This window comes from Hyphomicrobium sp., from assembly GCF_003987855.1.
In the GTDB taxonomy this organism is placed as follows: Bacteria; Pseudomonadota; Alphaproteobacteria; order Rhizobiales; family Hyphomicrobiaceae; genus Hyphomicrobium_B.
Map to the genome: position 1 here is coordinate 1 of NZ_RXIZ01000013.1, position 55,982 is coordinate 55,982.

At 61.7% G+C, this 55,982-nt stretch carries 53 protein-coding genes and 1 riboswitch (1 of these 54 running past the window's edge); of the genes, 26 read left to right on the forward strand and 27 right to left on the reverse strand.

Features of this window, described 5'->3' with window-relative positions; all coding sequences use genetic code 11:
• The 3 genes from ubiB to ubiE form a co-directional block, all read right to left on the reverse strand.
• A partial coding sequence (gene ubiB / locus EKK30_RS11245) for a 2-polyprenylphenol 6-hydroxylase (protein WP_290984809.1) occupies positions 1 to 1,329 on the reverse strand: 1,329 nt, incomplete at its 3' end.
• A gap of 217 nt (positions 1,330 to 1,546) precedes the next feature.
• On the reverse strand, positions 1,547 to 1,843 hold the full coding sequence (locus EKK30_RS11250) for a hypothetical protein (RefSeq protein WP_290984812.1): 297 nt from the start codon (positions 1,841 to 1,843) through the stop codon (positions 1,547 to 1,549).
• A 121-nt stretch (positions 1,844 to 1,964) separates the two neighbouring features.
• The gene (gene ubiE / locus EKK30_RS11255) at positions 1,965 to 2,741 is read right to left on the reverse strand and encodes a bifunctional demethylmenaquinone methyltransferase/2-methoxy-6-polyprenyl-1,4-benzoquinol methylase UbiE (protein ID WP_290984815.1); all 777 of its coding nucleotides are present in this window, start codon (positions 2,739 to 2,741) and stop codon (positions 1,965 to 1,967) included.
• Between the two features lie 77 nt (positions 2,742 to 2,818).
• Between ubiE and mutM the strand changes: the two genes are divergently transcribed.
• Positions 2,819 to 3,700 (forward strand): bifunctional DNA-formamidopyrimidine glycosylase/DNA-(apurinic or apyrimidinic site) lyase, encoded by an 882-nt coding sequence (gene mutM / locus EKK30_RS11260; RefSeq protein WP_290985289.1) that lies wholly within the window; start codon positions 2,819 to 2,821, stop codon positions 3,698 to 3,700.
• Positions 3,701 to 3,704: 4 nt separating this feature from the next.
• On the opposite strand, the gene EKK30_RS11265 is transcribed toward mutM, so the two are convergent.
• Complete coding sequence (locus tag EKK30_RS11265; protein WP_290984817.1) at positions 3,705 to 4,334, reverse strand: hypothetical protein; 630 nt, start codon at positions 4,332 to 4,334, stop codon at positions 3,705 to 3,707.
• A 43-nt stretch (positions 4,335 to 4,377) separates the two neighbouring features.
• Positions 4,378 to 4,962 (reverse strand): hypothetical protein, encoded by a 585-nt coding sequence (locus EKK30_RS11270; RefSeq protein WP_290984820.1) that lies wholly within the window; start codon positions 4,960 to 4,962, stop codon positions 4,378 to 4,380.
• A gap of 299 nt (positions 4,963 to 5,261) precedes the next feature.
• Between EKK30_RS11270 and rpsT the strand changes: the two genes are divergently transcribed.
• The 4 genes from rpsT (at position 5,262) to dnaN (ending at position 9,639) form a co-directional block, all read left to right on the forward strand.
• The gene (gene rpsT, locus EKK30_RS11275) at positions 5,262 to 5,528 is read left to right on the forward strand and encodes a 30S ribosomal protein S20 (RefSeq protein ID WP_290984823.1); all 267 of its coding nucleotides are present in this window, start codon (positions 5,262 to 5,264) and stop codon (positions 5,526 to 5,528) included.
• A 666-nt stretch (positions 5,529 to 6,194) separates the two neighbouring features.
• Positions 6,195 to 6,605, forward strand: coding sequence for a rhodanese-like domain-containing protein (locus EKK30_RS11280; protein WP_290984826.1), 411 nt, complete (start codon positions 6,195 to 6,197; stop codon positions 6,603 to 6,605).
• Positions 6,606 to 6,823: 218 nt separating this feature from the next.
• Positions 6,824 to 8,236, forward strand: a complete 1,413-nt coding sequence (gene dnaA / locus EKK30_RS11285) for a chromosomal replication initiator protein DnaA (RefSeq protein ID WP_290985292.1) — start codon at positions 6,824 to 6,826, stop codon at positions 8,234 to 8,236.
• Between the two features lie 284 nt (positions 8,237 to 8,520).
• Complete coding sequence (gene dnaN / locus EKK30_RS11290; RefSeq protein ID WP_290984829.1) at positions 8,521 to 9,639, forward strand: DNA polymerase III subunit beta; 1,119 nt, start codon at positions 8,521 to 8,523, stop codon at positions 9,637 to 9,639.
• 170 nt (positions 9,640 to 9,809) lie between these two features.
• Here dnaN and EKK30_RS11295 read toward each other — a convergent pair whose 3' ends face one another.
• Positions 9,810 to 10,040: a DUF559 domain-containing protein gene (locus tag EKK30_RS11295; protein ID WP_290984832.1), complete on the reverse strand. Its 231-nt coding sequence runs from the start codon at positions 10,038 to 10,040 to the stop codon at positions 9,810 to 9,812.
• 122 nt (positions 10,041 to 10,162) lie between these two features.
• On the opposite strand from EKK30_RS11295, the gene recF reads away from it, so the two are divergent.
• The gene (recF, locus tag EKK30_RS11300) at positions 10,163 to 11,326 is read left to right on the forward strand and encodes a DNA replication/repair protein RecF (RefSeq protein WP_290984835.1); all 1,164 of its coding nucleotides are present in this window, start codon (positions 10,163 to 10,165) and stop codon (positions 11,324 to 11,326) included.
• 159 nt (positions 11,327 to 11,485) lie between these two features.
• Positions 11,486 to 13,936 carry a DNA topoisomerase (ATP-hydrolyzing) subunit B gene (gene gyrB, locus EKK30_RS11305; RefSeq protein WP_290984838.1) on the forward strand — a complete coding sequence of 817 codons (2,451 nt, stop codon included), beginning with the start codon at positions 11,486 to 11,488 and terminating at the stop codon, positions 13,934 to 13,936.
• A 9-nt stretch (positions 13,937 to 13,945) separates the two neighbouring features.
• Here gyrB and EKK30_RS11310 read toward each other — a convergent pair whose 3' ends face one another.
• Positions 13,946 to 14,404 (reverse strand): DUF4112 domain-containing protein, encoded by a 459-nt coding sequence (locus EKK30_RS11310; protein ID WP_290984841.1) that lies wholly within the window; start codon positions 14,402 to 14,404, stop codon positions 13,946 to 13,948.
• Between the two features lie 101 nt (positions 14,405 to 14,505).
• Complete coding sequence (locus EKK30_RS11315; RefSeq protein ID WP_290984844.1) at positions 14,506 to 16,296, reverse strand: cation:proton antiporter; 1,791 nt, start codon at positions 16,294 to 16,296, stop codon at positions 14,506 to 14,508.
• A gap of 244 nt (positions 16,297 to 16,540) precedes the next feature.
• Between EKK30_RS11315 and EKK30_RS11320 the strand changes: the two genes are divergently transcribed.
• Complete coding sequence (locus tag EKK30_RS11320; protein WP_290984847.1) at positions 16,541 to 18,889, forward strand: transglycosylase domain-containing protein; 2,349 nt, start codon at positions 16,541 to 16,543, stop codon at positions 18,887 to 18,889.
• Between the two features lie 2 nt (positions 18,890 to 18,891).
• Here the strand turns inward: EKK30_RS11320 and EKK30_RS11325 are convergent, their stop codons facing one another.
• Both EKK30_RS11325 and EKK30_RS11330 read right to left on the reverse strand, forming a co-directional pair.
• Positions 18,892 to 19,662, reverse strand: a complete 771-nt coding sequence (locus EKK30_RS11325) for a SprT family zinc-dependent metalloprotease (RefSeq protein WP_290984850.1) — start codon at positions 19,660 to 19,662, stop codon at positions 18,892 to 18,894.
• Between the two features lie 191 nt (positions 19,663 to 19,853).
• Positions 19,854 to 20,459 carry an SCO family protein gene (locus EKK30_RS11330; RefSeq protein WP_290984853.1) on the reverse strand — a complete coding sequence of 202 codons (606 nt, stop codon included), beginning with the start codon at positions 20,457 to 20,459 and terminating at the stop codon, positions 19,854 to 19,856.
• Between the two features lie 288 nt (positions 20,460 to 20,747).
• Here EKK30_RS11330 and EKK30_RS11335 point away from each other — a divergent pair, with 288 nt between their 5' ends.
• On the forward strand, positions 20,748 to 22,148 hold the full coding sequence (locus EKK30_RS11335) for an ActS/PrrB/RegB family redox-sensitive histidine kinase (RefSeq protein WP_290984857.1): 1,401 nt from the start codon (positions 20,748 to 20,750) through the stop codon (positions 22,146 to 22,148).
• A 159-nt stretch (positions 22,149 to 22,307) separates the two neighbouring features.
• Positions 22,308 to 22,874 (forward strand): ActR/PrrA/RegA family redox response regulator transcription factor, encoded by a 567-nt coding sequence (locus EKK30_RS11340; protein ID WP_035575650.1) that lies wholly within the window; start codon positions 22,308 to 22,310, stop codon positions 22,872 to 22,874.
• A gap of 17 nt (positions 22,875 to 22,891) precedes the next feature.
• Here the strand turns inward: EKK30_RS11340 and EKK30_RS11345 are convergent, their stop codons facing one another.
• Complete coding sequence (locus EKK30_RS11345; protein WP_290984864.1) at positions 22,892 to 23,395, reverse strand: MmcB family DNA repair protein; 504 nt, start codon at positions 23,393 to 23,395, stop codon at positions 22,892 to 22,894.
• A gap of 115 nt (positions 23,396 to 23,510) precedes the next feature.
• Here EKK30_RS11345 and EKK30_RS11350 point away from each other — a divergent pair, with 115 nt between their 5' ends.
• A complete protein-coding gene (locus EKK30_RS11350; RefSeq protein WP_290984867.1) occupies positions 23,511 to 25,229 on the forward strand; it encodes an AAA family ATPase in 1,719 nt (572 codons plus the stop codon).
• Positions 25,226 to 26,083, forward strand: coding sequence for a hypothetical protein (locus tag EKK30_RS11355; RefSeq protein WP_290984870.1), 858 nt, complete (start codon positions 25,226 to 25,228; stop codon positions 26,081 to 26,083). The genes EKK30_RS11350 and EKK30_RS11355 overlap by 4 nt, the downstream gene beginning before the upstream one ends.
• 18 nt (positions 26,084 to 26,101) lie before the next feature.
• On the opposite strand, the gene ppk2 is transcribed toward EKK30_RS11355, so the two are convergent.
• On the reverse strand, positions 26,102 to 27,091 hold the full coding sequence (gene ppk2, locus EKK30_RS11360) for a polyphosphate kinase 2 (RefSeq protein WP_290984872.1): 990 nt from the start codon (positions 27,089 to 27,091) through the stop codon (positions 26,102 to 26,104).
• A 186-nt stretch (positions 27,092 to 27,277) separates the two neighbouring features.
• Positions 27,278 to 27,838 carry a GcrA family cell cycle regulator gene (locus tag EKK30_RS11365; RefSeq protein ID WP_290984874.1) on the reverse strand — a complete coding sequence of 187 codons (561 nt, stop codon included), beginning with the start codon at positions 27,836 to 27,838 and terminating at the stop codon, positions 27,278 to 27,280.
• Positions 27,839 to 28,497: 659 nt separating this feature from the next.
• Between EKK30_RS11365 and EKK30_RS11370 the strand changes: the two genes are divergently transcribed.
• The 3 genes from EKK30_RS11370 to EKK30_RS11380 are packed head-to-tail and all read left to right on the forward strand — an operon-like array spanning position 28,498 to position 31,622.
• Complete coding sequence (locus EKK30_RS11370) at positions 28,498 to 29,670, forward strand: aspartate aminotransferase family protein (protein WP_290985296.1); 1,173 nt, start codon at positions 28,498 to 28,500, stop codon at positions 29,668 to 29,670.
• A complete protein-coding gene (argF, locus tag EKK30_RS11375; protein ID WP_290984877.1) occupies positions 29,670 to 30,644 on the forward strand; it encodes an ornithine carbamoyltransferase in 975 nt (324 codons plus the stop codon). Before EKK30_RS11370 ends, argF begins: the two co-directional genes overlap by 1 nt.
• A 15-nt stretch (positions 30,645 to 30,659) precedes the next feature.
• The gene (locus EKK30_RS11380) at positions 30,660 to 31,622 is read left to right on the forward strand and encodes an Hsp33 family molecular chaperone HslO (protein ID WP_290984880.1); all 963 of its coding nucleotides are present in this window, start codon (positions 30,660 to 30,662) and stop codon (positions 31,620 to 31,622) included.
• Between the two features lie 25 nt (positions 31,623 to 31,647).
• On the opposite strand, the gene EKK30_RS11385 is transcribed toward EKK30_RS11380, so the two are convergent.
• The 4 genes from EKK30_RS11385 to metZ form a co-directional block, all read right to left on the reverse strand.
• Complete coding sequence (locus EKK30_RS11385; RefSeq protein WP_290984882.1) at positions 31,648 to 32,214, reverse strand: EF-hand domain-containing protein; 567 nt, start codon at positions 32,212 to 32,214, stop codon at positions 31,648 to 31,650.
• A 191-nt stretch (positions 32,215 to 32,405) separates the two neighbouring features.
• On the reverse strand, positions 32,406 to 33,575 hold the full coding sequence (gene argE, locus EKK30_RS11390) for an acetylornithine deacetylase (protein ID WP_290984885.1): 1,170 nt from the start codon (positions 33,573 to 33,575) through the stop codon (positions 32,406 to 32,408).
• A 13-nt stretch (positions 33,576 to 33,588) separates the two neighbouring features.
• Positions 33,589 to 34,038 carry a Co2+/Mg2+ efflux protein ApaG gene (apaG, locus tag EKK30_RS11395; protein WP_290984888.1) on the reverse strand — a complete coding sequence of 150 codons (450 nt, stop codon included), beginning with the start codon at positions 34,036 to 34,038 and terminating at the stop codon, positions 33,589 to 33,591.
• A 9-nt stretch (positions 34,039 to 34,047) separates the two neighbouring features.
• Complete coding sequence (gene metZ, locus EKK30_RS11400) at positions 34,048 to 35,259, reverse strand: O-succinylhomoserine sulfhydrylase (protein WP_290984891.1); 1,212 nt, start codon at positions 35,257 to 35,259, stop codon at positions 34,048 to 34,050.
• A 70-nt stretch (positions 35,260 to 35,329) separates the two neighbouring features.
• Positions 35,330 to 35,408, reverse strand: a riboswitch (SAM riboswitch).
• Between the two features lie 138 nt (positions 35,409 to 35,546).
• On the opposite strand from metZ, the gene EKK30_RS11405 reads away from it, so the two are divergent.
• Positions 35,547 to 36,671, forward strand: coding sequence for a 2'-deoxycytidine 5'-triphosphate deaminase (locus EKK30_RS11405; RefSeq protein ID WP_290984893.1), 1,125 nt, complete (start codon positions 35,547 to 35,549; stop codon positions 36,669 to 36,671).
• Positions 36,672 to 36,748: 77 nt separating this feature from the next.
• On the opposite strand, the gene EKK30_RS11410 is transcribed toward EKK30_RS11405, so the two are convergent.
• Positions 36,749 to 37,075 carry a metalloregulator ArsR/SmtB family transcription factor gene (locus EKK30_RS11410; protein WP_290984896.1) on the reverse strand — a complete coding sequence of 109 codons (327 nt, stop codon included), beginning with the start codon at positions 37,073 to 37,075 and terminating at the stop codon, positions 36,749 to 36,751.
• Positions 37,076 to 37,230: 155 nt separating this feature from the next.
• On the opposite strand from EKK30_RS11410, the gene EKK30_RS11415 reads away from it, so the two are divergent.
• Positions 37,231 to 38,007, forward strand: a complete 777-nt coding sequence (locus tag EKK30_RS11415) for an SDR family oxidoreductase (protein WP_290984899.1) — start codon at positions 37,231 to 37,233, stop codon at positions 38,005 to 38,007.
• Positions 38,008 to 38,234: 227 nt separating this feature from the next.
• Positions 38,235 to 38,567, forward strand: coding sequence for an HU family DNA-binding protein (locus EKK30_RS11420; RefSeq protein WP_290984902.1), 333 nt, complete (start codon positions 38,235 to 38,237; stop codon positions 38,565 to 38,567).
• An 87-nt stretch (positions 38,568 to 38,654) separates the two neighbouring features.
• Here the strand turns inward: EKK30_RS11420 and dapE are convergent, their stop codons facing one another.
• Genes dapE through dapD form a run of 3 tightly spaced genes read right to left on the reverse strand, consistent with a single transcriptional unit; the run spans position 38,655 to position 41,430 of the window.
• Entirely contained in the window at positions 38,655 to 39,827 is a 1,173-nt protein-coding gene (gene dapE / locus EKK30_RS11425; protein WP_290984905.1) for a succinyl-diaminopimelate desuccinylase, read from the reverse strand.
• A complete protein-coding gene (locus EKK30_RS11430) occupies positions 39,824 to 40,585 on the reverse strand; it encodes a hypothetical protein (RefSeq protein WP_290984908.1) in 762 nt (253 codons plus the stop codon). Before EKK30_RS11430 ends, dapE begins: the two co-directional genes overlap by 4 nt.
• A gap of 2 nt (positions 40,586 to 40,587) precedes the next feature.
• Complete coding sequence (gene dapD, locus EKK30_RS11435) at positions 40,588 to 41,430, reverse strand: 2,3,4,5-tetrahydropyridine-2,6-dicarboxylate N-succinyltransferase (RefSeq protein ID WP_290984911.1); 843 nt, start codon at positions 41,428 to 41,430, stop codon at positions 40,588 to 40,590.
• A gap of 229 nt (positions 41,431 to 41,659) precedes the next feature.
• Between dapD and EKK30_RS11440 the strand changes: the two genes are divergently transcribed.
• A complete protein-coding gene (locus EKK30_RS11440; protein ID WP_290984913.1) occupies positions 41,660 to 41,905 on the forward strand; it encodes a hypothetical protein in 246 nt (81 codons plus the stop codon).
• 214 nt (positions 41,906 to 42,119) lie between these two features.
• Here EKK30_RS11440 and EKK30_RS11445 read toward each other — a convergent pair whose 3' ends face one another.
• Positions 42,120 to 42,767: a TlpA disulfide reductase family protein gene (locus tag EKK30_RS11445; protein WP_290984916.1), complete on the reverse strand. Its 648-nt coding sequence runs from the start codon at positions 42,765 to 42,767 to the stop codon at positions 42,120 to 42,122.
• A gap of 38 nt (positions 42,768 to 42,805) precedes the next feature.
• Here EKK30_RS11445 and argH point away from each other — a divergent pair, with 38 nt between their 5' ends.
• The 5 genes from argH to EKK30_RS11470 all read left to right on the forward strand — a co-directional run bounded on the left by argH (position 42,806) and on the right by EKK30_RS11470 (position 47,117).
• The gene (gene argH / locus EKK30_RS11450) at positions 42,806 to 44,215 is read left to right on the forward strand and encodes an argininosuccinate lyase (RefSeq protein ID WP_290984919.1); all 1,410 of its coding nucleotides are present in this window, start codon (positions 42,806 to 42,808) and stop codon (positions 44,213 to 44,215) included.
• A gap of 58 nt (positions 44,216 to 44,273) precedes the next feature.
• Complete coding sequence (locus EKK30_RS11455; protein WP_290984922.1) at positions 44,274 to 44,498, forward strand: lipoprotein; 225 nt, start codon at positions 44,274 to 44,276, stop codon at positions 44,496 to 44,498.
• Positions 44,499 to 44,592: 94 nt separating this feature from the next.
• Entirely contained in the window at positions 44,593 to 45,858 is a 1,266-nt protein-coding gene (lysA, locus tag EKK30_RS11460) for a diaminopimelate decarboxylase (RefSeq protein ID WP_290984925.1), read from the forward strand.
• Positions 45,859 to 45,920: 62 nt separating this feature from the next.
• Positions 45,921 to 46,274, forward strand: coding sequence for a helix-turn-helix transcriptional regulator (locus tag EKK30_RS11465; protein WP_290984928.1), 354 nt, complete (start codon positions 45,921 to 45,923; stop codon positions 46,272 to 46,274).
• A gap of 12 nt (positions 46,275 to 46,286) precedes the next feature.
• Positions 46,287 to 47,117, forward strand: coding sequence for a vWA domain-containing protein (locus EKK30_RS11470; RefSeq protein WP_290984931.1), 831 nt, complete (start codon positions 46,287 to 46,289; stop codon positions 47,115 to 47,117).
• A gap of 82 nt (positions 47,118 to 47,199) precedes the next feature.
• Here the strand turns inward: EKK30_RS11470 and EKK30_RS11475 are convergent, their stop codons facing one another.
• Positions 47,200 to 48,483 carry an EAL domain-containing protein gene (locus tag EKK30_RS11475; RefSeq protein ID WP_290984934.1) on the reverse strand — a complete coding sequence of 428 codons (1,284 nt, stop codon included), beginning with the start codon at positions 48,481 to 48,483 and terminating at the stop codon, positions 47,200 to 47,202.
• A 272-nt stretch (positions 48,484 to 48,755) separates the two neighbouring features.
• Here EKK30_RS11475 and EKK30_RS11480 point away from each other — a divergent pair, with 272 nt between their 5' ends.
• Together EKK30_RS11480 and gcvA are read left to right on the forward strand one after the other, a co-directional pair.
• Entirely contained in the window at positions 48,756 to 51,479 is a 2,724-nt protein-coding gene (locus tag EKK30_RS11480; RefSeq protein WP_290984937.1) for a TIGR02302 family protein, read from the forward strand.
• 226 nt (positions 51,480 to 51,705) lie between these two features.
• On the forward strand, positions 51,706 to 52,686 hold the full coding sequence (gene gcvA, locus EKK30_RS11485) for a transcriptional regulator GcvA (RefSeq protein WP_290984940.1): 981 nt from the start codon (positions 51,706 to 51,708) through the stop codon (positions 52,684 to 52,686).
• Here gcvA and EKK30_RS11490 read toward each other — a convergent pair.
• From EKK30_RS11490 to pbpC, 4 genes are all read right to left on the reverse strand, one after another.
• Entirely contained in the window at positions 52,683 to 53,630 is a 948-nt protein-coding gene (locus EKK30_RS11490) for a hypothetical protein (RefSeq protein WP_290984943.1), read from the reverse strand. The two genes, gcvA and EKK30_RS11490, sit on opposite strands and share 4 nt — an antisense overlap.
• A gap of 82 nt (positions 53,631 to 53,712) precedes the next feature.
• Positions 53,713 to 54,825 carry a poly(3-hydroxybutyrate) depolymerase gene (locus EKK30_RS11495; RefSeq protein WP_290984946.1) on the reverse strand — a complete coding sequence of 371 codons (1,113 nt, stop codon included), beginning with the start codon at positions 54,823 to 54,825 and terminating at the stop codon, positions 53,713 to 53,715.
• 41 nt (positions 54,826 to 54,866) lie between these two features.
• Complete coding sequence (locus tag EKK30_RS11500) at positions 54,867 to 55,727, reverse strand: methyltransferase domain-containing protein (RefSeq protein WP_290984949.1); 861 nt, start codon at positions 55,725 to 55,727, stop codon at positions 54,867 to 54,869.
• Positions 55,728 to 55,767: 40 nt separating this feature from the next.
• On the reverse strand, positions 55,768 to 55,982 hold the 3' end of the coding sequence (gene pbpC / locus EKK30_RS11505) for a penicillin-binding protein 1C (RefSeq protein WP_290984952.1). Its footprint extends 1,984 nt past the window's final position; only the last 215 of its 2,199 coding nucleotides appear in the window; its start codon lies beyond the right edge, outside the window; its stop codon occupies positions 55,768 to 55,770.

Below are 55,982 nucleotides of genomic sequence, written 5' to 3' on the forward strand. Positions count from 1 at the left end.
GAGGTTCGATTCCATCCACTCCCGCGCGACAGGTTCCGCAGCGACCCAAACGTTGAGAGACGGATTGAGATCACGGGCGACGCCTTCGACGATCACCATGCTCTTCTGAAGCAGGATCAGCTCTGGCCGCGTCTGCATGTCGAAGACTTCGGTGTAGGCGAAGAGCTGGCCCAGCAGATCCGCCATCGAGATCTCTTCGGCTGTCCGGCCCTGGATCGGTTCGCCGATGGCGCGCATGGCCTGCGCGAACTCCTCGACACTGTGATGCGGGGGCACGTAGCCCGCTTCGAAATGAATGGCGGCGGCGCGATGGTAGTCGCGTGTGATGAGGCCATGCAGGATTTCGGCAAGGAAGCGGCGCTCCGGCAAACCCAATCGGCCCATGATGCCGAAATCGACCGCGACGATCTTGCCTTGATCGTCGACGAACAAATTGCCCTGATGCATGTCGGCATGGAAGAAGCCGTCGCGCATCGCGTGGCGAAGGAACGAGCGAAGCACCGTGAAGCCAAGTGCGGCCGTATCGAAGCCTTTTTCCTTAAGCTTCTCGCGCTGAGCGATCGGGGTGCCGTCGATCCATTCGACGGTCAGCACGCGCTTTGCCGTTCGCCGCCAATCAATTTCGGGAACGCGGAAGCCTTCGTCGTCCTTGATGTTGGACGCCATCTCGGAGATGGCGGCGGCCTCCAGCCGCAGATCCATCTCGAGGTCGGTCGTGTGCTTCAGGTTGTCGACGACGGCCACGGGCTTCAGGCGTCGCGCGGGCGGGTAGAAGCGCTCGATCAAGCGAGCGGCGAAGTAATAGCTGTCGAGATCGCGATTGAAACGCTTTTCGATATTCGGACGCAGGATCTTTACGGCGACGGTTTTCCTGACGCCGTTGTCGAGCACGCAGGCCTTGTGAACCTGCGCGATCGATGCGGCGGCGACAGGTGGGCCGAACTCAATGAAATGATCCTCGAGCTTGCCGCCGAGCGCGCGTTCCACCGCTTCCCGAGCTTCGGCCATCGAAAATGGCTCGGCCTTATCCTGCAGATTTTTCAGGTCATCCGACAACTCCGGTCCGATGACGTCGGCGCGCGTGGCAAGAAACTGACCGAGTTTCACGTAGCTCGGGCCAAGTGCAGTCAGCGCCGTCGCGACCCGCGTCGAACGGTTTTCGTCCTTGCGGAAGGGGGCAGCCACGACTTGGATCGGCAGCGTGGCGAGACGAGCGATCTTCAGGGGCAGCGGCACCGGCATGCCCTTTGGCACGAACCGGACGCCGTGTTGGGCCAGCACGAAACCGGCGCGCGCGAGTCTTAGCGTGTTGAGAAGCGCTCCGGGCATCGTCGTAATTTCGTCGTCCTAATATTTGCAGGCGCAGTCCCGGCACATTGCGCCGCAACCAAGTCCGGTCAAGTGTAGCCGGCTCAAGGGGTAAAAACCGTTAAGCGGAGCCTCGGTTGCTTGATGGAGATGCCAGGGTTGCCATACAACCTGCGGACAAAGAAATAGCGCCCGGCGGATTGCCGCGGGCGCTATTTTGATGATGTGCCGGTAGTCTTTAGAGTTTGCAGAAGGTCGCGCGGCCGTGACAGGTGACCATGCCGCCGTTCGGGCTGCAGCGATACTTCTTGTTGATCACTTTGTAGCCTTCAACTTGGCCGTTCGCCAGAAAGCCCGGCCATAGACCCCAACTGACGTTCTGGACCATCGTTTCCATGGCGAACCAGCGCGCGGAATCGGCCGACGACGAGGTCGCGACGGCGCCCTTCGTTACGCAGCCTCCAGCGTTGGCTGCGCCGGCGCTCAGCGAAACAACGGCTACGGCAATTGCAGAGAGCAGTATCTTCGTCTTCATGAGTCCCACCTCCAAAGAAGAAATCATTCTTCCCGTCCCCGTGTGGAAGCTATGAATCGAGGATGCCAGCGTCAACGGAAGTTGCGCTGTTGGAGCTAAAACGTAGTTCAGATGTGGCCGATCAGATCTTCCAACCGCCGTGGATCGCGGCGATGCCGCCCGTCAAATTGCGGAAGCTGACGCGAGCGAAGCCGGCTTTCCGGATGAGCTCCGCGAAAGCCTCCTGTTTCGGGAAGCGGCGGATGCTTTCGACAAGATAGCGATAGGAATCGGCATCGCCAGCGGCCCATTGGCCCAGTCTCGGAATGACTTCAAACGAGTGGAAGTCGTAGGCGCGATCGAGAAGTGGCACGCGGCATTCGGAGAATTCCAGGCAGAGGAAACGGCCGCCCGGCTTCAAGACGCGATAGGCCTCGGCGAGCGCCTTATCGATGTGGGTCACGTTGCGAATGCCGAACGCGATCGTGTAAGCGTCGAAGCTTGCGCTCTCGAAGGGCAATTCCTCGGCGTTACCCTCGACGCAGCTGATGCGACTGTCGAGACCAGCATCGGCGATGCGGCGCTTGCCGACTTCGAGCATCTCCGGACTGATATCGCAAATGACGGCGGTCGCATTCGGGCCCGAGTCCCTGGCATAGCGGATCGCAATGTCGCCAGTGCCGCCTGCAACATCCAGAAGCTTGAACGGCGCGACGCCACGCGGCGCGTTGAGCATCGTGATGAGCTCACGCTTCCAGAGGCGGTGCAAGCCACCCGACATCAGGTCGTTCATGAGGTCGTAGCGATCGGCGACGGACGCAAAGACCTTGTTGACGAGGCCCTGGCGGTCGCCCTCGGGGACGGTGCGGAAGCCGAAGGACGCGGTGCCCTGGCTTGCGTTTTCTGCGTTCTGATCCATATCCGGGACCATAGCCGCTGCGGCGCCGCCGCGCTATCGTCGCGGCGTCTCATCGTCAATTTCAGGTGTCCGTGTTCATGCCGGAGCTTCCGGAGGTCGAAACCGTGCGGAGGGGGCTCGCGCCCGTGTTGGTGGGCAGCCGGGTGGCCAAACTCGACGCGCGCCGCCCAGACCTGCGCTTTCCCCTGCCAGAGCAGTTCGCAAGGCGTGTCGCCGGCCAGAAGATCGTGGGGCTCGAGAGGCGCGCGAAGTACCTGATCGCGCGTCTGTCAGGCGGGGAAGATCTCGTCATGCACCTCGGCATGACCGGCCGGTTTTCGATCATCCACGACGGGCACGTCGATAGGCCGGGCGAGTACATCCACGAGACCGGTCCTGATCCCGCGCACGATCATGTGGTCCTGCATCTCTCGGACGGGACGCAGGTCGTCTACAACGACCCGAGGCGGTTCGGATTCATGGTCATGATGCCGCACGAGCTGCGCGGCGAGCATGCGCTGTTCCGCAAACTGGGCGTCGAACCTTTGAGCGATGAATTGACAGCCCAGTATCTCGCATCGCGGGCGCTGGGCAAAAAGGTCAATCTCAAAGCCTTCCTGATGGACCAGCACGTCATCGCCGGGCTGGGCAACATCTATGTGTCCGAAGCTCTGTACCAGGCGCGCCTGTCGCCGGACCGTGCCGCCTCGAGTTTGGCGACCGCGCGCGGGGCTCCGACCGATAAGGCGGTGCGGCTCGTCGCGGCGATCAAGGACGTGCTCGAGCGCGCGATCGCTGCCGGTGGGTCCACGCTGCGCGATTACCGCGCGGCGGATGGCCAGAAGGGCGCCTTCCAGGAGCGATTTTCTGTTTATGACCGGGAAGACACGGCGTGCAGAACGGGAAATTGCAAGGGCAAGATTCGTCGTGCCGTACACTCCGGACGCGCGACGTTTTATTGTCCGCGCTGCCAGCGCTGATCCTTCAACTCGCTGCGGTTTGGTGTTCGCTCAAGGCGGCGTGAGTCTTGATCAGGATCACGCTGATGCACATGATCGCGAAGCCGCCACCCAAGAACAACTGGTTTGCGGCCCAGTCCCCTTTGTGCGTCACGAGCTTGCCGGCGCCGATCAGCCAGAGGAGGCCGATCCCGATCAATAGCGCTTGATAGCCGGCGATGCGCGCCATGCGGTCCATCGCCAATTGCTGGGAAGCAGCTGACCGGGGATCCGACAGCCGCAGCGCTAGGTAGCCGTAAAGAACCGCGAACAGGACGCACGCCGAGCCGTACTCCCAGCCGTGCTGCCAGCGAACGCTGGTGAAGAGATAAACGGCGTAAAAGGCCAAGCCGCACCAGAGAAAAGCAACGGCGATGAGAAGCATGTTAATGGCCAGCGCCTCATGCTGTGCTGGTTTTTGCGATGCTGAATCAGAACCGGTTTCGCGCCAGAGCGGCGCGTTCGTGCGGATCGCCGCCAAGCTGATGAAGATTGCAAAGACCGCAGCCACGATTGCCGATTCCACGCGCTGGAAAGATCCTGCGGCGATGTACATTGCGCCGAGGGCGACCGCGAGCATCAAGAGCAGCAATGGAAGCGAAGGGCGCAAGGTCATCTTGGCGAAGTCCCCGGTTGATGGCGGGCGTCGAGCCTGAAACTCAGACGCGCGCGCGGGACCGTAACGCATCAACGCTGATGGCAGCAATCGCCAGCGCGCCGAAGAAGAAGATGTTGCAGCCTGCCCAGTCGGCATGCGTTTCCGCGCGGGGAAATTTGTTGTCGACGAAAAGACTGATAATTCCGGCGATCATTCCGATCAGCTGCGCCTGCACCAGCACACGGCCGACGCGAACGAGTGTGTCGTCGGTCCGGCCGGCGGCCCGGTCCCGATCGAGCAAATTGGCGAAGCCGACGCTCGCCACGGCGGCGAACGTGAAGCCGATGAAGAACTGCCACCACTCGTGCCACTGCTTGTCGATTATGAAGACGTACGTGAAGAGCACCGAGAGGGCTGCCCAGGCCCAAACTAGGCCGAGATAGCGGGCGGTGGAGCTTGCGACTGCACCATTGGGCGCGCCGATGGCTTTGAGGTTCTCGTGGTCGCGGATGGCGAGCACCGCCAGGACGAGGCACACGCCAGCCGCGGCGAGCATCTGCAATGTCGGCTGGCCCGCGGCGGTCGCCAAGATGGTCGCGCACACTGCGGCCGCGAGTGAAAAGAGCCAACCGATCAAAGACAGCATGCGATGGGAAGCCTCCAGCAGGCAAAACGATGGTATTAAGTAGGAAGCCTCTAGCGCATCCCTAGCCGCGGCGCGCTGCGACCCGGGGGTCGGGGCTTGCGAAGAAGTTTGGATGTTGTGTCAGATTCGCGCTTTTCCGTGTGCGCTTGATTGACCGGGGAGGCGGGGCCGGGTATACCCCCGGCAAACCGTGCCTGGCGCGAAAGCCCCGGGCCGACCATTCATCTTTTCAACCCTTTGCCTCGCTTAGCAGTTTGCGAATGCGACGGCGCATTCGCAACTAACGTAAGGACATTCCTATGGCTAACACGTCGTCGGCAAAGAAGGCCGCGCGTCAAATGACCCGCCGCACCGACATCAACAAGTCCCGCCGTTCGCGGGTGAAGTCGGAGGTTCGGACCGTCGAAGAGGCGATCCAATCCGGCGATCAGAAGAAGGCTCTGGCCGCGCTCGCAGCCGCCGAGCCGGTCCTTGTACGCACAGCTCAGAAGGGAATGATGCACAAGAAGACCGCGAGCCGGAAGGTTTCCAGGCTGGCTCAGCGTGTCAAGGCCATGAGCGCATAACACACTTGTGAACAGGGTGGGCAATTTTCCTCCCCGTTGCATATTCGTCACGGTAAAGAGCGGGTCCGAAAACGGGCCCGCTGTTTTTTTAGCGTCATTAAACCCCGGGAATCCCGGGCTAGAACGACGATGATCATTGGCCGGAGGATGAGTCCCCACGCGCTTTTTCGGTGAGGGGTCAAAAATAAAATGACATATGGGTGACGGCTGTTGCGGGCACGACACCAGACAAAGTCACGGTGGAAAAACTCGAAGAGAGTCAGCGCCTTTATTCACAGTTCTTGCGATTTGACTCGCGTTTTCACCAGTACCTGTGGACAACTTTGTGGTGCCGCTTCCGCCTCAATCGCGACGCAGAGGCGCTTGTCGAAAAGAAGGTTAAGGGATAGTAAATTTGGCAGTGGATGGCAGCGGGGTAAAAGCGGTCGTTCGCACAGGTAAGTTCGACGAGCGTAGCTTTCGGCTCCAGAGGGTTCTGGATGCGCTGAAAGCATCGTCAAATAGGTAAAGACCTGCATCTCTACTTGGGCGTTGCTTCGGCGAGCTCAAGAGCAGCTTGGTATTGTCTGGGTTTTCTCAGAGTTGCCTTGAAGCGGGTCTTTATCTCTACTGTGTAACGCGTGAGGGGAACTCGTGGAAAATGGTGAGACTCCGGGAGTCGAGGACGTGTCCGTCCTCGATACTTGGAAGCGTCTCGAAAGCGATCCGACGGCGGTCCTCGTGGACGTGCGAACGCGCGCGGAGTGGGCGTTCGTCGGTGTTCCGGATCTCTCGAGGATCAACCGGGAGGTCGTGCTGATCGAGTGGCAGACGTTCCCGGACAACCGGATCGCTGCAGATTTTACTGAGCGACTCGAGGCGGCGCTGGCTGCCCGGGGAGCCGAAAAAAGTACTGAGATTTTTTTTCTGTGCCGCTCAGGCGGCCGTAGTCGAATGGCTGCAGAAGCAATGACCGCGGCGGGATTTCGCCGTTGTCGCAACGTCAAGGAGGGCTTCGAAGGACCTTTGGATTCTGGCCACCATCGCAGCCAAATCGCCGGCTGGAAATTCTCCGGACTCGATTGGGTGCAGGGCTAGCAAGACACTTTTCGGAAGACGACACGGCAAGGCATCGGACGGCAGAGGGTAATGCCGGTCGATGAAGAGGGGGGACGCTTCCGGGCGTCCCGCGTTATCAGCGGGAGTAAATCACTATGCAGGTAGCACAACAGGCAGAGTCTCAGGGCGCCGGGACGGGGCGCGATGCGGAGACCCCGGCAAGCGCTGTCGAGGGCCGTGGCCACAAAGTTCGCGCCATGCTCAAAGTCCAGCTCGGCGACGAGGTCTATTCGAGCTGGTTCAAAAGCCTGGAATTCGAAAGCTTCGATGGGCGGATCGTCAAGGTTTCGGTGCCGGTCAAGTTTGTGCGCAACTGGATCCAAGAGCACTATTCCGAACATCTGCTGCGCTGTTCGCGCGTGGAGTTCCCGACCGCCGAACGTGTCGAAGTCGTTTGGCGTCAGCCTGGCGTCGTGCAGCAGAAGGCGGCCGAAGTTCGCGCTGAGGCGGCAAATTCAGCGACCGCGGCTACCGCGCCTGCAATGCATGCCGACGCTCCCCGCCCCGCCAGCGCGCTCAGGGCTCCGATCCTGCCCGTACAACGGACGTCTGCGGGCGGTCTGGAAGGTTCGCCGCTCGATCCGCGCTACACATTCGACAGCTTCGTCGTCGGCGCATCCAACCGGATGGCGCATGCGGGCGCCACGCAAGTTGCCGAAACGGTTCTGACGGGCGCTCCCGGCTATAACCCACTCTACATTCATTCCGCGGTCGGGCTCGGCAAGAGCCATCTTCTTCATGCCATCGCCTGGGAAGTGAAGAAGCGCGCGCCCAATGCGCAGGTCCTTTACCTCACGGCCGAGCGCTTTCGTTATCAGTTCGTGGAAGCTTTGCGGTCTTCCGATCCACTGGCCTTCAAGGAGCGGTTCCGCAACATCAACATGCTGCTGATCGATGACCTTGAATTCCTCCAGGGCGAGCGCACGGAGCAGGAATTCGATCACATCATCAACGCGCTTCTCGATGGCGGCAAGCAGGTGGTCGTCGCTTCGGCCCGTGCTCCCAACCAGATCGAGCGCTTGAATGAGCGGATGCGGTCGCGCTTGCAGCGTGGCCTCGTCACGGAACTGCAGTCGCTCGACCACGAGCTGCGGCTCAAGGTTCTGGAAAAGCGCCTGGCAGAGAAGCGCGCTGCCGATCCTTCTTTCTCGCTATCGCGCGACGTCATCGATCTCCTGGCGCTTCGCCTGACGGAAAACGGTCGCGAACTCGAGGGCGCTGTCACGCGTCTCTATGCTACGTGGCAGTACATGCGCACGCCGATCACGCTCGACATCGCCGAGACGGTGATCCGCGATCTCGTGCAGAACCTCGAGCCGCGCCGGATCAAGATCGAAGACATCCTGCGCATCATCTCGCGCCACTACGGCGTGTCGAAGGGCGATCTGCTGTCGCAACGGCGTCATCGTTCGGTCGTCTGGCCGCGCCAGATCGGCATGTACCTTGCCAAGCACCTCACGGCCCGTTCACTGCCCGAGATCGGGCGGCGGTTCGGCGGTCGCGACCACACGACCGTTCTGCACGCGATCCGCAAGATCGAGGGCGAGATCAGCAAGAATCCGAACCTCGGAGACGAGCTTGAGGAGCTGAAGAGGCTTCTCAATCACTGACCGCAAAGTCACCCCTTGCGGCCTGATGCGACGTGAGGCCGGCATTTCAACCCCCTGGAGTGCCGGCCTTGCCATGTGGAAAGCGCCGTTGAGCGGCGCGATCACGCAGATTATGCGCTGACCCATACATCTTACTTGAAAAGCCGGCTTCTTTCGGGTCTGATCCGGCTCCGCGGGCGATTCCGCCCATGGGCGCGTCTGCGCCAAAATTCGTCTTTTGTGCGTGATGCTGCAGCGAGCCCGGGGCAGCTGCTCCGCGCACGCTTCCATAGCTGAGGAAAACGATGCGTCTCGAGATCGAACGTGGGGAACTCTTGAAGGCGCTGAGCCATGTCACGAGTGTCGTCGAACGCCGGACCACGATCCCGATCTTGTCGAACATCATGCTCAAAGCCGCCGGCGACGCTTTGATGTTCAAGGCGACGGATCTCGAACGCGAAGTGAGCGAGAGCGTGGGCGCCAAGGTGACCGCCCCGGGTACGCTTACCGTTCCCGCGCACGTCCTCCACGATATCGTTCGCAAGCTTCCCGACGGCGCGGAGATCGAGATCAAGCGCGACGGCGACAAAGAGCGCCTGACGATCACGTCCGGGCATTCGCGCTTCAGTCTGCAGACGCTTTCGGCCGACGATTTTCCCGATCTTGCCGTCGGCGAGATCGGACACGAGTTCACGATGGAAGCAGGCGATCTCAAGCGGCTCATCGACAAGACGCGGTTCGCGATCTCGACGGAAGAGACGCGCTACTATCTCAACGGCATCTACCTGCACACGGCAGAGACAGCTGGGACGAAGGTGCTTCGGGCAGTCGCCACCGACGGTCATCGCCTGGCGCAAGTCGAACTGCCGCTGCCAAAAGGCGCGGAGGGCATGCCTGGCGTGATCATTCCGCGCAAGACGGTGCATGAAGTTGCGCGATTGCTCGAAGATTCGAGCGCGAAGGTGAAGGTTGGCGTGTCGCAAACGAAGGTGCGGTTCGAGATCGGCTCGGTCGTGCTGACGTCGAAGTTGATCGACGGCACGTTCCCTGACTATGGCCGCGTCATTCCGCACAACAACGACAAGGAAATGAAGGTGCCGAACGCCTCGTTCAAGGCGGCCGTCGACCGCGTGTCGACGATCGCGAGCGAGCGTGGACGCGCCGTGAAGCTCAACGTCAGCAAAGACAAGCTGATCCTGACCGTGAACAACCCGGAAGGCGGCAGCGCGACGGAAGAGATTACCGTCGGCTACAGCGCTGGGCCTTTGGAAATCGGTTTTAACGCGCGTTATCTGCTCGACATCGCCGATCAGCTGGAAAGCGAGGATGCCCGCTTCCTGCTTGCCGATCCGGGCTCGCCGACCATGGTGCGCGACGGTGGCGACGGCAGCGCGCTCTACGTGCTGATGCCGATGCGGGTGTGAGGCTTTTGCCTCTTACCTCTGCCCATTACTGCGCTCAATGGTGAGAGGGTCAGGGTGAGGGGCGGCCACGCTTCAGCAGTTGCGCCTTTCGAGCTCGTACAACACCGCAGCCAAGACGCCGTCGATATTTTCAATCCCGCCGAGATTTTGGATCCGGACAATTTTGTAGCCTAGGTCCCGTGAGCGTTGGTCGCGCTCGCCGTCACTGGCGATTTGGTCTGGGTTCCATGCGTTCCGCCGTCAATTTCGACAATGAGACGTTGCTCGCGGCAGGCGAAATCCACGAAATACTGCTCGATCGGGAATTGGCGGAGGAACTTAAAGCCGCCGAGGTGGCGATCTCTCAACTGGAACCAAAGCGTATCTTCGGCTGAGGTCCCGTTGGCGCGGCTTCCGCGCATCGCTTGGCTCTCGTTGGTATTACCGCTCTGCAGCCCCTCACCTAGAACCCTCTCCCTTCGAAGCGGTAAGAGAGGACGGCACTTATATTTTAAACTCTGCCGCGTGGTGATAAGCGCATCCAATGACCATTCCAAATGCACTCTGGGTCGAGCGGCTGACGCTGACGAATTTCCGAAGCTACGCGTCGGCGAGCGTGACGACCGACGCCGGCCCGCAGGTAATCGTCGGCGCGAACGGGTCGGGCAAAACCAATCTTCTCGAAGCGCTGTCGCTACTTTCTCCCGGGCAGGGGCTTCGGCGTGTACCGTTCGTCGATCTGCCGCGCGCGTTGGGGGATGGCGGTTTCGCGGTTGCGGCCCGTGCGCATACGCTCGCCGGGTCGGCTGACCTTGGCACGGGCCTTGCGCCCGTCGCCAAGGAGCGTGGCGAACGCGCGGGTCGCATCGTCCGCATCGATGGCGTCGCGCAGTCGGGTTCGGGCGTTCTTGCCGACTACCTGGAAATCGTGTGGGTGACGCCGGCGATGGACGGGCTCTTCACGGGGCCGGCGTCCGAGCGGCGGCGCTTTCTTGACCGGCTGATCCTTTGCTTCGATCACGGCTATCGAATGATCGCGGGCCGGTTCGAACGAGCCATGACGAGCCGCAATCGCCTGCTGGCCGATGGCGTGCGCGACAACGCGCAGCTCGCCGGTTTCGAACAAGTGATGGCTGAAACGGGCATCGCCGTCGCGGCGGCGCGGCTCGAAGCAGTGGCCGCGATGCGCGGGATCGTCGAAAAGCGCCGTGCACGCGATCCGAACTCCGCGTTTCCCTGGTCGGCGTTCCGGCTCGAGGGCGAGATCGAGGACGACCTTGGCCGTATGTCGGCAGTCGAAGCGGAAGATGCCTATGCGAGAACGCTGCGGGAGACGCGCGAACGCGATCGCGCCGCAGGTCGAACGCTCGACGGGCCGCACCGCTCGGATCTTATCGTCGAACACGGACCCAAGGCGCTCGAAGCGCGGCACTCATCGACGGGCGAGCAGAAAGCCCTGCTGCTCGGGCTCGTTCTCGCTCATGCCGAGCTGTTGACCGAGCGGCAGGAGGGCGCGGCGCCGATCCTGCTGCTCGATGAGATCACGGCCCATCTCGATGTCCACCGGCGAGGGGCCCTGTTCGAGGAAATTCTGCGTCTTGGCGCCCAAGCGTGGATGACCGGAACCGACGCGGATGCGTTTTCGGCGCTTCGGCAAAAGGCGCGATTCTGGGGCGTGAACGAGGGAAAAATCGAGGCCCTCGGGTAGGCCGCCCGAGAGGGACAAACGGCCACATCCAAGCCCCCATGCAAAACACTGAAATGGCTGACGTTTTTGGTCTGGAAATCTGACGATTTCTTGCGGATTTTGGAGCCCGTTTGTGCTATTGAAAACGATCGAAGTTCCGTCCGCTGAGAAAGCCCCGAAATGACCGCCCAACCGCTCAAGAAAACGCCTGCCGAGGACTATGGCGAAGACAGCATCAAGATGCTGAAAGGGCTCGATGCGGTTCGAAAACGCCCCGGTATGTATATCGGCGATACCGACGACGGTTCGGGTCTGCATCACATGATCTACGAGGTCGTCGACAACGGCATCGACGAGGTGCTGGCAGGTCATGCGAAGTCGTGTCTCGTCACGCTCAATCCCGACGGCTCGTGCACAGTGCGCGACGATGGCCGGGGTATTCCGACCGGGATCAAGCGCGATGACGATCACGTGCCGAAACGCTCGGCCACGGAAATCGTCTTTACCGAACTTCACGCGGGCGGCAAGTTCGACCAGAATTCCTACAAGGTCTCCGGCGGCCTGCATGGCGTCGGCGTGTCCGTCGTCAATGCGCTCTCGACGTGGCTGAAGTGCCGGGTCTGGCGGGATGGCAAAGAGCACTTCATCGAATTTCATAACGGCAATGCCGTCGCGCCGCTCAAGGTCGTCGGTGATGCGGGCGAAGAACGGGGCACCGAAGTCTCGTTCCTGCCGAGCACCGAGACGTTTCACAACGTCACCGAATTCGACTTTGCGACGCTCGAACATCGTCTGCGCGAACTTGCGTTCCTGAACTCGGGAGCCAAGATCGTGCTTACCGACGCGCGCCACGCCGACGTGAAGCGCGAAGAGTTCATGTACCACGGCGGCACCGCGGCTTTTGTTCGCTACCTCGACCGCTCGAAGACGTCGGCGCTCGCTGAGCCGATCCTCATCAACGCCGAAAAAGACGGGATCACCGTCGAAGCTGCGCTGTGGTGGAACGACAGCTACCACGAGAACGTGCTCTGCTTCACGAACAACATTCCGCAGCGCGACGGCGGCACGCATCTCGCCGGTTTCCGAGGCGCGCTGACGCGTATCGTCAACAAATACGCGGAAGAGTCGGGTCTCGCCAAAAAGGAGAAGGTCAATCTATCGGGCGACGACGCGCGCGAAGGTTTGACGTGCGTGCTCTCTGTCAAGGTCCCGGATCCGAAGTTTTCTTCGCAGACGAAAGACAAGCTGGTGTCGTCGGAAGTTCGCCCCGTGGTGGAGGCGGCTGTCGGCGATCAGCTTGGCGCGTGGTTCGAAGAGCATCCGAAAGAAGCCAAGGTCATCGTCGGGAAGATCGTTGAGGCAGCGCTGGCGCGCGAAGCCGCTCGCAAGGCTCGCGATCTAACTAGGCGCAAGGGCGCGCTCGACGGACTGCGGCTGCCCGGCGGTCTGGCGGAATGCCAGGATCGCGACGCATCGAAGACGGAGCTTTTCATCGTCGAGGGCGACTCCGCAGGCGGCTCCGCGAAGCAGGGCCGGAAGCGCGAGTTTCAGGCTGTTCTCCCGATCCGAGGTAAGATCCTGAACGTCGAGCGGGCCCGGACAGACAAGATGCTGTCGTCGGAGCAGGTGACGAACATCATTGCCGCGCTCGGCACCGGAATTGGCCGCGACGAGTTCAAGCTCGACAAGCTGCGTTATCACAAGGTCATCATCATGACCGACGCCGACGTCGACGGCGCGCATATTCGAACGCTGCTGCTGACGTTCTTCTATCGGCAAATGCCCGAGCTGGTCGACAAGGGTCACGTCTATATCGCTCAGCCGCCGCTCTACAAAGTGGCGAAGGGCAAGGCGCATTCGTATCTCAAGGATCAGCGCGCGCTCGAGGACTATCTGATCGACCAAGGTCTGGTCGACGCGGTGCTGGTAACCGGTGATGGCATTGAGCGTGCTGGCCGCGATCTTCGCGACATCGTCGAGCAGGCTCGCCAGATTGCGGGCGGCATCAACGGCTTGCATTCACGTTACAATCGCGACGTGGCAGAGCAGGGCGCCATTGGCGGCGTGTTCGATGCCGCCATCCTGAATACGCCATCGGCGGAAAAGGCAAACGCGATCGCCGAGCGCATCGCCAAACGCCTGGATTCGATCGCGGAAGAAATGGAGACCGGCTGGGAAGGCCGTTACGGCAACGACGGTTACATTTTCAAGCGCGAGGTTCGCGGCGTCACCGAAGTGCACATTCTCGATCGCGCGCTTCTTGGCTCACTCGACGCGCGCAAGCTCAATGAGCGGCACGCGCATCTCGTGGAAGTCTACGACACGCCAGCCAAGCTGAAGCGCAAGGACAAGACCGATATTGTCACCGGGCCGCGCTCGCTGCTCGACGCCGTGTATGAGACGGGCCGCAAGGGGCTCGACCTGCAGCGCTACAAAGGCCTGGGCGAGATGAACCCGGAGCAACTCTGGGAAACGACGCTTGATCCGGACGTCCGCACGCTGCTGCAGGTGAAGGTCGGCGATCTCGCGGAAGCCGACGAGATCTTCGCCAAGCTGATGGGCGATGTCGTTGAACCGCGCCGCGACTTCATCCAGGAGAACGCGCTCAACGTTTCGAACCTCGACGTTTAGCGTCGCCGGCTACCGCACGACCGAGTAAGTCGTCTCGATCGTGCGGCGGCCATAGCGGGCGGCGTTCTTTTCGGCGTGCCGCTTCAAAAGCGCGATGTTCTTCAGGTTCGATTTGTAAGCGATGTCGGCAAGGTCGCCGACCAGAGGGATGCTGCCCACCACCGTGTCGAGCGTCGTGTTCATCGCCATTCGGGCAATGAGCCAGCGCGGTGCGCCGAGCCGACGAGCTTCCCAGATGATATAGCTCGCGATCGCGCCCGAAATCGCATCGCCGATGACGGGGACGAGGCCGAGGACGGCGTCGAGGCCCATCACGACATTCGTGCCGGGGATGCGAATGGCGCTGTCAAGCATCTTGGCCAGCGCTTCGATGCGCGCAAAGCTTTCGTCGAAGTCGCCAGGAGCCGCTCGGCTCGGGCTCGCCCCGCCGAAACGTGGCTGCTGCAGTCTTTCGAAGACAGATGACATGGGCCTGAGCCGTTCCTTCTCTCACACGCCGCAAGGGAACGTGATGTGGGGACGACAAGTTCCGGCGCAAGCCCAGTGTCGCGAAATGCGCTGCGGGCTTTTCACACGCGCTTGCGGCCGGGGAGCGCTCGCGTTTCGGTTCCGGCCTTCGTCGCTGCGCCTTGGAGATCGTTGCGGAATTCGTCGCGCTTCTCGTGGATCGACGCGATGACGAGACCGGTTGGAATGCCGAGGCCGACAAGAGCGGCTTCGGACAGCTGCAAGCTTGCCTCGATCGTTTCGGGCACGGCATCGTTGACGCCAATTTCGTAAAGGTGGCGCGCATGCGCAGCGTCCTTGGCGCGGGACACGATGAGAAGGTTGGGATGGCGCGGGCGGATCGCCTTCACGATGGCGTCGATTTCCGATTGGGTGTGGATCGTGATGATGACCGCTTTGGCGGCGTCGAGCCCGCAGTGTTCGAGGAATTCGACGTTGCGGACGTCGCCGTAATATACGGGCTTGCCTTCGGCGCGCGCGTTGGCGACGAGCCCTGGAGCGCGATCGACGGCAATGTAGCGGATGCCGTGCTCGGCGAGCAGATCGCCGATCAGCTGGCCAACGCGGCCATATCCGACGACGAGCGCCTTCACGTTGATTTCTGTCGCGGGAGACGCTGTGAGCGCGGGATCGACCGTGGCGGGCGGCGCGTTTCGCTTGGAGAGCCAACGCCCGAGGCGGGCGCATGCCGGGATGAGCGCCATAGTGAGCGAGACGGACGTGAGAAGAATGCTCGTCAGTTCGCGACTAACGAGATGGGATTCGAGTGCGAGCGTCAGGATGACGAAGGCGAACTCGCCGCCCGGCGCGAGCAGAGCCGCGGTTTCTAGCGCTGCGCCGCGCGCGACGCCGAAAAGGCGGGAGAGGCCGTAGATGATGCCGGCCTGAAGACCGAGCAGGCCAACGGTTGCCGCGAGAATCGCCGCAGGGGCCGAGACGAGCGATTTCAGATCGAGCTGGGAGCCGACCGAGAAGAAGAAGACGCCGAGGAGCAGGGACTTTATGGGTTCGATCGTGGTTTGCACCGCGCGGCGGTATTCCGTTTCGGCGAGCAGCAGGCCGGCGACGAAGGCGCCGAGCGCGAGCGAGAGGCCGGCGGCGGCCGTGACGAACGCGGTGCTCACAGCCACGAACAATGTCGTGGCAATGAACAAATCTTCGTTTTGCGTTTGCGCGACGAGACGAAACAGAGGCTTCAGGACGTAACGGCCGACGCCGACGATGGCGACGAGCGCGGCGCAGGCCTGGACGATGGCGGTCAGGATACCGAGGAACAGAGAGCCCTTGTTGCCCGGCTCGAGAATGCCGATCAGGATCAAGATCGGGACAACGGCGAGGTCCTGGAAGAGCAGGATCGAAAAGCTGGTTCGGCCCACGGTCGTGGAAAGCCGCTTCTGGTTGGCGAGCATCTCGATGACGATCGCGGTCGAAGACAGGCAGAGCGCCGAACCGATCACCAACGAAATGACGGGCGGCTGGCCGAGGGCGTATGCAACCAGGCCAATGAGCAGCGCCGAGACGACGACCTGCGACGCGCCAAGTCCGAACACGAGGCGGCGCATCGTCGACAGACGTTCGAACGAGAGCTCAAGTCCGATAATGAAAAGCAGGAAGACGACGCCCCATTCAGCGAACTGGGATAGCCGTTCCGTATCGGTAATCGTCAGCCAGGTGAGTTGCGGAACGTATGGCGTGAGTGCGCCGAGGCCGCCTGGGCTCAGAAAGGCGCCCGTCAGAAGGAACGCTAAAACCGTGCTGACCCCATAGCGATGCAGCAACGGCACGACGACACCGGCGGTGCCGAGAACCAATAGCGCGTCCTTGTAGCTTGCCAGATCGCCCGCCGCCGACATCACCTCTCCTTAACAACCGTAAAGACTATGACGCCGGGCGCCACGCCGCGCCACAGGGCATTTGTGCTCGCTCCTCAGCCTGCTGAGGTTTCGCGTCGTTACAACTCGCGCTGCCGCTCGCGCGTCATCGGCGGACTTAACGTCGCCTTAGCCAACACAGGATATCTGTTGGAGTATCTGTCCGCTCGTGCCGGATTTCGGCGCGCGGCAGCGAGGAGGGGTTTGCGCCTTCGAGGGTTTGAAAGTGTTTCGCGCGATCGCTGCAGTCTTGCGTCTCGCACTGTGGCTGGTCCGCAGGGTGCTCATCGGTCCGGGCCGTAAGGGAACGGCTGCCGATGCTCCGACGCCGACGCTGCCCGGATCGTTTCAGTCTGTGGCATCGCAGGCTTTCAGTGCGGATCATACTGCACCGGAACCGCCGGTTACCGCCCCACCAGCTGTGGCAGCGGTGCCCCGATGGAAAAAGCTCAAGCTTCAATATCGCGTGGCGCTGGGAACAGGCGTGCTCGTCACCGGGCTCGCAATGCTCCTGTTCGCTTTCATGATGGTCTATTACACCGTCATCTTTCCGGATCCGTTGGCATTGCGCAACGCCGCTCATGCGCCGCTCGTCCGCGTTCTGGCGCGTGATGGCTCAACGCTCGCGGAGCGGGGTGCGCCGCACGAATACGTCCCGCTCGACAAGATCGCCAAGGCGTTGCCTGCGGCCGTCGTGGCGACCGAGGACCGCCGGTTCTTCGATCACTACGGGGTCGATCCCGTCGGCATGCTGCGCGCGATGTTCGCCAACCTCAGGGCCGGGCGCTTCGCTCAGGGCGGCTCGACGTTGACGCAACAGCTGGCGAAGAACCTATTCCTGACGCAGGATCGAACGCTGTCGCGCAAGATCGCCGAGCTTGGTCTGGCGCTCTGGCTCGAAATACGGCTCAGCAAACCCGAGATCCTCGAGCTCTATCTCAATCAGGTCTATTTCGGCGGCGGCGCCTATGGCGTCGAAGCCGCCAGCGAAAGGTATTTCGACAAGCCGGCGAGCGAACTCACCATTCCCGAAGCCGCGTTGATCGCGGGGCTTTTGAAAGCGCCCTCCAAATATTCGCCCGCGGCCAGCCCCGGCGCCGCACGCGCACGGGCGCGCGTCGTTATCACGAAGATGTTCGACGCGGGCTTCATTTCCGAGGCGCAGGAAACGCAGGCTCTGGCGCAGACGCTGGTCTTCAACGAACAGAAGGTGGCCAAGACATCGACCGATTCCGGCTATGTGCTCGACTATGTTCTCGATCAGCTGCCGGCAATCGTCGCTGATGATCAGCAGAGCCTCATTATTGAAACGACGATCGACAAGACCTTGCAGCGCCGCACGCAGGAAATCGTCACGCAGACGCTCACGCAAAGGGGCGAGGCTTACGGCGCCACGCAGGCGGCGCTGACCGTGCTCGATGCGAACGGCGGCATTCGCGCCATGGTCGGCGGCGAGGACTATGCGGAAAGCCAATTCAATCGCGCGATAAAGGCAAAGCGCCAGCCCGGCTCGGCGTTCAAGCCCTTCATCTATCTGTCAGCGCTCAACAAAGGCATGACGCCGGACAGCATCGTAGAGGATGGGCCGATCACGGTCGGCGGATGGTCGCCGAAGAACGACAATGGGCAATATGCCGGCCCCATTCCGATCCGTCGCGCCATCGCGCAATCGATCAACACCGTCGCGGTCAGGCTCAATCAGTCGATCGGCAAGGGAACGGCGATCGATCTTGCGCAGAGGCTCGGGGTCAAGTCCGAACTGCACGACGGGCCTTCGCTCGCGCTTGGCACGTCGGAAGTCACGCTGATGGAAATGGCCGGCGCGTACGCATCGTTCTCGAATGGCGGACATCCGGTTACCCCGCACGCGATCACGCGCGTTACCACCGAGAGCGGCCGCGTTCTCTTCCAGTACGAACCGCCCGCCAATGTTCAGCCGATCGCGGAGGCCGAACGCATCGGTGCGCTGAACGACATGCTGAACGGCGCCGTCGTCTATGGGACGGGGAAGCGCGCGGCGCTCGCGGATCGACCGGTCGCAGGCAAGACAGGAACGACACAGGATTTTCGCGATGCCTGGTTCATGGGCTACACCGCTCAGCTCACGGCGGGCGTGTGGGTTGGCAACGACAACGGCAAACCGATGAACCGCGCGACCGGTGGCAGCCTGCCTGCCGATATCTGGCGGCAGGTGATGCGCGCTGCGCACGAAGGTTTGCCGTCATTGCCGCTGCCGGGAACCGTCCCATCGAACCCAGAAATGGAAATTGCGGTCTGGGGAAGCCTGGCCTCAGGTTCGCGTCAGCGCGTCGTCGAGGCGAAGCAAATGGTGCCCTGGCAGCGCGATCATAATCGGCCGTCAGAGGCGGCGCAGTTTTCTCCGGTCGAGTCGGCGCCTGTGCCCGCAGCGCCAGCGGCTTCACGCGCCTCGCATCCGGCGAACGGCATCGGTGAAGATTTCATCGAGCAAGCGCTCGAAACGACGCCCACTAAGGGTGAGAAACCGGCAGCGGTCATTACGCCGAACTCGGCGCAAGTCCGAAGCGGGACAATTCCGCTCAGCAGCCTGCGGTGATATCAGTGATCGCGGCCGCGCGCTGGGCCGTAGCGATGTAGATCGGGGCCCAGGACCTGAAGCCAATCTTTGGCGGCTTCGAACTCTGGGCAGATCTTCTTTACGAGTGCCCAAAAGCGCGGGCCATGATTCATCTCGATGAGATGAGCAACTTCGTGAGCGGCAACATAGTCTAGAACGAACGAGGGCGCGAGGATCAATCGCCAGGAGAACGATAGCGCGCCCGTCGTCGAGCATGAGCCCCAGCGGCTCGTCTGATCGCGCACGCCGATACGCTTCACCTTCACGGCCAGCGGCCCCGCGTGCTTTTCGACGCTCGCGGAGAGATCCCGCTTGGCTTCTTCGAAGAGCCAGCGCGTGAGGCGATTGGAAGCGAGGGTCTTGTCGCCTGGGACGATGATCGAGGGACGTGCGCCGTTGCGCTTGTCGATCGAGATGACGCGCGAACGCGTATTGCCCGTGAAGGCGATCATATGAGGGACGCCGCGCAGCGGCATCGCGGCGGCATCTTCGAAAGGAACATGGTTCGGCAAACTGTCGAGACGCGCCCGCACCCAGTCGATGTGGCGGTTGAGGAAACTTCCCGCTTCGTCGAGATCGCATTGCAGGGGAAGCGTGACGATGACGGCGCGGCGTGTACGACTGACGCGCAGCGTCAAGCGACGGGCGCCCGGATGTCTACGTACTTCCAACTGCGCGCCGATATCTTCGAGGCGCACGGATCTGTTTTTTGAATTCAAGTCGATGGCGCGTCGCCCGTTCATGATCCCCATGCGCTCTGCCCCCAAAAGCCGACGCGCATCCAAGTGATGCTACGAAGTACTGATCGCGTTTGCTGGATCAATACAGCACTAAAATGACCTATCAAGGTTCGCGTCGTCGCTCCAGTTTCAATGTCACACTGATGCGCCAGCATGTGAATGTGTGGCGGACGGGTCTCAGCATGAGGTACAGCATAACTCAATCAAGAGAGCGCCTTGTCTAATGCGAGCGTGAGTTGATCAACGTCGTTCGTGTGCGGTATCGGCGCAACTAACGCTCCATCTTTGCCCATCAAATAAAAGATCGCGGAGTGGTCGATGGTGTAGCGGGTCGGATCCTTGTCGTCCGGAACCTTCTGATAATAGACGCGATATGCTTTTGCGGTCGCAGCGATGTCGGCGTCGCTGCCGGTCAAGCCGACGAGATGTGGGTTGAATGACTTGACGTATGTTGCGAGCCGTTCAGGCGTGTCTTGCGCAGGATCGAGCGTGATGAAAACCGGGACGATGTCTTCGGCGCGCTTGCCTAGCTTGTCGAGTGCAGCGGACATCACCTGCAGGCCCGCGGGGCAGATATCAGGACAATTTGTGTAACCGAAGAACACCAGCATGTACTTGCCGCGGTAATCCTTGTCGGTGACGTGCTTGCCAGTCTGATCGATGAGAGTGAATGGTCCACCGACGGACGGCTTGCCGCTGACCGCGGTCTGGTTGTCGGTTGATGGCGCGCCGGGACGGAGTGCGAGGAATCCGAGAGCGACGCCGGTCAAGAGACCTGCAAAGGCGAGCGCCATGGTCGTGCGGTTCATTACTTCAATGTCTCCGTCGGGCGTTAGCTAAGTCGATCGTTTATCATTGTCGAGCGATCGCCATTCGCGGCACTCGCCTGTAAGCAGGCCTCTCAATGGACTGCGCATGCCTTCTGTGGACTCGATGGCGGCGAGAAGATGGTCCTACGTGGGATCAAGCTCACATGGGGTACTACGGCAATCCTGGCAATGCTAAACATCCTTCTCATCGGGTAGTATCGAGCACGGCGCGGGCGCCGTGACTGTGCGACCTGAAGTCACGACGTCGTAAACTGGAATGTTTCGCTCATGAGAACGTCAACCGATGGTCCGCCTGCGGCGCCCCTGTTCAAGGGCATCGTCAACGAGCGCGAGAGCCAACTTCGGCTCGTGACGAGCGTACGCCTGCGCTGGGTCGCGGTGCTCGGTCAGCTTGCGGCGATCGCAGCGGTGACACTGCTCTACGGCTTTCCGCTCAACATTGGAAGCTGTCTCATGCTGATCGCGCTATCAGCATGGCTTAACGTCTTTCTCTCCATTCGTTATCCGGCCCGATACCGCCTCACGACTCGTTTCGCTTTCGTGCTTCTCGCCTATGACGTGCTGCAGCTCGCCGCTCTCCTGTATCTTACGGGCGGAATTCAAAATCCGTTTGCGATCCTGATGGTAGCGCCGATCACGGTCGCCTCGGCAACTTTGCCACCGCGCTACACGGTGTTCCTCGGCAGCATGGTGATCGTCGCAGGGCTCGTGCTGATCGACCATCATCATCCGCTGCCGTGGTATAACGGCACGCGGTTCGATCTGCCGCGCGATTACAAGATCGGGGCACTCATCGCCCTCATCTCCTCGATGGCGTTCATGGCATTCTTCACGTGGCGCCTCAACAAGGAATCGCGGCAGATGTCGGCGGCGTTGGCCGCAACCGACATGGTGCTGGCGAGCGAACAGCGTCTCCATGCGCTCGACGGTTTGGCCGCAGCGGCCGCGCACGAACTCGGCACGCCGCTCTCGACCATCGTTCTCGTCTCAAAGGAACTGGAGTACGAACTCGGCAGCGACAGTCGCTATCGCGAGGATCTTCAGCTTCTGCACAGCCAGGCGCGCCGCTGCCGTGAGATTCTTCAGAAGCTGACGCGCAAGCCCGACGAACAGGATCCGATGCACGCCAGCCTGAGCGTCGTCGAGCTCCTGGAAGAAGCATCCGCTGTTCATCGCGCGGCAGGCAAGCGGATCATCATCTCGGCAAGTCCTCTGCCAGGTCTTGATGATGAAGTGCGTATCGAGCCTGTCGCGCACCGGCGTCCGGGCGTGATCTACGGATTGGGCAACCTCATCGAGAACGCCGTCAGCTTTGCACAGTCGGAAGTGCAACTTTCGGCGCGGTGGAACGGCTCGCACGTTTTCTTCACCATCACCGACGACGGGCCTGGGTTCGCGCCGGAAATGATGGACAGCATCGGCGAGCCATACATCACATCGCGCCGGTATGAGGAAAACGGCGAGCAGGGCCATTCCGGGCTGGGGCTTGGTCTTTTCATAGCCAAGACGCTGCTCGAGCGGTCCGGGGCGACGGTAACCTTCAGCAATCTGACGCCGCCCCGGCGAGGGGCTAACGTCCAGATTTCATGGCCAAGAACGGCTTTCGAGCTGCCTCCGGGTGCTTTCAACTGGCCCGGGCGCCGGGGCATGCCCTTGAACGTCGCTTAAGCTGGCAATTTGCCGTGAAAGACCTATCTTCTGTTGCCCTTCGAGTAACCTTTTGGTTGGGTTTTTGCTTGCTTAAGGGGTTGCAGGGCTTTAGGCCGCGTAAGATTATAGCCAGTCGTGTAAAAAGCAGACGGATAAACCGTGAACCGGGAGGCTCCCTTGGTTACCGAAGACCTGTCCTTCAAGCAGGATGAATTGCCGGCCGACCGCTCGCTGGTCATCGTCGACGACGACCGGTCATTCCTGCAACGTTTGGCGCGGGCAATGGAGCTTCGCGGATTCGAAGTGCGCTTCGGGCATTCGGTTGCCGAAGGCGTCGATCTGATCCGAGAGAAAGCGCCGGCATTCGCGGTCGTCGACATGCGTTTGGAAGATGGATCGGGTCTGGATGTCATCGCGGAGCTTGCGAAGGCACGTCCGGATTCACGCGCCATCGTGCTGACGGGCTACGGCAACATCGCAACGGCGGTTTCGGCGGTGAAGCTCGGCGCTGTGGACTATCTCGCGAAACCAGCTGATGCCGACGATGTCACGGACGCGCTGCTTGCGCCGACCGATGCAAAGGCGCCGCCGCCGGAAAATCCCATGTCGGCCGATCGCGTGCGGTGGGAACACATCCAGCGCGTCTATGAGCTTTGCAATCGCAACGTCTCGGAGACCGCGCGCCGTCTCAACATGCACCGTCGTACGCTGCAGCGCATTCTCGCCAAGCGCGCGCCGAAGTAAGCGCTGTTCGCGATTTTCTAAACTTCGCCGAGCGTGACGCTCGGATCGATCTGCGCGAGGAGGCGCATCGATGCCGTGCGCGCGATCGACAAGGTTAACGCCTTGCGGCGCGCCGGAGCCAGCGTCTGCACGGGTGGCGGGCGCACGAGTTCACCGCCATAGGCGTCCGCCAGGATCAGTCCCGCGTCGGTGGGTAAGATCTCGGAGGGAAAATCCGGCGCAACCGCGAAGAGAAGCGCGTCGCAAAACTCCCGGTATTCCGGCCACTTCAGATCGGCGCGAAAGTCAGCGACGCTCGATTTTATTTCGACAATCCAGATCTCGCCGTTGCGCCTCAAAGCGAGAACATCGGCGCGCCGCCCGCTCGCAAGAGTGACCTCGCTCAGGCTTTCGAAATCCAGGGTGCGGAGCAGGCGCTGGGTGCCGCGGAGAATCGTCTTGGCGCGTTCATAATCGCGGGCTTTGTCCGCTATCGGGACAAGGTCGAAAGGTTTCGTTGAGGAAGGCGATCCGTCGGTCATGGTGCCGCCATTATGACCGTGCGACTGTTGCAGACAAGCGGGCAGCGTCGGCGGCGGCTTCGATGCTCGACATCGCGTCGGAATGGGGTCAGGGTCCCGGGGGGAGAGCGTGCGCATGGTTTTCTGGCGCAACAGATCGGAGAAGAAGGTCGAGGCGCCGGTCGCTGTTGAAGCTGAAACGCCGCCTCCGATTACGGCAGTCGCGGCAGCGACCGAGACGGCAACGAACGTGGTGACGCTCGTGACGAGCAGGCTTGCAGATCGTCTTGCCGATGTGGCGGGCAGCGCCGGCCGCGACGACGGCAAAGAGCCGAAGGTTGCGAAGGAAGCGACCGCGAAGGCTGTCGTCGCGAAAGAGCCGTCGCAGATCAAGCCTGCGGAACAGCCGCATTTCTTCGGGCAGAAGCGCGCCGTTGCGAAAATCCGCGCAGCGCTTGGAGCCGGTCGCGGCGAGCATTTGTTGATCATGGGAGAGCCCGGCACCGGCCGGCTCGAGCTTGCCGAAGCGCTCGGCACCGAAATCGAACGCGCTCCGAGCGTCGATTGGATATATGTCGTCGATCCGTTCGCGCCGTCGCGCGCCAAAGGTTTTGAGTTGCCACCGGGCGAGGGGCCTCGGTTTCGCCGCGACGTGCGTATCGCGATCGATAAGGCGCGGGCCGCATTCGGCCGCTATTTGAAAAGCGAAGAGCATCGCATCAGTCTCGATCTTCTTGAAGAAGACATGCGCTATCGCAGCGAGAGGGCGGTGGAGCCCATTCGCCGGCGCGCCGAAGCACAGAACATTGCGGTCGTCAAATCGCTCGACGGTTACGTGCTCGCGCCGATGCATGAAGGCCGCGTCGTGCGCTCCGACGTGTTTCGGGCACTGCCGGAAGCGCTCAAGCGCAACGTCGAAGCAAAAATCACCGTGCTCGAAGACGAGTTGCAGACGATCGTTGCGCGGCTGCCGGACGCCGATTTCGAAGCAAGCGAAAAGCACGACGCGCTCGTGCGCCAAGCTGCAGTGCGCGCGGTGCGCCCGGGCCTTGCGGCCGTCAGGCACGCCTACGCGGATGGGCTGTCGATCGGACTGGCTCTCGATGCTATCGAAGACGTGTTCGTCGCCGAAGCTGTGCGGCACGCGGGCGCCGATGCCTTCTCCCCAGTCATCTTCCTGGATTCGGAAGACATCTATTTGACCGATCCCACCGTTCCGAGCCGTGTTGTCGTCGCGCGCGAGACATCGGCGAAAGATCTGCTTGGTGAAATCAGCCGCGATGCGCATGGGCTTCCGGTTCTGCTGCCCGGCCATCTGATGCGGGCGGGCTCCGGTATCGTGATCGTCGAAGCTTGGCGGCTCGCGGCCGATCCGGGCGCATGGCTCGCGCTCAGCGCGGCAATGCGGAACAAGCAGATCGTCCCGGTGACGTCGCATGGCGTCGGCATCAAGGTCGATCCTGTTCCATTTGCGGCGACTGTCGTGCTCGTCTCAGACGCACAATCGTGGTCGAAGCTCGAAGCGATAGAACCGGGCATTCGCCGGCATTTCCCGCACATCGCGAAGCTCGTAGATACCGTGCCTCTTGCCGAACTCAGCGAAGAAGAGTTCTCGCGTGGGGCCGCGCGTCTCGCGCAGGACCATGGTCTTCGGCCGATCAACACCGCCGTCGCGCCGGTGATCTATAAGGATGCCGTGCGACGCGGCGGTGGCCGCGTTTCGCTCGCGGGCATCCAGCTTTTGCATCTCTTGCAGGAAGCGGATGCCGTCGCCGCCGATCGTTCGGCTTCGCAGATCAGGGTCGAAGATCTCAACGAGGCGCTGTCGCGGCGGGCCGACGGCGATACGCCGTGATCGCGCATGTCGCCGAAGCGTCCGAGTTGAGCGGGCGGGTCGTCCTCTGGCTCGATCCCGAATCCGATTATCCAGCCGCCCGGCTCGAAGCGCCGCTGAAGCTTGCCGCCGCTTATGGCGCGGAAATCGAAACGATCGTGGTCGCCGATGAAAGCGGGGAGCTCACCGAAGAGGTTCCCTATCGTCTCATCGCGCCAGCCGGAACATCGGTGCGCCGCGATCCGACAGCGTACGACCGGCGTTTCGACCTGCTGCTTGGGCGCTGCCGACGCGCCGTGGACGATGCAGGCGCTGCCCACGGCGTTCGCGTTCGACATTCGCTTGCAGCAGGAGATGCGGTCGACCGCATCTCGGAGATGTGCCTCGAGCGGGGACCTTGGAACATCGTGGCGCTCGCGCGCATGCCGGTGACGGGCGGCGATACCATCATTGGCACCCTGCTCGCGAACGTCAGTGGCGCCACGGGATTTCTGCTCTGCGGTCAGCAGCGATCGAAACAGCCGCGCGTCGTCGTGATCGCGGAGGACGCCGAGCGTCTGACATCAATGTTGCGTGCAGCCGAGCGTTTGTCTGGGCCACGCGGGCCGGTCCACGTCGTGATCGGCGCCGATACCGCCGAGGCATATACTGAGATCGAAGCGCAAGCCCGGATCGTCGCCGCTGACTTTCATGTGCCGGTCGTGTTCGAAGACATGGGGCCGACCTACGGCGTGCCGGAAGCGCTGACGGAATTCGTCGCGCGGCTGAAGCCGAGCCTCGTCATTGCGGTGTTTGGCGGATCGGCCGTCGCGGATGGGCGTGAACTCTCGCGCGCGTCGATCGTGGCGCGCGCGCCCATTCTGCTCGTGCGCTGACGGCGATCGTTGCGCGCCTCAACTTGCTTTCGACGCGACCTGCGGATGGAAGAAATCCGGGCCCGAGCCGATGATCTTCGGATCGTGCGTACCGATGGCGTCGAGGTCGCGGCCATCGTAGTCGATGGAAAGCAGGACATGGCGGATGGTTTCGAGACGCGCGCGGCGCTGATCGTTGGCGCGCACGACCGTCCAGGGGGCGATCGCCGTGTGCGTGAAGCGGAACATCTCGATTTCCGCGTGAGTGTAAGCGTCGTACCGGGACAATGAGGCGAGGTCGACGGGAGACAGCTTCCATTGCTTCAAGGGGTCTTGAGCGCGCTCGTGAAAGCGGAGGAGCTGCATCTCGCGGCCGATCGTCAGGTAGAATTTGAAAAGCTTGATGCCGTCGCGGACGAGCAAACCTTCGAATTCGGGTGCCTCCCGTAGAAAGACGGCAAGCTGATCCTCGGTGCAGAAGCCCATCACGCGCTCGACGCCGGCGCGATTGTACCAGGAACGATCGAAGAGCACGACTTCGCCTGCCGTCGGCAGATGCACAGCGTAGCGCTGAAAATAAAGTTGGCCGCGCTCGGTCCCGGTGGGCTTCGATAGCGCCACGGTGTGGGTATTGCGCGGGTTCATGTGCTCGTTGAAGGCCTTGATGCACGATCCCTTGCCAGAACCGTCGCGGCCTTCGTAGAGGCAGAGAATGCGATTGCCGACCTTGAGATTATATCTTTGCAGCTTCATCAATTCGATCTGCAGCGCGAGAAGCTGCTTCTCGTACTCTTCGCGTTTCAGGCGCTTGTCGTAAGGATATCCTCCCGAGCGCATGGCCGCGTCCTCGATCTCCTTCGGCAACTTCGGATCCTCGAGGGAGAAGCCTTTGGGAAGGCCGCGTCCTGAAGCGGTGTCGTCGTCGGAGCCATGCTCCTCGCGGGCAGAAATCGAAGTGGCGGCATCATCAGGCATGGGGCCGACTTCAGAGGCTTCGGGCTTTTTGTCTTTATGCTTGTTCTTACCCATTACCTTCTCCGGATGATTGCGGGCGCTGTCAGCCTAGCACAACGGGATCGGGCGTCCGAAATCTGGCATGCCGGATAGTCAATGCCGTCCAAACGCGGAAAAGCCAGCAGTCGCCCCCCGCGCCTGCTGGCTTTTCCTGAGTTGCCGCCGACCCTGCCCCCCAGCCTGGTCAGCGGACTAATGGGATCACGCCCGTTGTTTCGTCGGGTCCGAACCGGCGATGGCGGGAGCTGGAAGGCTGGCGGAAACCGGTGCCTCGATTTCGGGACGCTCGCGACGGCGCGGTGCGACGGGCTGGAACGCGCGTCGGGCGTGCACTTCGCAGTACGGCAACAACGGCACCTTGTTGCGTCCGCAGAAATGGAACTCAGGTGTCTGCGGGTCGCCGATCGGCCAGCGGCAGCTGCACTCGCTCAGCGTCTGGATCGTCTTGCGCTCTGCGAGCGGAATTTCGATTTCTTCTGCAGGCGCCACGTAAGCTTCGGCGTCTACGTAGAGTGCGCGCACGGCTGGATTGCCGGTCTGTGCAAAGCGCGGCTTCACCGGCCGCTTCACGTTGGCCATACGCGTACGAGGACGATGCGATTTCATCCGCGAGGTCGTTGCCCGGCCGGAAAGTCCGAGCCGATGGACTTTGCCAATGACAGCGTTGCGTGTCACGCTGCCTAGGCGTCCGGCGATCTGGCTAGCGCTCAGTCCTTCCGACCAGAGCCTTTTCAAAAGCTCTACGCGCTCATCAGTCCACATGGGTCGATTGCTCCCTCTCGAGCCGCATCAGCGGCGGAACACCCCCCGGTGCCCGCGATTACCCGGCCGCAATCGAGCCCAAGCCAAGCGCGCGAAACGAACGCGACGCACGGCGTAGGACGACGGTCCCGACCGGTTACAAACGCAAAAACTTGAGAAGACGCAGAACAGAAACGCGCGAGAAACGCGGGCCATTGCCAACAAGCAGAGTGCCCAGAGCGCGGTCAGAGCCGATACACAACCGAGAGGAAAAGCAGCTGGCGCCGCCATATCTCGTGGCCTGACAAGGGGAGATTACAACATGCTGAATCCCGCCTACAAGCCGGAGCTTTGCCGAGAGGGGTATTGACAGGGAAAAGTGGCGACCAAGCCACAGACGATTCGTGGCAGGGGATATGTCGGATTTCGGTGCATAGGGAGGGTCAATGCAACCTCTGAGGTATGGCGCTGCCCTACAATCCAGCCATCTCAGAGCTTTTATTGACAGGAACGGCCCGGAGAGGTATCAGGGGTTGTGATCGAGCCGCCGGATTTGGGCGGCTTTTTGATTTTCTGCTCAGGGTTATCCACGCATCATGGCAAGTTCCCCTGCTGCGCTGGGGAAAGCTCCCCGTAGCGCTCCGGACACAGCCGTTTCCAGCGGGCCGTCGCCGGCCGTGATGGGCACCTATGCCCGACAGGACATCGTCTTCGTCAAAGGCGAGGGATGCTGGCTGACCGCAGACAACGGGGCGCGGTACCTCGATTTCGGATCGGGCGTCGCCGTCAACGCACTTGGACATGCGCATCCGCAACTCGTCGCCTCGCTCAAGGCGCAGGCCGAGAAACTCTGGCACACGTCAAACCTTTACCGCGTGGAAGGGCAGGAAGACGTTGCCGCGAAGCTCACGCGGCTGACGTTTGCCGACAAGGTCTTCTTTTGCAACTCCGGGGCCGAGGCGTGCGAAGGCGCCATCAAGGTCGCTCGCCGCTATCAGTTCGTTTCAGGGCAGCCGCACCGGCAGCGGATCATTGCGTTTCGGGGCGCCTTTCACGGCCGCACGCTGGCGACGCTCGCCGCGGCGGGCAACGAGAAGTATCTCGAAGGGTTCGGCCCGACGGCCGATGGCTTCGATCATGTCGACCTCAACGACATCGATGCCGTCGAGGCCGCGATCGGACCGGAGACGGCTGCCATCATGCTGGAGCCTATCCAGGGCGAAGGCGGCGTTCGAGCCGCGACGCCGGATTTCATCAAGGCTGTTCGCGACCTTTGCGACAAGAACGGGCTGCTGCTCATTCTTGACGAGGTCCAGACCGGCATGGGCCGGACCGGCAAGCTGTTCGCGCACGAGTGGGCGGGCATCACGCCGGACGTCATGGCGATCGCCAAGGGCTTCGGCGGCGGTTTTCCGGTCGGCGCGGTGCTCGCGACCGAGGAAGCCGCCAAGGGGATGACGCCGGGCACGCATGGGTCGACGTTTGGCGGCAATCCGCTTGGCATGGCGGTCGCTTCGACCGTGGTCGACATTGTTTCCGAGCCGGACTTCCTCGAAGCGGTTCGAAGCAAGACCTTGCATCTGAAGCAGGGTCTCGAAGGGCTCAAGGATCAGCACGCCGACCTCGTCGAAGAGGTGCGGGGCGTGGGACTTCTGATGGGCCTCAAACTCAAGGCGCAGATCACGCCTGCTCAGGTCGTGAAGGCCGCGAACGAGGAAAAGCTGTTGCTCGTCGGCGCTGGCGACAATTGCGTGCGCGTCCTGCCGCCCTTGATCGCAACGGATCAGGATATTGCCGAGGGCCTCATGGCTCTGTCGCGCGCACTGACGCGCATTGCTCGGGAAACATCGTAATGCCCAGTTCAACGCAAGAGCTCGAGAAAGCTCCGCACGTCATGGCCTCCACACCGTCTCCCCGGCACTTCCTCGACATCTGCGATCTCGACAGCAAGACGCTGCGGCGGATCATCGATGCGGCGCATGCGATGAAGAAGGCCGGCAAGCGCGTGCCGAAGGATTACCGGCCGAAGCATATCGAAGATATCGTTCTGGCGATGATCTTCGAGAAGCCATCGACACGGACGCGTGTGTCGTTCGACATTGCGATGCGCCAGCTCGGCGGCGGCGCGCTGACGCTCAATCACATGGATCTGCAGCTCGGTCGCGGGGAGTCGGTCGCGGACACGGCGCGCGTGCTGTCGCGCTACGTCGACGGCATCATGATCCGAGCCAACGCGCATGCGACGCTGCTCGAACTTGCGAAGTATGCGACGATCCCTGTCATCAATGGACTCACGGAAAAGAGCCATCCCTGTCAGGTGATGGCCGATATCCAGACGTTCGAAGAACATTTGGGCCCGATCGAAGGCAAGACGGTCGCCTGGGTCGGCGACGGCAACAACGTCGCCGTTTCGTGGATGCATGCGGCGGTGCGCTTCGGTTTCAAGCTGCGTCTGGCTTGCCCGAAGGCGCTCTTTCCCGAAGACGAAGCGGTCGAATGGGTCAAGCGCGAGAAGGGCGATGTCGAGATCGGCACCGATCCTGAGCGCGCAGTGAAAGGTGCCGATTGCGTCGTCACCGACACGTGGGTTTCGATGGGGCAATCTGATGCGGACGAGCGCAAGAAGATGCTCGCGCCCTATGCGGTCGATGAGAAGCTGATGCGCAAGGCCGCGAAGAACGCCATCTTCATGCATTGCCTGCCCGCCTATCGCGGGCATGAAGTGACGGAGGACGTGCTCGAAGGCCCGCAGTCGGTTATATTCGACGAGGCTGAAAACCGTTTGCACGCTCAGAAAGCCATTCTTGCGTGGTGTTTCGGCGCCTGATGGAGAGGTCCTCCGATGCCGGTTGATGTTCCGCCGGGGCGGCCTCAGATCCCCTCGGATGATGTCGTCGTCGCATTTCGCACGCAGAACTCGAACATTCGTGGCCGCCTTGTGAGACTCGGGGCGGCGCTCGACGCGATCGTAGCTCCGCATGCGATGCCGGATCTTCCCGGGCGCGCACTGTCGGAAGCGCTGGCGCTCGCGGCGCTCTGCGGTTCGGCGCTGCCGCAGGGCGGCAACCTCAACTTGATGATGCGATCGAACGGAGCCGTGTCGATCCTGGTTGCAGATTATGCGGCAAGCGGGAAGCTGCGCGGCTACGCCCGTTACGACGGGGCGAAGCTGGAAGAGCTGGCGAAGGCATCGGCGCGGGCGAACATCTCAGCGGCGCTGGGTGACGGACATCTCGCCATTACGCTCGATTCCGGACCAGGCGAGGAACGCTATCAAGGTGTCCTCGCGTTCGAGGATGCGCCGTTGTCAGCGACGGTGGCCGCTTATTTCCAGCAACGCGAGAATCTACCGACGTTCATTCGTTCGGCGGTCGCGGAGCAATACGTTGGTTCCAGGAAGGAGCCGCAGCCGCAAACGCGGTGGCATCGGCGCGCTGGCGGCCTGATGGTCCAAAGTCTCGGTGCCTCGCCGGACGACGAGCCGGAGGTCAGCGACGATGCCTGGAAGCGTGTCGAGATGCTGGCAGCAACCGTCGAAGATCACGAACTGCTCGACCCCGCGCTGACGGTCGAGAGGCTTCTGCTGCGTTTGTTTCACGAAGAAGCGGTGTCGGTCGAGCGCATCATTCCGCTTTCAGCATTCTGCCGCTGCAGCCGCGAGAAAGTGGAGAATGTTCTGTTGGCGTTCGGCGCGGGCGAACTTTCAGACATGCGCGACGACAATGGAAAAATCGTCGTCACATGCGAGTTCTGTACCGCGCGCTATGTCTTCTCGCTCGACGAACTGCAGGAAGCGAGCCGCTGAGCGGTGGCTTCCTGAGTAAAAAGCATCAGCGTCCAAGTCCACCGTTTGCAGCCTTACCGACGTCACCGCCCTGTTCGCGCGGGTCGCTGTTCTGCGGCTTGTTGCCGGAGAGATCGTACTCGGTCTTCGAGCGCGCGCTCGCGATCTGATTGGCATCGAGCGAGCACTTGCCGGCCTTGTCCATCAGCACGAACGCCGGGTTGGGCTTGTCGACGAATTCCTGGCGCGTGACCTTACCGTCGCCGTTGGCGTCGAAGTATTTGAGATCGGCGGTGACGAACATCTTGTCGATCTTCGTCAGGTTCTGCCACTCGGTGGCGTCCAGCGAGTCGTCGTGGTCGGTATCGGCGCTGTTGAACAGATCCTCGGCGTAAGATTTCCATTCATTGCAGGTCACGACGTTGTCGTGATTGAGATCCCAACTTCCCGCCGCCTGCAAATAGGCGCGGTCGATTTCAGAGATCGAACTGCCGCTACTAAAAGGATTGATCGAGCCGATGGTCGGCACGGATGCTGTCGAGCAAGCGGAAAGCGCCAGGCCGGCGGAGATCGCGCAGGCGGCAACTGGCAGCAGGGGACGGCGAATGGACATTGGCGTCTCTAATGATTGCGAGGCTCGGCAGCTCGGATCGAATTGGTATGCCGAAGAGTGAGTCGGAAGCACGGCGGTTGCTGCAAAAAGTCGTGCGTTCGCTCAACTTGTCGCGGAGAGTGTCACGGGAACGCCACACGGTATCCAGACGCGGTCAAGTCCTTGCACCAACGTCGACTTTTTCCTGACCGTCAGCCCTCGGCCCAGTCGCCGAGGCGATCGAGGAAGAGCATGCACTGAGCAATCTGGCTTTCGTCGATCCATTCATCGGCAGTGTGGGCCTGGGCGATACTTCCGGGGCCGCAGACGACGGCAGGGGCGCCAGCTTCCTGAAAAAGGCCCGCTTCCGTTCCGTACGAGACGCCGTAGGTCTCATTCTGGCCCGTGAGTTTCAGAGCCAGCGCCACGACTTCGGACGTGCGCTCGGCGCCGAACGGGGGAACGGCGTTGACGCGTTCGATGTGAATGTCGGCCTCGGGGGCAATCGCGTGCATCTCGGGAAGACAGCGCTTTTCAGCGTAGCGCCGCAACCGCGTCTCGATCTCGTCCGGCTCTAGGCCGGGAAGTGCGCGGATATCGAAAACGAACGTGCAGGCGACCGGCACGATGTTGGTGGCGGTGCCGCCCTCGATCGTCGTCACCTGGAGCGTCGAATAGGGTGGCTCGAAGCGGACATCGAGCACGCGCTGCTTCAGTTCTTCTTCGATGCGCTCGAGTTCGCTGATGAGACGCGTGGCGTAAGTGACGGCGTTGACGCCGAGGTGCGCCATGCTGGAGTGGGCAGCGCGGCCTTTGACGTCCACCTGCCAACGCACAGGGCCTTTATGCGCATCGACGACCCGCATGCTCGTCGGCTCACCGACGATCACCATGCGAGGCTTCGGCAAGTCCTTGCCGAGTTCGGCGATCATCGGGCGAACGCCGATGCAACCAACTTCCTCATCATATGAGAAAGCGAGATGGATGGGCTTGTTGAGACGGCGCGTCTTGTAGTCCGGCACAGCGGCCAGCGCGGCGGCAAGAAAGCCCTTCATATCGGCAGAGCCGCGCGCATAGAGCTTGCCGTCGTCGGCGCGCAGCGTGAAGGGATCGCTGGTCCATTGCTGACCCTCGACAGGCACGACATCGGTGTGGCCGGACAGCGCGACGCCGCCCTCATCGGCCGGTCCAATCGTGGCGTAGAGGGACGCTTTCTGTCCGTCGCTGCTGACGATGCGGCGCGAGGCGACGCCATGTTGCGCCAGGTAGTCCTCGACGAAAGCAATGAGGCCCAGATTGTTCTTCGAGCTTGTCGTATCGAAGGAAACCAAGCGCGCGAGCAGTTCGACGGGCGTATAGATCGGGCCTGGTGCTGCGCTCATCGGCTGGTGCCGGTCAGTTCATGCTGCGGCGTGTATACGGGCTGTCGAGCGAGAACGCGGGAATAGCGACGTCGAACAACTGTCCGGCTTCGTCCGACATCTGATAACTGCCGACCATGATGCCTTGCGGCGTCTTCAACGGGCAGCCGGACGTGTAGTGAAAGGCTTTACCGGGTTCGATGACCGGTGTCTGGCCGACAACGCCAGCGCCGCGTACTTCCTCGGTTCGGCCGTGTGCGTCGGTGATCCGCCACATGCGCGACTTGAGCTGAACCGTCTCGCTGCCGTCGTTGGAAATCTCGACCGCGTACGACCAGACGAAATGGCTGTCCTCGGGCGACGACTGATCTTCCATGTACTTGGGCTCGACGCGGATGCGGATGCCCCGCGTGGTCGCTTCGTAAGGCTGGAAGGCAGCAGCTGCCGCCCTCTTCGACGTCGATGTCGGCGTACTTTTACTCATGATGTCCCGTCACCCCGTAACCGTCTTGACCGCCTTCGCAAGATCGTCCGCCAAATCTTCGGCCGCTTCAAGCCCGATCGAAAGACGGATCATACCATCACTAATGCCGAGTTCCGAGCGTTGTGCTGGAGTTAGCTTAAAGTGCGTCGTTGTGGCTGGATGCGTCACGAGGCTCTTGGCGTCGCCGAGATTGTTGGAAATGCGGATCAAACGCAGGGCGTTAAGGCACCGGAACGCGCCTTGCTTGCCGTTTTCGACCTCGAAAGCGACCATCTGGCCGCCGCCCGGCATCTGCTTTGCCGCTAGGGCCGCTTGCGGATGATCGGCGCGGCCGGGGTAGATCACGCGGGTGACGCCCTTCAAGCCCGACAGCGTATCGGCGATCGAGGCGGCCGTCGCGCATTGCGCCTTGACGCGGATCGGCAACGTTTCGAGACCCTTGAGCATGACCCAGGCGTTGAACGGGCTCATGGAGGGGCCGGTCTGACGCAGCCATTCCTGCACGTACTTGCCGACGAATTCCGTTTTGCCCAGCACGGCGCCGCCGAGGCAACGGCCCTGGCCATCGATGTGCTTGGTCGTCGAATAGACGACGATGTCCGCGCCCAAGGCGAGGGGACGCTGCAGCATCGGCGTCGCGAAGACGTTGTCGACGATGCTGATGATGCCGTTGTCGCGGGCGATCTTGGCGACGGCGGCGATGTCGACGAGCTCCAGCGTCGGGTTCGAGGGCGTCTCGAAGAAGAACATCTTGGTGTTCGGGCGGATCGCCGATTTCCAGGCATCGAGGTCCTTGCCGTCGATCAGCGTCGCTTCGATGCCGAAGCGCGGACACAACGTCTCGATGATGTAGCGGCAGGAACCGAACAGCGCCCGGGCGGCGACGACGTGATCGCCGGTTTTTACATACGACAGGACAGCGGCGGTGACGGCCGCCATGCCGGTTGCCGTCGCGCGGCATTCCTCTGCGCCCTCGAAGATCTTCAAGCGATCCTCAAACATCGAGATCGTCGGATTGCCGAAGCGCGTGTACTGGAAGCCTGGATCTTCCTGCTTGAAGCGGGCTTCCGCCTGCTCGGCGCTGTCGTAGACGAAGCCTTGCGTCAGGTGGAGGGCTTCCGACGTCTCGCCCCAGTTCGAACGGGTGATACCCGCGTGCACGAGCGCAGTTTCTGGACGCCAGGCCGGATTGTTGTTTGGAAATTTTTCGTCGTTCGCCATGGGCTTGGTCTCTCGTGCAACAAAAATCCCGGTCCGATGCGCCGGCTGACGAAAGGCCGGGCGCGGGAAACCGGGTGCGCACACGGCCTCTTTAGCGACTTGTTTAACGTGGCTGCAAGCCGGCCGGCCAAAGGACCACGGAAAGTGGTTGGGGCTTAGCGCCGGTGGCGCATGGCGTCAAGAGGCGCCCTTCGCAAGGGCGCAAAGGGTGTATCATGGGCTCTGTCGCCCTTGGCGAAGGTTCGTGGCTGCTCTAGACCGTCTCCGAGGGGGCCGTGCCGAAACGAATGAGCAAACCTGAAAAGATAGTCGGGACGCAGAAGCGTCCCGAGCGCGTCATCGGTATTCTGCCGTCGCAAAGCATTTCGCGCATGATTGCGGATGGCGAAGTCATGCTGGCTGAGCCGGCGGCCGAGGGGCAGGTTCAGCCTGCGAGCCTCGACTTGAGGCTCGGTGCGGTCGCCTACCGCGTCCGCGCAAGCTTTCTGCCACGTCCGGGCGGACGGGTGCAGGGCAAGCTCGATGATCTTGCCCTTCATACGATCAGCCTCAGCCAAGGCGCGGTGCTGGAAACGGGCTGCGTCTATATCGTGCCGCTGCTCGAAACGCTGGCGTTGCCGCCGGATGTCGAAGCGTCAGCCAATCCGAAAAGCTCGACGGGCCGGCTCGACGTATTCACGCGCGTCATTGCCGACGGCGTTGGCGCATTTGACCAAATCCCGCGTGGGTATGCAGGCCCGCTTTATGCGGAAATCTGTCCGCAGACGTTTCCGATCGTGGTGCGCAAAGGCTCCCGCCTGTCGCAGATCCGCTTTCGGAACGGACCGGCGGCCGATAGCGACGATGTCTTGCGCGAGCTGCAGTCGCGCGAGCGGCTGGTCTCGGCGGATAACGCCGACATTTCCGGCGGCATCGCGCTGACGGTTGATCTGGCGGGTGACGACAAGGGGCTCGTCGGCTTTCGGGCGCGCCGCCATACGGGCGTTGTCGATGTGGATCGCATCGGCGCGTATCCACTCGAAGATTACTGGGATCCGATTTTCGTCAAGGACAAGCACCGGCTGATCCTCGACCCGGATGAATTCTATATCCTGGCGTCGAAGGAGGCCGTGCACGTGCCGCCGACGCATGCGGCGGAAATGGTGCCGTTCAATCCCCTCGTCGGCGAATTCCGCGTGCACTATGCGGGGTTCATGGACCCTGGTTTCGGGCATGCGGCGGCGGGAGGAAATGGCTCGCGCGTTGTGCTCGAAGTGCGTTCGCACAAGGTGCCGTTCATTCTCGAAGATGGGCAGATCATCGGCCGGCTGATCTATGAACGCATGATCGAAACGCCAAAGACGCTCTATGGCCAGGGGCTGAAATCCAACTATCAGGGCCAGGGCCTGAAGCTGTCGAAGCATTTTCGTTAGGCCTCGGCGGTCTCCCCCACGGGCAGCCGGCCGCCACGGCCGGCCCCGTTGCGTTCCGCGCGCCGGCAGAACTGAGGTCAGCGCTTCTTCGTCTTCTCGCTGGCCTTCAGGATCGAGGCGATCACGCCGGGGAAGCGCTTTTCCAACTCGGCGCAACGCAGAGCATTGACGACTTCCGTGCCACGCCGCTCCGAGCGAATGAGCCCGGCTTCGCGCAGCACCTGGAAATGGTGCGACTGCGTCGATTTTGGCAAGTCGGCGGGCGCCGCCATCGAGCAGTTCATTCCACAGCTGCCGCCCGCGAGCTTCTTCACGATCTCGAGCCGCGTCGGATCGGCGAGCGCATAAAGGATGCTCTCGAGGGTCACGTCCTCGACCGCTGGATGAACAAATGGCCTCTGCATAGGCACAGAGATAGCCACGGAAAAGTGAACTTTCAATAGTTCGAAAATCTTGAACTACGGAACTTAGGCATTATCTGCCTGTTGTCCGGGGCGCCTGCCATCCGATTGGCCGGCCTACTCTGAAGGACGGTCGTTCAAAATGTTGCGAGAAGATCATGTCCAAATCTCTTTCGGGAAAAATTGCCGTCGTCACCGGAGCCAGCCGTGGCATCGGACGAAGCATCGCTGAGACGCTGGCTGCGAAGGGCGCCCTCGTTGCTGTCCACTACGGAAAAAGTAAAGGGCCAGCGGAAGAAGTCGTGGCAAAGATCAAGGCTGCAGGGGGCGATGCTTTCGCAGTCGGCGCCGATCTAGCCAAGAAAGGCGCGGCTCAGGCGCTGTTTGCCGCTGTAGATCAGGAATTGAAGCAGCGGACCGGAGACACGAAATTCGACATTCTCGTCAATAACGCCGGTATCGCGCCGTTCGTCAATTTTGCGGATACGACGGAAGAGATCCTCGATGAGATCTACACTGTGAACGTCAGATCTCTCTTTCTCATCACGCAAGAAGCGGTGAAGCGTCTGCGCGACAACGGCCGCATCATCTCGACGTCCTCAGGGGTCGTCCGCACGCCGCTCCCGGCAGTTGCCGCCTATTCGATGCTGAAAGCTCCGCTCGACAACCTAGCGAAATCGTTGGCGGTCGAACTCGGCCCGCGCGGCATCACAGTCAACACGGTCGCGCCGGGCGTCATCAATACAGATATGGCTGCCGACTTCGTGAACAACGCGGAGGGTCAGGCATTCGCGATCAGCAAGCAGGCGCTGAAGCGGATCGGGCAGCCGGACGATGTCGCGGACGTCGTTGCGTTTCTGGCTGGACCGGATTCGCGCTGGGTTACGGGGCAAACAATCGATGTCACCGGCGGCAGCGTGATCACGTTCGCCTGACCTTTTTTCTCCTCTCTCCGCATCGTCCCTCCCGAACTGACGCCAAAATCTGCGATTTTGGCGTCTTTTTTGCGCGAAAGCCAAATGTCGCGCTTGCATTCGGGCCACAAATGCTGCTCTTTTCGGCGGCTTCATTCGAAAAAGGCCGCAAAACAGCGTGTTTTTGGGCTTCGACGATGTAGTGTCTGATCGGAAAGCGATTCGAAATCGCATTGAGAGGGAAAACAATGGCAAAAGCAGCCGCGCCGGCTAAGGCAGCAAAAGCACCAGTTAAAGCGAAAGTTGATACCGTTACTCTGAAGCACATCGCTGCGACGCTGGCAGAAACGCATGAGATTCCGAAGAAGCAGTCGGTCGCGCTTCTCGAAGACCTCGTCGCTCAGATTTCCAAGCACCTGAAGAAAGGCGCGCGTATCCGCATCGGCGGTCTTGGCGTGCTGCAGGTTCGCAAGCGCCCGGCGCGCATGGGCCGCAACCCGGCCACGGGCGAAGCCATCAAGATCAAGGCTTCGAAGAAGATCGCTTTCCGCGCTGCGAAAGAGCTGAAAGAGTCGATCTAAGCCTATTTGGCGTAGAATTGCGAAAGGCTGCCGGAGGTCACGGCAGCCTTTTTTATTTTCAATCTGCCATTTCCTCGCGGGCGTCCGTCAGCCGTTGCGGAAATAATTCGTGATGAAGCGCTCGTAGATCGTCGTCAGCGTTTCGAGGTCGGAAACGCTGGTGTTTTCGTCGACCTGATGGATGGTGGCGTTGACGAGACCAAACTCAACCACGGGACAAATGTCCTTGATAAAGCGCGCATCCGATGTGCCGCCGCCGGTCGTCAGCGCTGGCGTGCGTCCGGTGATCGATTTCACCGCATCCTTCAGCGTCGATACGAGCGGTCCTGGTTTGGTGAGGAAGACATCGCCGGTGCCGGAGAATTCCAGATCGTATTTAGCGCCGACCTCGTCTGCCGCGGCAGCGACATTGTCGCGAACCCATTCCTCGATTTTGGCCCGCGTCCAGAAATCGTTATAGCGGATGTTTGCGCGCGCCACGGCGCGGCCAGGGATTACGTTGGTTGCCGTATTGGGAACCGAAATGACGGTCACCTGCAGGTTCGACGGCTGGAAGGCTTCCGTGCCCTCATCGAGCGTGGTGGTCGACAAGCGATCGATGATGCGAGCAAGTTTCGGCACCGGATTGTCTGCCAACTGCGGATAGGCCGAGTGTCCCTGCTTGCCGTGAACCACAAGATCGATCGTCAATGAGCCGCGCCGGCCAATGCGAATTTCGTCGCCGAGAGCGGTGGGGTTCGATGGCTCGCCGACGAGGCAGGCGTCGATCACTTCGTCGCGCGCCTTCAACCAGTCGAGAATTTTCATCGTGCCGTTGATGGCGGCGCCTTCCTCGTCACCCGTGATGATGAACGACAGCGAACCCCTGGGCAGGCCGTTAAAATGATGGATGTATTTCAGGGTCGCCGCCACGAACGCGGCGATGCAGCCCTTCATGTCGACGGCGCCCCGCCCGTAGAGAATGCCGTCGCGGACGTCGCCTGCGAACGGCGGCACGGTCCAGGCGGCCGCGTTGCCGACGGGTACGACATCGGTGTGGCCGGCGAACGAGAGATGCGGGCGCCCGTTGCCAAGCCGCGCATAGAGATTGTCGACGTCAGGGGTTCCCGGCTCGGAAAATACGAGACGATGGCACGTGAAGCCCGCGGGCTCGAGCACGTTCTGCAACAGCGTCAGCGCGCCGGCTTCATCCGGTGTCACGCTCTCGCAGCGGATCAGCGCCTGCGCGAGTGCGACGGGGTCTGTTGGGACGAGGGTCATGATGCTGTGGGATTGTTAATGAGCTGCTCGACAGATGGCAACGGGATGTCGCGGCCTTCTAGGCTCTGGACGATTGTGATCTTCTGCCAAATCTTGCCTGAAAGGTCGGAGGTCAATCGCTCGATGTCGCCGACGGTATCGATGATCACCGGATCGCTCAGCTTCTCGGCGTAGAGCGAGGCGAGTTTCGCGGTGAGCGAAAGCATCTCGGAACAGTAATCGAGATAGCGCACCAACTCGAACGGCGTGAGGTCGCGATCGGGCGAACTTGACGTGCGCGCGGCACCCATCATGCTCGGGTCCTTCGTCAGTTGGTGCATGTCGATGACGTGGACGATTGAGCGAAACTCGTGGATTGCCTTCAAAGCGGAGCGCTGCTTCCAACGCGTCTCGAGTGAGGAGACGAAGAAAAGCGTCGCTCCCATGAGCACGACGATGTTGAAACCGGAGTCGATGCCCTGCAGCGTGCCGTAGAGATCGTCGGTCGCTTTTGTGCCCGAGAAGATCAGCTGGGCAACGGCTATAAGGAGACCGAGACCCGCGGTGATCGCGACCCAGATGATGAAGCGGAGGAAGAGGTGCGGGCGGGTGATCTTGCGCGTCTTGACCGTCGTTTCTTTCGCGAGGTCGACGAGTTCGCGGCAAACGTCGGCGAGGCCGGCGCGCGGAAAACGCTCCTCGATGCGGCGGACGAGAAGCTCAAGGCTCTCGATTATCCGGCCCGCATCGAGTGCGCGATAATTCCGGCGCGTTGTCACGATCAATCCCGCAAAAGTTCGTTGATGCTGGTCTTCGAACGGGTCTTCTGATCGACGCGTTTGACGATCACGGCGCAATAGAGGTTGGGGCCGGGTTCGCCATTGGGAAGCGGCTTTCCTGGCATCGTGCCGGACACGACGACCGAGTACGGCGGGACCTTGCCAAAGAACTTTTCGCCCGTGGCGCGGTCGATGATCGTCGTCGAGGCGCCGAGATAGACGCCCATCGACAGGACCGAGCCTTCGCCGACCTCGACGCCCTCGGCGACTTCCGCGCGGGCGCCAATGAAGCAATTGTCCTCGATGATGACCGGTCCGGCCTGGAGCGGTTCGAGCACGCCGCCGATGCCGGCGCCGCCGGAGATGTGGCAGTTCTTGCCGATCTGCGCGCAGCTGCCGACCGTCGCCCAGGTGTCCACCATCGTGCCGCTATCGACGTAGGCGCCGAGGTTGACGAAGGCGGGCAGCAGGACGGCGCCCGGGGCAATATAGGCGGAGCGGCGGACGATAGCGCCGGGCAGCACGCGAAAGCCGCCCTTGCGGAAATCGGCTTCGGTCCAGCCGGCGAACTTCGGCGGCACCTTATCCCAGTAGAAGCTGCCTGCCGGGCCGCCCGAGATCGTTTCCATGTCATTGAGACGGAACGACAGGAGCACGGCCTTCTTGAGCCACTGATTGACGGTCCAGGCGCCATTTACTTTTTCGGCGACGCGCGCCTCACCTTTATCGAGAAGGTTCAGTGCGGTTTCGACCGCGTCGCGAACGGCGCCTATTGTTTCGAAAGAAATGCCGTCTCGGGTCTCCCAGGCCGTCTCGATCGTGGATTTCAGGTCGTCGTGGGCCATGGGAAGGAAGTCTCCGATGCTGCTGGCGTCTTTTGAGAGGCGCTTGTCGCCTCTCGGGGGCGGGGTGTCAATTCGGTGGGAGCGCGGCTACCGCGCAGTTGCGTGGCGCCTGGCGGCAGGCGACTCACCTTTTCGGCAGGCGGATGATTTCGCCCGTCATTCGAATCTGGCAAGGTTCGCCCCCGTCGGACCGCGCCTCCGCGGCCGCTTCAACAAGAAAGCGAAGTCCATGGCGAAATCGGAAAGCACAAGCAAAAAGGTTGCGTCGGCGGCCTCGAAGGTCCTGCGAAGCAAGTCGGCGAGCAAGATGGAAAAATCGGTTGCGGCTTCGGCGTTGACGCAGAAGGGAAGCACCGAAACGACGAGCGCCCGCGTCGCAAAGGAAGCATCCAAAGTCCTGCGCAGCAAGTCCGCCAGTAAGGCCGCCAAGTCCGCAGCCGCATCGGCGCTGACGCAGAAGACGAAGAAGAAGTAAGTGACCCGCCTCCTAAGACATCGAGCTTAGGTTCCACGTGTGCCGTAAATGCGCTGTCCCGGATAATCCACTCCGGGGCGCTCGCGGTTTTGCGGAAATCCCAACGTTCTGAACTGTCATCCTCGGCTTTATGCCGAGGATCTATTTTGGGCCGCGCTGATGCCAGTTGGATCCCAGGACAAGCCGGGGATGACAATTGATGCCATCACCCGACTTAGTTGATCGTTTCCTGGATCAGCTTCTTGGCGTCAGCGGAGTCCCATTTTGCCTCGCCGGCGATGCGGCCGACCTCCAAGCCGTCCTTGTTGATCAGGATGGTGGTCGGCATGCCGATGAGCTTCAGAGCCATGCCCTGCTTGGCGGTCGGGTCGGCGTAGAGCTTCACGTCATTGGCTTTCAGGTCATCCAGGAACTTGCGCGAGGCTTCGTAGCCCGCGCGGTCGAGGCTCAGGGCGATCACCTCGAACTTATCGCTGCCAAGCTCCTTCTGGAGGTTGTTCAGCGCCGGCATTTCCTCGCGACAAGGCCCGCACCACGTGGCCCAGAGATTGAGGAGGACGGTCTTGCCCTTGAGGCTCGAGAGGTGGATCTCCTTGCCCGCCGCGTCCTGGAAGGTGATGTCGGGGAGCGCCTCAGGTGATTTCTTCGTGACGAAAGCTGCCATTTCGCCGAGCTTAAATGACGCGTCTCCCGATGCGCCGACCTCAGGAGCCGACATATTCTGGGCGACAGCGCCAGAATTTGCCGGGCCTCCGTTGTCGAACCGGCCCCCGATAACGTATACGGCGCCGAACCCGAGCAGCGCCGAGAGCGCCACAATCCAAAGAGCCCTCGAGGGCCGTGCCGCATTTCTCGCTGCCACCTGGTAACCTTGTTCGCTATTCGACTACGGAGCCGTTCGTGACCGACAAGCCCGCCAACGCCATGTGGGGTGGCCGTTTTGCAATGTCTCCTGCGGAGATCATGCAGGAGATAAATGCCTCGATCGGGTTCGACAAGGCGCTTGCACCCCAGGACATTCGCGGCTCGAAGGCGCACGCCGAGATGCTGGCGGAAGCCGGCATTATCACGAAAGCGGATGCGCGTGAGATCACAAAGGGCTTGGACAAGATCAAGGCGGAGATCGACGCGGGCACGTTCGAGTTCTCCAGGGCTCTCGAAGACGTCCACATGAACGTCGAAAGCCGGCTCAAGGATATGATCGGCCCGGCGGCAGGGCGCCTTCACACCGCGCGCTCGCGCAACGACCAAGTGGCGACCGATTTCCGCTTGTTCGTGCGCGATGCCGTCGACGGCATCGATACCGCGCTGGAAAAAGTGCAGTGGGCTCTTGCCGATAAGGCGGAAAAGCATGCCGGCACGGTCATGCCGGGTTTTACGCATCTGCAACCTGCCCAGCCTGTGACGTTCGGTCATCATCTATTGGCGTACGTCGAGATGATCGCGCGCGATCGCGGCCGGTTCGCGGATGCGCGCAAGCGGCTCAATGAAAGCCCGCTCGGGTCGGCGGCGCTCGCCGGCACGTCATTCCCGATCGATCGTGAGAAAACGGCGGAAGCGCTCGGATTCGACCGGCCGATGGCCAATTCGCTCGACGGCGTGTCGGATCGCGACTTTGCGATGGAAACGCTGGCGGCCGCGACCATCACGGCCGTGCATTTCTCCCGCCTCGCCGAAGAGATCGTGATCTGGATGACGCCGCAGTTCGGCTTCGTGAAGCTGTCGGATCGCTTCACGACAGGGTCGTCGATCATGCCGCAGAAGCGCAATCCGGATGCCGCCGAGCTTGCCCGCGCCAAGGTCGGGCGCATCGCCGCGGCATTCCAAGGCCTGGTCATCGTGATGAAAGGTCTTCCGCTCGCCTATTCAAAGGACATGCAGGAAGACAAGGAAACGACGTTCGACGCGCTGTCGAGCCTGCGTCTCGTCATGGCGGCGATGGCTGGCATGGTCGCCGATCTGGAGCCCAACGTCGACGCCATGCGGGCGGCGGCCGGGCGGGGCTATTCGACTGCGACCGATCTGGCAGACTGGCTGGTGCGGGAGCTGAAGATGCCGTTCCGGGAGGCGCATCACGTCACCGGTTCGATCGTCAAGGCGGCCGAGACGAAGGGAATCGATCTCGATCAGCTTTCACTCGAAGAGATGCAAAAGGTCGAGCCGCGCATCACAAAAGCCGTATTCTCGGTGCTGTCTGTGGAGAATTCGGTGAAAAGCCGGACCAGCTATGGGGGAACCGCGCCACAGAACGTCGTCAAAATGGCGCGTCAGTGGCTTCGCAGGTTGGAAAAGGGACGCGGGAAGGTCTAAAAATTCTGGGACGGTAGCCTGCAGCAGCGGGCTGACGGGGTTTGGGAGTGATTTCAGCATGGCCGCGCTTTTGCGCAGCTCGAAAACGTTGATGACCGTGGCACTTCTCAGCGCCGCGGCAATCGGGCTTGCGGGCTGTGGCGTCAAGGGACCGCTGGAGCCGCCGCCGGGCGCCAAGGCGGCAGGTGAAGCGAAGTCGGCCAACGCTGCGGATCCGGGCAAGAATTCGGACGCGCCGCCGAAGCCGCACGAGTCCTTCATTCTGGACCCGTTGCTGCGCTAGCGGCTGGCTGTTGATCCGGCAGCCGCAACGACAGCTTGACCTTTCGGGCATTTTCCGGTGAAGCGGATGCTTCTCATCCGCTAGAAGCGTTTCCATGCATCATTTCCACTACAAGGCAGGTATCCTCCATGCGGAGGATGTGAGCCTCGCGCAGGTCGCTGCGGAGGTCGGAACTCCGTTCTATTGCTATTCGACGGCAACGCTCGTTCGGCACTACGAGGTTCTGGCCAAAGCGTTCGCTGGCCAGAACGCGCTCATCTGCTTTGCCGTTAAAGCCAACTCGAACCAGGCCGTGCTGAAGACGATGGCGCAGCTCGGCGCGGGCATGGATGTCGTCTCGGAAGGTGAGCTGCGCCGCGCGCGCGCCGCCGGCGTTCCGGCATCGAAGATCATCTTCGCGGGTGTCGGCAAGACGCGGGATGAAATGGGCTACGCGCTCGAACAGGGCATTCTCGGCTTCAATGTCGAGAGCGAGCCCGAGCTTCAAGCCCTCAGCGACGTCGCGAGCGCTGCCGGCAAAACCGCGTCAATTGCGATCCGGGTCAATCCGGACGTCGACGCTAAAACACATGCGAAGATCTCCACCGGCAAGGCGGAGAACAAGTTCGGCGTGCCTTACGTCGATGCGCGCCGTCTTTACGCCGAGGCCGCTAAGCTGCCGGGCATCAAGATCTCCGGCATTCATATGCACATAGGCAGCCAGATCACCGATCTCGCGCCATTCCGGGACGCCTTTCGGCTGATGGCGGATCTCGCGCGCGATCTCAAGGCGCACGGTCTGGCGCTCGAGCATCTCGACATAGGCGGCGGACTTGGCGTGCCCTACCGTGGCGCGAACGATATTCCCCCGACGCCGGACGAATACGCGGCCGTGGTGAAGGAGCAGCTCGGCAGCCTCGGTCTCAAGATCGTCATGGAGCCGGGCCGCATGATCGTGGGCAACGCCGGCGTGCTCGTGACGAAGGTCATCTACGTCAAGGAAGGCGCCGACAAGACTTTCACGATCGTGGATGCCGCCATGAACGACCTCATTCGGCCAACGCTCTATGAGGCCTATCACGACATCTGGCCGGTGCGGGAGGCGTGTAGCGACCTCTCGCCGATCCAGCAGGATATTGTCGGCCCGGTCTGCGAAACGGGAGATTTTCTCGCGGAGGACCGGACGTTACCGCCGGTCGGACCCGGTGATCTCATCGCGGTGATGACAGCGGGCGCGTACGGCGCGGTGATGTCATCGACATACAATAGCCGTCTGCTGGTGCCAGAAGTTCTCGTCAACGGGGACGCCTACGCGGTCGTCCGGCCAAGACCCAGCTATGACGATCTGATGTCCGCCGATCATCTGCCACCGTGGCTTTAGGCCAAAAAAGTTTTTATCGCGTTTTTTCTGTTTGCACTTGACGCAAACTCGAATTGCACTACATGCAATTCATGTCGAAGCGCCCGAAGCCTAAAAGCATCGATGACCGCATCGCAGAGATCTGCGAGCGGCTTGCGAATGCGCGCAAGCTTTCAGGTCTGACGCAATCGACAGTCGCAGATGCGATGGGGCTATCGAACAGCCAATATTCGCGCATCGAGAACGGCGCCACCGATATGACGCTCAGGCAATTTCTAGTGGCCTGCGAAGAGGTTCGTCTCGATCCGTCCCTGCTGTTTGCAAACCCCGTCGACACGGAGGTCGCCGACCTCCAGACGCGATTGCGCGCGTCGGAGGGAAAACTGGCGGCCATCACCCGGATGCTCAAGAGCGACAAGGACATCTGGGAAAGCTGAAAGGACGACGACATGACGGAAGATACACCGGAAGCTCAGTCCACTTCGAAGCCGACCAAGACCGCTATCACGATGGTTCTCGACCGATCCGGGTCGATGGACGCCTGCCGCGACGCCACAATCGAAAGCGTGAACGCCTACCTGACCAAGACCCGCGCCGATCAAAACCTGAAAGATTCTGATTTCGAACTCGCAATCTTCGATACCGAGGCCTACGACGTCATTCGGCGCGGCGACCTCGTCGCGACGAGGGACATCGCACGCGACGAATTCGAGCCACGCAGCGGCACGCCCCTGCTGGACGCGGTCGGACGGGGAATCGACGGTCTCGATCGACGCGCGCGTGACGACAACGCAATCCTGGTGGTCGTGACGGACGGATTAGAGAATTCGAGCCGCAAGCATACCTATGAAAGCATCAAAGCGCTTCTCGATGAGCGTCAGAAGAAGGGCTGGCTGGTGCTCTTTCTCGGCGCTGGGCTCGAGAGCGCGCGTGAAGGCATTCGCATGGGTGTGCAATCTGCAAACGTTGCGAGCATAGCAGTCGACCAAGCCTGTCTGAGGGCATCAATGGATGCGATGGCCGAAGCAAATGCCGTCTACGCCGCTGCCCCGTCCGTTTCCGCGAGGCGAATGTTCGTCGATAACGAAAAATTCTCGCCAGAAACGCGCGCGGCGATGGGAGATAGCACCGGCGGACGCGGGCTTCTGGGCGCTTCAGGTAGCGGCTTGAAGAAGAAATTTTTTAACCGCAAGCCGTCGGGGGCGACCATGCCGAAAGCTCCTCCAGCGCGTGAGGCCGACACTTGGTCGGGCGCCAACGAGGACGCTTGGCGCAAATAAAAATTGCAGCGAATCGAGAATGCAGGCCGGGAGCGATTCCGGCCTGTTTTCATTGGAACGTTTGATTCTACAGGCGCGCCGCTCAGTTCTGTAAGGCGCTTGCTGGCGATTGCGGATTGCCGCTGCAGCCAGGGCAACGGCGAAGTGTGGGCGGGTGCTTCCTAAAGGCCATCGCGCTGTCGAGCACGCGCAAGCAGGTTTCAGACGGGGCTTCGGTATCGATGCTGACACCTGAAAACCCGATCACTTCGCCGGCGAGATCGACGACGCGGGTGCAGATCACGCGCAAGTGCCTGTCGCCGAATATGTAGCTTTCGGTGATCGGGTCATCGCTCAGCTTCGATTGGTCGAGGATGCGCTTCACGGTCGCCAAGGTCGGGCCGCTCATCACGTCCCAAATGGTTTTGCCTTCGAGTTCGAGGCCCGTCATGTTGTGAATGCTTGCGAACCTGTCGTTGGCGCGAACGTGGCGGAAGTTCATATCCAAAAAGCAGAGGCCGACCGGTGCCTGCTTGTAGAGCGTGGCGAGCTGGTGCAGCTGCTGGAAGGGGGAATCGTCGAGCGGTTCGCTCGTCTCTTCGCCGGACGCAAACTCATCGAGGGCGCGCCGCGCGTCTGCAGGCGCCATGGGCTTACCGTACAGCCAGCCTTGTCCCAAATCGCAGCCCAGTTCGCGCAGCACGGCCTCCTCTTCGGGTGTTTCCACGCCTTCGGCGACGACCGTGATGGCAAGGCTCTGCCCAAGGCCGATGATGGCGGCGGCGATGCGCCTCTTGCTTCGGTCGCGGTGAAGCGCGCGAACGAAGCGGGCGTCGATCTTGAGCTTGCGGAAGGGAAACGCTTCGAGCCGGGCAAGGCTCGAATAGCCGGTGCCGAAATCGTCGAGTGCGACTTTGATCCCCATGCCATCGAGTTCCGCGACGTGGGCGTAGGCCGCCTCCTCGTCGGAGATCAGCGAACCTTCGGTAACTTCGACCTGGAACCGGTCGAGGGGAAATCCGGTGACACGGACGGTGTCGGCGAACGTCCTCGGGAAGCCGTTCTGGATCAACTGCTTAGGCGAGAGGTTGAACGCCAGGAAGAATTTGCCGGGCCAAGTTGCGGCTACGGGGCAAGCCAGCTGCACCAGATGGTTGAAGAGCCGATCAATAAGATCGTGCTGTTCCAGTTCCAAAATGAATTCGGCGGGCGGGATCGCGCCGCGGGCCGGATCGGTCCATCGCGCCAGGACCTCGAAGCCTCGCAACGCACCTGATCGAATATCGACAATTGGTTGAAATGCCGGCCAAATATGCTCATTCTCAATCGCGAAAGACAAGCGGGCGCCAACGGTTGATCCGCTGTCGCCAAGTGTGGGAACGAGCATTATTCTTCCTTGGTCTAGGTCGGCTACGCCGGGACACTTCCGTATGCGTCCAATCTGGGCTTGATACTCATTTACCAAACACGGTCAATCTCTGGTTGCCTCGTTAAATGCGGGCGAATTGACACGTCTGCGGCAACTCCTGATGGAACGGGGATTTCTCTCGGGATCAAATACGTTCTTCGGAAGAACGTAACGCGCTGGCCACGCCTAACCAGGGGAAGTTTGCGTTTTGTTAACGTGCGGGTCCGGAGGGCCGTGATAGCTTAACTTGCATGGCAGCCCCCACGAGCAGGGACCCCGGTCCCGAGATGTCGCGATCGTTCGCGCGGAAAGTCCGTCTCAGCACGTTTGCGTTGTTTTTCGAACGCCTTTGGCCGCGGTTGTGGCTGGTCATCGGCGTGGCGATGCTGTTCGCGATCCTGTCGTTTCTTGGCCTATGGCCCAATCTCGAGCCGCTGCCGCACAAGATCCTGCTCCTCGGCTTCGGAGCGGCGGCGATTGCCGCCATCATCTATGCGGTCCGGATTCCGTGGCCGACGCGGGATGAAGCGATCCGGCGCATCGAGCGCCGTTCCGGCGTCCCTCACCGTCCGGCGACATCCTACGAAGACACGCTTACGTCCGGCGCATCTGATACGGCGACGGTTGCCCTGTGGGAGGCACATCGGCAGCGTTTGGCGCGCGCCATTCAAAGGCTGAAAGTCGGCAATCCTGCGCCGCGAACGGATCGGCTCGATCCCTGGGCGCTGCGCGGTCTGCTGCTCCTGCTGCTCATCCCGGTCGCGGCGATGACGACGGGCAATTTGGGTGACCGGCTGGCGTCGGCATTCCGCTTTGCCTCAGCCGAGCAGGGTCCGCCTGCGCGGATGGACGCTTGGGTCACGCCACCACCTTACACCGCGCTGCCTCCGATCCTTCTTGCGGATGGATCGAAGCAGGCGAGCGAGGACGCGCAGGAGCGCGGCAAGTTCTTCGAAGTGCCGGACAAGAGCCAGCTCACCCTGCGCGGCGTCGGCTTTGATGGCAGCGGGGTCAAGCTCGAGGTTCTGGCCGACGGCGCGACAGAACCCGTCATCGTCGAGCCGGAGAAGCCGAAGGCTGGCGAACCCGCGAAAGAGGCCGTCGCGTCGAATGCGGGGGCATCCAACGTTTCAGAAGTCCGCTACGAGATCCGCAAGTCGGCGCGCGTGCGGGCGCTCAATGGCAGCCGTGAGCTCGGATTATGGACGTTCGACGTCGTTGCCGACGAACTTCCGAAGATTGCGTTGACGAAAGACATCAGCGGGACACCGCGCGGTTCGATGCGCGTGGTCTATAAGGCTGAAGATGATTACGGCGTGCAAAGCGCCGAGGTGAAAGTGCGCAAGCTGCCGCCGCCGCCCGTCGATCCGTCGAAGGCCTGGGCGCAGCCGCCGCCGATCGTCGGAACGCCGTTGCCGCCGGAGCCGCCTCCGGTCATGAGCCTCAAGATCCCGCGCCCCGGGGCCAAGACGGTCGACACGTCGACGCTGATCGAAGTAGGCGAAAATCCGCTCGCCGGTCAGCGCGTGGAGCTTTGGCTCGAGGCGACGGACGTCGGTGGACAGATCGGACGCAGCAAGCCGATCCAAATCGTGCTGCCTGCTCGTCGCTTCAAGAATCCCTTGGCGCGCGCGCTCGTCGAACAGCGCCGTCTGCTCGCAGAAGATTCGCGCTACCGGCCGATGGTCGTTCGCGCACTCGATGCTCTGACGATGGAGCCTGAAGGTTTCATCACCGATGACGGCGTGTTTCTCGGCATGCGTTCGGTTTTCCACCGCCTCGATCGCGATGGCTCACGCGAAACGATCAACGGGGCGATCGCGGATCTGTGGCAGATCGCGTTGAAGGTCGAGGATGGCGATCTCTCGCAGGCGGAAAAGGCGCTGAAAGATGCACAGGATCGACTTTCGGACGCCATTCAGAAGGGCGACGACAAGGACATCCAGGACGCGATGGCGGAGCTGAAGAAGCGGCTCAACGATTACCTCAACGAGATGCAGAAAAACGCCGAGAAGGAGAACCCGTCTCCCGGCGATCAGCAGAACGACCAAAACGATCAGCTCGGCCAGCAAGATCTCGATCAGATGATGAAGGATCTTGAAAAGAGCGCGCGCGAGGGCTCGCGCGAAGAGGCCGAGCAAATGCTGTCGGAAATGCGCGAGCTGATGGATCGCCTGCAGGCGGCGAACTCGCCGGAAGCGCGGGCGCAGCAGCAGCGCGCCCAGCAGATGATGAAGAAGCTCAACGAACTCAGCGATCTCACCGGCAAGCAGCAGCAGCTGATGGACGATACCTTCGGCGAGCGGCGAAAGCAGGAAGGCGAGGGTGGCTCGCAGCAGGATCAGCAGGGGCAGGGATCACCCCACGCGGGCAAGAACGGTCAAAAGGGCCAGGGCCAGCAGCAGCGCGGCGGCCAGGAAGGCATGCAGGCCGACCAGGACGGCGGCGGCGAGCAAGGCGAAGGACAGCAGGGCGAGGGTGGCCGTCCGGGCGGACAGCAGCAGCGGCGCGGCAAGGGCAGCCTGCAAGACCGGCAGGCGCAGCTTCGCAACGAACTCGACAAGCTGAAGAAGGATCTCGAGCAGATGGGCGCCGGCGATCCCGATAAGCTCGGGAACGCGCAGGATTCGATGGGCAAGGCCGAGGATGCGCTGAAGCAGGGCGATCTCGACGAGGCGGCCAACCAGCAAGGCCAGGCGCTCGATCAGATGCGCCAGAGCGCCCAGCAAATGGCGCAGCAGATGCAGCAGAACGCGCAGCAGCGTCTTGGCCGCGGCGGTTCATCCCCGCGCGATCCGTTCGGGCGGCCGCAGCGCGCGCAGGGGCCGGACTTCGGCAACTCGGTGAAAGTGCCGGATGCGATCGACGCGCAGCGCGCCCGCGAAATTCTGGAAGAGCTGCGCAAACGGTCCGGCGAAAGCCTGCGTCCGCAGGACGAACTCGAATACATCGACCGGCTGTTGAAGCGGTTCTAAGTCGAGCGACCGCGCGACTGCTTCCGATGCCTCCATCAACGCTGACGGCCTAGAGGCCGTCGGTCGGGGAAGAAGAGCGCTTCGATCCGCTCGATCAGATGTTCGATGGCACGCAGCATGTGCGTTCTCCGAGGTAATGTGCTGCGGAGAACGGTGCGCTTCATGGGCGCGCGGAACAAACGGCATTGCTTTACATGACCTGTAAGTTTTTGTTACATGTCGGTCCATGTCACGCAGATTGCCGCCGCTCAATTCGCTCAAAGCCTTCGAAGCCGCTGCGCGGCTGGCGAGCTTTTCGCGCGCGGCCGCCGAACTCAACGTGACGCACGCCGCCATCAGCCGGCATGTGCGCGCACTCGAAGCGGAGTTTCGCACGCCGCTCTTCGAGAGAACCGGCCGGGGCGTGGAACTCACCGAAGTCGGCCGCGCACTTGCGCAGGAGCTTACGACAGGCTTCGACATCATCGCGGCGGCGGCGAGCCGGTTCGCGAAGCCATCGCGGCGCAAGCGGCGTCTTCGGGTAACGTCGGACCCGTCGTTCGCCGCGCTCTGGCTGGTGCCGCGCCTCGGCCGGTTCACCGCGCTCCATCCCGGCATCGAACTCGAAATCGACGCCAGCCCACGGCTCGTCGATTTCGCGAAAGAAGATATCGACTTCGGTATTCGCTGGGGCGGCGGCGCATGGGACGGCGTCGATGCCAAGAAGCTTGCCGATGCGGAGCTGACCCTCGTCTGCAGTCCGCAGTTCCTCAGCGCGCATCCGATCTCCAAGCCCGCCGATCTCGATGGCGAACGCCTGATCCAGGAGACGGCGAAAGAATGCTGGAACGCGTGGCTCGCGGCGGCGGGCATCGCCGATCGGGTGACGCCATCGGGGCCGACACTCAACGGCGATCTCGCAATCGCTGCGGCGGAGGCTGGCCAGGGGCTAGCGCTTGCCGATCAGATCCAAGCGGGAGATGCGCTCGCCGCCGGGTATCTCGTGCGGCCGTTCGAAGTGGTGGCGACGCGTTACGCGTATTATCTGGTTCGTCGGCCCGGAGCGAGGGTGACAGAGGCGGCATCCGCATTCGAAGCGTGGCTAGAAGCTGAACTCAAAGCCTTCACAGCGAAACTTGCCAAAACGACTGCGGTGCGCGCGGAGATAAGCCGAACGCTGGCCAAATCCAAACCTTCGGCGCGCCGAGGGCGTGTGGCCGCGCGTTAGGGCGCGGCCGGCTTCGGTACGAACCGTGTCAGGAAACCGCCGATCACCTGGTGGCTCGTCAGCCGCGCACCCGCCCAGCCGTCACGTGGCTCTTCGCCCTTCCACCAGCGCGAGAACTGCCGCCACATATCGATAGGATACCAGGAGCCGTCACGGCCGGTGAGCGGTCCCCAGTAGTCGGCAAGCGTGAACTTATATTCGAGGAACACAGAGCCGCTCTTCAAACGGAACTCGAGACCGAACAGCGCCTGCCCGACGGGGCCGGTGTATTGATATTCGTAGGTTCGCGATGCGTCGGTCTTCAAATGAATTTCCGAATGCGGAAACGAAAGGCCCGCGCCGCCCCCGAAGTAGGGCGAGACGATGCCGATCGAGGGCAGGCGCATCAGGCCGTTCAGCGTCAGCATGTTGTGGCCGTGCGTCCATTCGAGCTTGGAGAAATAATCGCCGACCTTCGCCGTCGCTGGCGCAGGCTTGCCGTCGATCGTTCCCTGGAACTCGAAATCCTGTTTGAAGGGCGCGTAGACTTTCGAGTGGGTGAAGTCGAGCATCGAGCCGAAGCGTCCGCCGAACCAGCGCTGAATGCGCACGCCGTAGTAGAGCGGGTTCTCGAAGGGTTCGGTGAACCAATCGATCTTTTTGATCGTCAGGTCCGTGTTGCCCGGCTTCACGAGGTGGAAATCGCTCGGGTAATGATACGGCGCGCCGAGGTAGGCGCCGAAATCGGTTTCGCGGCCCGGTTGGCGCGCGGTGGAGACAGGCGGATTGGCCGTCGTCGCCGATGAGTCATCGTAATCATCCGGGAGCGCAGCCATGACGAGCAATCCCATCGTGACTGCGGTGGCCGCGATCTGGATCGCGCGGCCGATGGCCGACGTCGATGGCCAGGGGAGAAATCGGGGTGGCGACCACAGCGGTGCAGACAGGCGTTCGCGTGCGAGCATTCCCATTCCCCCCGTTTGCCGCCCGCATCAGGCGGTCTCGTCGTGGCGTGCCTGCGCCTTCCCGCACAGTTGCCGGTAGGCTTTATGCGCCTCCTCCAGACGCTTGCAAGGCATCCAGCATTCGATTTACTGCGGCAATCTGCGGCGCGTCACGAGTCAGATACTGCGGGCCCGTATAACCCCACCAATCCCAGCAGCCTTGCGGATTGATCGGCGACTTCGCCACCTGTGGAAAAAGCACGACGATCCGATTCGTATCGGCCCAGCGGGCATAGCCCGACTCCTTGATGAACGTGTCGCCCACCGCTTCGCGATTCTGCTCGCAGCCGTGGAAGGCGATGTGAACGCGGCAGCCTTTTGACTCAGCGCAGGCTTTGGGAACGTACACGACGCCGGTTTCGGCAAGCTCGGCGCTGTCGTTGTTGGTGACGAACGGCCGTTGATCGAAATCAATGAATTGGCCAGAGAGTGCGCTCGCCCGCGGCTGCAGATCGCCGTAGATGAATTTCAACAGCGCGCCTGCTTGATCGTAATTGCAATTGACGATGTATGGCTCGCCCGAAACACCGCAGGAACTGCCCTCGTCGTCGGTCACGAACGCATGGCCGGCAGGGACATCGGACACGAGCGCGACGTTCGCATCGGGCACGCCGAGCTTCTTGTAGAAATCTGCCGCGTGCCTGACGATCGATGGGGCCACCGTGCGGTCGGCCGTTCCGGTGAAGAGATAGATGCGATCGCGTATGACGTCGGCGATGGGATCGATCTCGCCCTTCTTAGCGCGGTCTTCCGCTTTTCGTGCAAGTTCGTCGGGATCGGATACGCCCCATATGCCGAGGAGATCGAGCATGCAGCCGTTCACGGCCTTGCTGAGGTTCAAGAGCGCGGTACCCGTGCCGGGCATCGTGTTGGCGAAAATGCTTTCGGAGCAGCCATAGGGTCCGCCCGCGATGATCGCGGCGCCGATGACGCGCTTGGCATGCGCCATCTGGAATTGACCGGCCATGTAGGCGCCTGAACTGATACCAGACACCGAGGTCTGATCCGGTTCGACGCCGAGCGCGGGAATGGGACGCGCGGTTGTTGCCGTTGTCTCGGCTTTGTCGCTTTTGTCGTTGCAGCCTGCGGTCAGTGCGGCGGCGAACGCTGCAAGGATCAGCGGCAGGCGGGCGAGCGGATATCGTCGAACTGGCATGGTGGAATGAATTCCAGAAATCGGGGCTTCAGAAAATGAGGCTATCGGGTAATGGCGTCGAAGCTCAAGGCGGCGTTGGGCCCAATATACCAGCACTTCTTCTCATCCGCCTCCTTATGCCAGATGAGACTCTTAACGTCGTTCCAGCCACCCTTCTGAAGGCTTCGCTGCAAGGCCTTAAGCTCATTTGCGCTGGGCTGGGGAGTCAAGCCTTCCGCGTAAACGAACGAGACCGTACTGACGGCCGTTGCCTCATAGCCTTCTTCGCGGCGCGTGATGAGGAACGCGACCGAATTCAGGTTCTGGCCGGGGATGCGGGGAACGCCGAGCGGAAAGATCAGACGCCCGCCAACTTTCAGCTTTTCGATCCATGGAGCAGCGGGCCGTGGCACGGCAAAGTTGACGTAGACGATATCCACCTTGCTCTTCGGCCAGTCGCAGCCATTGGCGCAAACGACTTCGACGTTGGCGCGGTCGGCGAGATTGTCTTTTGCTCGGGCGGCGGATTTCTCGTCGTATTCGACGGCGATGACGCGTCCGGCCGCTCCGACGAGTTCGGAAATGATCGCGGAGTAATAGCCGTTTCCCGCACCGATGTGGGCGACGGTATCGCCCTCGCGCGGCGCGACGAGATGCAGCCAGCGCGCATGGAGCGACGGACTGCCGTTATTTACGCCGCGGGCTTCGTCGATGGCAATGACGACGTCCTGATAGATGAGGGCAGGATCTTTGTCGGCGTGCACGCCGTACGACCACGGTGTCAAGATATGCCATGGCGGCGGACCCAGGAACGCCTCGCGCGGCACGCTTGCGAAGGCGTCCTCGAGACGTTTGTTGTCGGCTGCGTCAGCGATCGTCAGCATCTGGCGCGCGAAGACGCGGCGCACATTGGCAAGTTTCATCTCCGGCTCCGATCGCCGCGCTTTGGGCGGGCGGCTCGCGTTATCTTACGCGGATCGAAGAGCGGTCGGTACGGCCTTTGGCATCGATAACGGTAAGTTTGGCGAAGCCTTCTGTGGGCTGCCACGTGACTTCGCGGGCGTGCGCATCCGAAGCGATCGGTTTGCCGTCGATCAGCCAGGTGAGCGGCAGTGCGCCACCATCGGCTTTGAGCACGAGGGGTTCGCCGTCGAGATCGGCTGTCGCGATTTCGGATT

Coding starts and splice junctions, on each gene's coding strand:
- EKK30_RS11370 (WP_290985296.1), top strand. CDS start 28,498: ATGGGCACCTATGCCCGACAGGACATCGTCTTCGTCAAAGGCGAGGGA.
- EKK30_RS11380 (WP_290984880.1), top strand. CDS start 30,660: ATGCCGGTTGATGTTCCGCCGGGGCGGCCTCAGATCCCCTCGGATGAT.
- EKK30_RS11495 (WP_290984946.1), bottom strand. CDS start 54,825: ATGCCAGTTCGACGATATCCGCTCGCCCGCCTGCCGCTGATCCTTGCA.
- apaG (WP_290984888.1), bottom strand. CDS start 34,038: ATGAGTAAAAGTACGCCGACATCGACGTCGAAGAGGGCGGCAGCTGCT.
- mutM (WP_290985289.1), top strand. CDS start 2,819: ATGCCGGAGCTTCCGGAGGTCGAAACCGTGCGGAGGGGGCTCGCGCCC.
- dnaA (WP_290985292.1), top strand. CDS start 6,824: ATGCTCAAAGTCCAGCTCGGCGACGAGGTCTATTCGAGCTGGTTCAAA.
- EKK30_RS11310 (WP_290984841.1), bottom strand. CDS start 14,404: ATGTCATCTGTCTTCGAAAGACTGCAGCAGCCACGTTTCGGCGGGGCG.
- EKK30_RS11420 (WP_290984902.1), top strand. CDS start 38,235: ATGGCAAAAGCAGCCGCGCCGGCTAAGGCAGCAAAAGCACCAGTTAAA.
- EKK30_RS11500 (WP_290984949.1), bottom strand. CDS start 55,727: ATGAAACTTGCCAATGTGCGCCGCGTCTTCGCGCGCCAGATGCTGACG.
- dnaN (WP_290984829.1), top strand. CDS start 8,521: ATGCGTCTCGAGATCGAACGTGGGGAACTCTTGAAGGCGCTGAGCCAT.
- dapE (WP_290984905.1), bottom strand. CDS start 39,827: ATGACCCTCGTCCCAACAGACCCCGTCGCACTCGCGCAGGCGCTGATC.
- EKK30_RS11480 (WP_290984937.1), top strand. CDS start 48,756: ATGGCAGCCCCCACGAGCAGGGACCCCGGTCCCGAGATGTCGCGATCG.
- gcvA (WP_290984940.1), top strand. CDS start 51,706: ATGTCACGCAGATTGCCGCCGCTCAATTCGCTCAAAGCCTTCGAAGCC.
- EKK30_RS11410 (WP_290984896.1), bottom strand. CDS start 37,075: ATGCAGAGGCCATTTGTTCATCCAGCGGTCGAGGACGTGACCCTCGAG.
- EKK30_RS11325 (WP_290984850.1), bottom strand. CDS start 19,662: ATGGGGATCATGAACGGGCGACGCGCCATCGACTTGAATTCAAAAAAC.
- ubiE (WP_290984815.1), bottom strand. CDS start 2,741: ATGGATCAGAACGCAGAAAACGCAAGCCAGGGCACCGCGTCCTTCGGC.
- argF (WP_290984877.1), top strand. CDS start 29,670: ATGCCCAGTTCAACGCAAGAGCTCGAGAAAGCTCCGCACGTCATGGCC.
- EKK30_RS11455 (WP_290984922.1), top strand. CDS start 44,274: ATGGCCGCGCTTTTGCGCAGCTCGAAAACGTTGATGACCGTGGCACTT.
- lysA (WP_290984925.1), top strand. CDS start 44,593: ATGCATCATTTCCACTACAAGGCAGGTATCCTCCATGCGGAGGATGTG.
- argE (WP_290984885.1), bottom strand. CDS start 33,575: ATGAGCGCAGCACCAGGCCCGATCTATACGCCCGTCGAACTGCTCGCG.
- EKK30_RS11465 (WP_290984928.1), top strand. CDS start 45,921: ATGCAATTCATGTCGAAGCGCCCGAAGCCTAAAAGCATCGATGACCGC.
- recF (WP_290984835.1), top strand. CDS start 10,163: ATGACCATTCCAAATGCACTCTGGGTCGAGCGGCTGACGCTGACGAAT.
- EKK30_RS11335 (WP_290984857.1), top strand. CDS start 20,748: ATGAGAACGTCAACCGATGGTCCGCCTGCGGCGCCCCTGTTCAAGGGC.
- EKK30_RS11490 (WP_290984943.1), bottom strand. CDS start 53,630: ATGCTCGCACGCGAACGCCTGTCTGCACCGCTGTGGTCGCCACCCCGA.
- EKK30_RS11295 (WP_290984832.1), bottom strand. CDS start 10,040: ATGCGCGGAAGCCGCGCCAACGGGACCTCAGCCGAAGATACGCTTTGG.
- EKK30_RS11470 (WP_290984931.1), top strand. CDS start 46,287: ATGACGGAAGATACACCGGAAGCTCAGTCCACTTCGAAGCCGACCAAG.
- rpsT (WP_290984823.1), top strand. CDS start 5,262: ATGGCTAACACGTCGTCGGCAAAGAAGGCCGCGCGTCAAATGACCCGC.
- EKK30_RS11265 (WP_290984817.1), bottom strand. CDS start 4,334: ATGACCTTGCGCCCTTCGCTTCCATTGCTGCTCTTGATGCTCGCGGTC.
- EKK30_RS11440 (WP_290984913.1), top strand. CDS start 41,660: ATGGCGAAATCGGAAAGCACAAGCAAAAAGGTTGCGTCGGCGGCCTCG.
- EKK30_RS11250 (WP_290984812.1), bottom strand. CDS start 1,843: ATGAAGACGAAGATACTGCTCTCTGCAATTGCCGTAGCCGTTGTTTCG.
- EKK30_RS11345 (WP_290984864.1), bottom strand. CDS start 23,395: ATGACCGACGGATCGCCTTCCTCAACGAAACCTTTCGACCTTGTCCCG.
- EKK30_RS11385 (WP_290984882.1), bottom strand. CDS start 32,214: ATGTCCATTCGCCGTCCCCTGCTGCCAGTTGCCGCCTGCGCGATCTCC.
- ppk2 (WP_290984872.1), bottom strand. CDS start 27,091: ATGGGTAAGAACAAGCATAAAGACAAAAAGCCCGAAGCCTCTGAAGTC.
- EKK30_RS11415 (WP_290984899.1), top strand. CDS start 37,231: ATGTCCAAATCTCTTTCGGGAAAAATTGCCGTCGTCACCGGAGCCAGC.
- gyrB (WP_290984838.1), top strand. CDS start 11,486: ATGACCGCCCAACCGCTCAAGAAAACGCCTGCCGAGGACTATGGCGAA.
- EKK30_RS11405 (WP_290984893.1), top strand. CDS start 35,547: ATGAGCAAACCTGAAAAGATAGTCGGGACGCAGAAGCGTCCCGAGCGC.
- EKK30_RS11270 (WP_290984820.1), bottom strand. CDS start 4,962: ATGCTGTCTTTGATCGGTTGGCTCTTTTCACTCGCGGCCGCAGTGTGC.
- metZ (WP_290984891.1), bottom strand. CDS start 35,259: ATGGCGAACGACGAAAAATTTCCAAACAACAATCCGGCCTGGCGTCCA.
- dapD (WP_290984911.1), bottom strand. CDS start 41,430: ATGGCCCACGACGACCTGAAATCCACGATCGAGACGGCCTGGGAGACC.
- EKK30_RS11315 (WP_290984844.1), bottom strand. CDS start 16,296: ATGTCGGCGGCGGGCGATCTGGCAAGCTACAAGGACGCGCTATTGGTT.
- EKK30_RS11365 (WP_290984874.1), bottom strand. CDS start 27,838: ATGTGGACTGATGAGCGCGTAGAGCTTTTGAAAAGGCTCTGGTCGGAA.
- EKK30_RS11475 (WP_290984934.1), bottom strand. CDS start 48,483: ATGCTCGTTCCCACACTTGGCGACAGCGGATCAACCGTTGGCGCCCGC.
- EKK30_RS11330 (WP_290984853.1), bottom strand. CDS start 20,459: ATGAACCGCACGACCATGGCGCTCGCCTTTGCAGGTCTCTTGACCGGC.
- EKK30_RS11350 (WP_290984867.1), top strand. CDS start 23,511: ATGGTTTTCTGGCGCAACAGATCGGAGAAGAAGGTCGAGGCGCCGGTC.